This window comes from Advenella sp. FME57 (assembly GCF_014897675.1).
Lineage (GTDB): Bacteria > Pseudomonadota > Gammaproteobacteria > Burkholderiales > Burkholderiaceae_B > Advenella.
In genome coordinates this window covers 1-57671 of sequence record NZ_JABUXU010000004.1, presented here as the reverse complement: position 1 = coordinate 57671, position 57671 = coordinate 1, and the positions used below count along the sequence as shown (strand labels likewise).

Genomic DNA, 57671 nt, shown 5'->3' with positions numbered 1-57671 from the left:
GTTTTTGAACACCAGGTCGCGGCTTTTTTCAAGATGTTCGCGCTCCCATTCGTGCTCGAACTGTTTGAAGCGATCCAGCATCGTGTACAGGCCGAAGTTCATGGAGCCCATATTCAGGGAGGCCAGCTCGGGCTTGAAGGTGGTGGCCGGGCGCATGCGCTCCTCCACCGTCATGTGGGGGCTGCCGCCGGTGGTGATATTGATGACTGCGTCGGTTTCTGCCTTGATGCGAGCCAGAAACGGCTTGAAAAATTCCGGATCCTGGGTGGGGCGCCCGTCTTTCGGGTCGCGTGCGTGCAAGTGCAGGATGGCGGCGCCGGCCCTGGCCGCGGCAATGGCGTCATCGGCAATCTGGTCGGCAGTGACCGGCAGATGCGCAGACATGCTGGGCGTATGGATTGCGCCGGTAACAGCGCAGGTAATAATGACTTTGTGTGGTTTTTTGCTTGTGCTCATAACGTGTTATCCAGGTTCAGAAAATGGTTGCGGTACTGGCGATGCACTGCCGGGTCGGCTGGACAGGGCCGTTCATGATCGGTACCGGATCAGTGGGTGTCCTGCGTATCGGTGTCGTTGGCATGTTGCCGCTTGTGGGCGGCCAGCGCCATCAGACGCTGATCGCGCCAGGCTCGGCGTGCAGCCAATTCGGTTTCCGGCAGATTGGCCCGGCGCGCCGTTGTGACACTGTCTATCAGCGCGCCCGACCAGGGCCGGGTATCCACCTGTGTTTTGGCCAGCTCCTGATACAGCGGCCCATAGCGCTCGGCATAGTCACGGATGCCCTGGGGGGCGTTCAGATCGATGGTCTCGAACGGCCCCATAAATGACCAGCGTAGCCCCAGGCCATTACTGACCGTAGTGTCCAGATCCTCCACCGAGACATAACCCTGTTCGACCAGCCGGAAGGCTTCGCGCAGCAGCGCGCCCTGCAACCGGTTCAGGATGAAACCGTCGATTTCCTGTAACACCGTGACCGGCTTTTGTTTCACGGCATCCATGATGGCGCGGGCGCGCACGAGCGTTTGCTCGCTGGTCCACGGCGCGCCGCACAGTTCCACCACGGGAATCAGGGAGGGCGGATTGACCGGGTGGGCAACCAGGCAGCGGGCGCGACCGGCCAGCCCCTCGGTAAACGCCGATGCTGGAATACCTGAAGTGGAACTGGCCAGGATGGCCTCTGGCGGGGCGGCGACATCCAGCCGGGCAAAAATATCCAGTTTGATGTCCAGCACTTCGGGCAGGTTCTCCTGCACATAGCTGGTATTGGCAACAGCCGCTTCCAGGCTGTCTGCGATGCGGATGCGCGCCATGGCGCCGGGCACATCGTCGACCAGGCCGTACTGCGCCAGCGTCTGCATTTGCTGCTCGATCAGCGTCACTGCCTGCCGGGCAGCCTGGGCATCGCCATCCCATAGCGTTGTTACGCAACCGGCGCGGGCAAAGACAACGGCCCAGGCCTGGCCGATCAGGCCGGTGCCGATAATACTGACTGAAGCAAGGGTAGGGGCGTTCACAATGAAAAGGTTTCCGCAAGAAGTGGGGGCGAGGTATGGGTCATGTCGGTGACGGACCATGGCAATACCGGGTTGCCCCCGTGATGGTATGAAAGGCAGCGTTTATAACTTGCACGAGGATGATTCGGATTCGGGGCCATAGGCCTCTTCACCCGGGATGGTGGCGGACACTTTGAAGTAATCCCACTCGCCTTTGGATTCCGATGGTTTCTTTACCTCGTACAGGAACATGTCGTGCACCAGCAGGCCGTTAGGCCGCACTTTGCCGTTCTTGATATAAAAATCGGCGATCGGGTTCGATTTGAACCAGTCCATGATGGTCTTGCCATCGTCGGTGCTGCTGGCAGCGACCGCTTTCAGATAGGTTTTGACTGCCGAGTAGTCGCCGCCCTGGTTAAAGGTAGGCATGGCCCCGTGTTTTTTCATGAAGGCCTGCGACCAGGTGCGGGAGGCTTCGTCCTGATCCCAGTACCAGGGGGCCGTGCGGTACATGCCCTGTGTTGGCTCCAGCCCCAGTGCATGAATGTCGCTGATGTATACCTGCAGGCCGGCCAGCCGCATGCTGGAGGTCACGCCAAAGTCGTTGGCTGCCTTGACCGCCGCGATGAAGTCATTTCCCGAATTGGCCAGGCCCAGGATTTTGGCGCCCGACGATTGGGCCTGCAGCATGTAGGATGAGAAGTCGGCCGTGCTCAGTGGCACTTTGACGCTGCCCATGACTTTGCCGCCCGACTGGCTGACGACTTCCGATGCCGTTTTCTGCAGTGCGTGGCCGAACGCATAATCTGCGGTAATGAAGAACCAGTCTTTGCCGCCCTGCTTAAGGACGGCGGATGCCACGCCATAGGCCGTCGCCCGGGTATTGTAGGCATAGTGCACGGTATAAGGGGTGCAGTATTCGTTGGTGATGGCGGTGGCGCCGGCGCCCACGGAAATCAGCGGGATATGCTTTTCGGCAGCCACGGTGGCGATGGCCAGTGTGGTGGCTGAATTGGTGCCGCCAATGATGACGTCGATTTTATTCTGGTCGATCCATGCGCGCGCCTTGGAGGCCGCCAGATCGGCGCGGTTCTGGTGATCGGCCGTCACAAGCGTGATTTTGTTGCCATCAATGGCGCCGCCGGCCTCGTCAATCGCCATCTGGATGGCCACGGTACCACCCGGCCCGTCGGTATCGGCGTACACGCCGGACATATCGGTAATAAAACCGATCCGGATTTCCTTGTCTGATATTGCGGCGGCGGCATGCGCCAGCGGGGCAGCAGCCAGCGTGCAGCATCCGGCAAGCACTAATGTTGTTGATTTCATCCTGTCTCCTATACACTGCGGTTGCAGAAGGTCGTTGTTGTTGATATAAGTAAACTATAACAACTGTGATCACAGAATAAACCTTGGTAATTACCCTTATATGAAAAACGAAAGAGAAGGCACTGCCAGTCGGCAAACCCTGAGTGCATCCGTTTTGGAACAGATCAAACAGATGCTGTGGAGCGGCAGGGTCATGCCCGGGGAGCAACTGTCGATCCGTAAAACTGCCGAGGCGCTGGGTGTGAGCATGATGCCGGTGCGCGATGCCTTTTCCCGGTTGGTGGCCGATCATGCACTGGAAGTGACGCCGAACCGCTCGGTGCGGGTCCCTGTCCTGAGCGTGGGAACCTTTACCGAGATTACCCGTATCCGTTTTGAAATCGAGGGGATGGCTGTTGCCGAAGCAGCGGGCAAGGCCAGTGCATCGCTGCTATCGGACATTGCCCTGATCAATGACACGCTGTCCCGGGAAATGGCCAAGCCGCAGGCTGATACGCAGGAACTGGTCAGCCTGAATCAGCAGTTTCACTTTGCCATTTACGAGGCGGCCGCCATGCCGGTGCTGTTTCATATGATAGAGAGCATGTGGCTGCGCATCGGCCCCATTCTGAACTTCGACCTGCGCCAGGGCTCGCCGCGTACCCGGGAGCAGGTGGCCGTGGCGCATCATCGGGCCATGATCGGTGCGTTGCAGCGTGGCGATGCCCAGGCTGCCCGCAGGGCGGTGGTTGCCGACATCCGCGAAGCATTTGAATATATGACAACGCGCACGCCCAGCCTGTTCCTGCCGCCGGATGGCAGCGGCCCCGGCCGCTGAGGAGTGATCCGGGGGCTAACAGGGACGTCGGGGGCTCGCAGTGGCAATGATGCCCTGCGAGTCCCTTATGGTTCTTATCGTCCAATGGCGCTAGGGTCCTTACAGGCTTTTTTGTCACCCACTTGTTGCAGCTTCTTCAATAGCCCTTATGTTCGCGCCATGACTTGCTTAAGGCACCCTTATGCAAGGTATCGTTAAGCAAGCCCCCTGCTGGGGATCAAAACAGTTTTTCGGTATGGCCATCCACAGCCAGCGCCTGTCCTGATATATTCAGCGCCAGATCGCTGCATACGAAGAGCGCCTGATTGGCAATATCGTCTGCAGTGACCATGGTATGCATGGCCGACTGGGCTTTGTACGTATCTTCCACCTCGGCGTGGGGCTTGCCCAGCATTTTGGCTTTGGCGCTGATGACCTGCTGAATGCGCGGGCCATCTACTGCACCAGGGCAAATCGCATTGACGCGGATGCCGTCGGGACCCAGTTCATTGGCTAACGAGCGAGTAAAACCGATGACTGCCCATTTGGAAGCCGAATAGGGCGTGCGGCCGGCAAAGCCCAGGCGGCCCGCTGCCGATGACAGATTGACAATCGCCGGATGGGTTCCCTTGCGCAAATGCGGCAGCGCATTCTGCACATAAAGAAACTGACCCGTGATGTTGATGCGCAGGGTATTCTCCCATTCTGCCAGCGTGATATCCTCTACCGGCCCGGTCGGACCGGCAATGCCGGCGTTGTTGATCAGAATATCCAGTCCGCCCAGCGCCTGGACAGCCTGCTCCACGCTGCGCACGACATCGCGCTCGTTGCCTGCGTCCGCCGTGACGGCATGAACTTGCGGCAACTGCGACTTCAATGTCCTGAGCGCAGATTCATTGATATCGGTGACAAACACCGACGCGCCTGCCTTGGTGAAAACATGCGCCATGGCCAGCCCGATGCCGCCGCCGCCGGCTGTGATCAATACCCGTCGTCCCTGCAAATCCATATCTGTCTCCTGGTTATGGTGATAATTGTCACTTTATGCCGAGTATCATAACTGGCGCGGCGAAAATATTAAAGTGTGATCACAGTAACCGCTGGTAAAAAGTCAGGGCTGTTGTGCAGATCAGTCGGCTCCGACATGCGGCGGCAGGGCTGCAGCAAGCCTACTTTGCGGTATTGCCAGTCGCGGATCTGGCGGTTTTTGCGGTTACAATGGACTGTCGTCAAAAACGCCCAATCAGAGATTGCAGCAGCCGGTCATATCTGGCGCGGCGCCAGTTGCAATCGTCAGGAGAAACAGTCAAGTGCAGGACATACGCAAGCAAGTGAGTCTGGTCGGCGTGCCGACCGATGTCGGCGCGGGCCATCGTGGCGCCAGCATGGGCCCGGAAGCCATTCGGGTTGCGGGTATCACGCAAACGCTGGAGCACCTGGGTATCGCAGTGCGCGATTGCGGTAATCTGAATGGTCCACCCAATCCCTGGTTGCCACCGCAGGCAGGCTATCGGCATCTGGAACAGGTCATCGCCTGGAACCAGCTGGCTCATGATGCGCTTTATGCAGAGCTTTGCCAGGGGCGGTTCCCCATCATGCTGGGCGGCGACCACTGCCTTGGGGTGGGGTCGATCGCTGCCGTATCGCGCTATTGTCGGGAACAGGGCCGCAAACTACGGGTGCTGTGGCTGGACGCGCACACAGACTTCAACACTGCCGATCTGACACCCAGCGGCAATATCCATGGCATGCCGGTAGCGTGCCTGTTTGGCCACGGGCCGCGCGAACTGGTGCAAATGGCTGGCCAGGTGCCGGCATTGCAGGCCGATATGCTGCGCCAAATCGGGATTCGCAGTGTGGACGAGGGTGAGAAAACATTCATTCATCAGCAGGGCATAGAAGTATTCGACATGCGTTTCATTGACGAGCATGGTATGCGTCATACCATGGAACAGGCTTTGCATGGCCTGGATGAAAACACTCATTTGCATGTGAGCTTCGATGTGGATTTCCTGGATCCGGATATTGCTCCCGGCGTAGGCACCACCGTGCGCGGTGGACCCAATTATCGGGAAGCCCAGCTGTGCATGGAGATGATTGCCGATACCGAATGCATGGCTTCGCTTGATATAGTTGAACTCAATCCGGCGCTGGATGTACGCAACCAGACCGCCGAAGTGGCGCTGGATCTGGTGCGCAGCCTGTTCGGACAAAGCACGCTGGTGCGCCCCAAATATAAAAACGGTTCTGGCAGGAAATAATGCAACAAACGACAACGAGTCAGGAAAAGAACAAGACGGTTCTTGAGCGGTTTCTGCACGCCCTTATTTTTGAAGTGCTGGCCATTGGGCTATCGGCCCCGCTGGCCGCCGTGCTGTCGGGCCATTCCATGACCGACATGGGCGTGGTGACAGTTGTGATCGCCATTATGGCGCTGATCTGGAATATGGTTTACAACGCCATGTTCGATCGCTTTCTGGCGTCAAGCGGAAAAAGCAAGACGCTGGTCATGCGCATCTGGCACAGCATCGGCTTTGAGCTTGGCTTGTTGGTCATGGCTATTCCATTTGTGATGTGGTGGCTGAACATCGGCTTGTGGGAAGCGCTGGTGCTGGATATCGGGCTGATTCTGTTCTATCTGCCCTATGCGTATATCTACAATCTGGTTTACGACACGCTGCGCAGCCGCTACTGGGGGCGTCGCGTGCAGCAATGCTGAACTGATATTTGATTGCTGGTATTGCGGCCCGTTCGTGCCAGCAGCGCCTGGCGACGTACACGACCGATACGATCAGTACACGCTGTGCGACTTCTGTGGCCCTTACAGCCCATCCAGCTCATCCAGCCTATGTAGCCCGATGGCCCGCCGCTGCGCCGGCGGTACAGCGAGGCGTTGTTACTTGTCGTCTCCCGCTGCGCCACCATGCGTTGTCATTTTTTTACCGGTTGTTGCTGCCAGACGGCGCCCGCTTTCAGGGCGCGCTGGTATGCTGGACAGTCTTCATCGTGCGCGCCTGGCAGATAGCCAATACTCATCAGAAAAGAGCCCACGATTTCCCCGCCCGTAAACTTGAATGTCTTGCGAAACAATCGCACCCATTGTTCCTTGCTCATGGGGTGATGCAGGTGCAGCCAGGCCTTGAATGAGCCATGCTCCTGCTGCAGCGATTGCACAACCTGGGCGTTGTGGATGGCCGCGTTTACTTTCAGGCGGTTGCGAATGATGCCCGCATCGGCCAGCAGCCGCTGGCGATCGGCATCATTGTAGGCGGCAACGGTATCAATATCAAAGTTGTCATAGGCCTGCAAAAAGCCGGCTTCTTTGTTCAAAATGGTTGACCATGACAGGCCCGCCTGATTGATTTCCAGAACCAGCCGGCCAAACAGCTCGTTGTCATCTTCCACCGGAAAGCCATAGCGCTCGTCGTGATACTGTTTATGGGTAGAAGCCGTTTCTGGCGGCAATTGGGCAACGAATACGCAGTAGCTCATGATGTTTCCTGATCAGGCAAAAAAGGGCAGTGGCAAACCACAAGGGTCTGCTACCATTCTGCATTATTCTACCTCCTGGACTGACCCGCAGTAACCGGCCATGTTGTCCGGCTTGCGACCCACCGCCATCATGAGCCAATCTGCATCCACTTCGTCCCTTGCGCTTAATCGCTACGAAATTGCCCTCGTGATAATTACGGTCTTCTGGGGTGCTACCTTTCTGATCGTACAGAAAGCGCTGGTGCACAGTGACCCATTTGTGTTTGTGGGCATGCGCTTTGGCTGTGCCGCGCTGGCCATGATGTTGTGTTCCATGCGCATCCTGCGGGGATTAACGAGCCTGGAAGTGCGTGCGGGCATGCTGATCGGCCTGTGTATTTTCCTGGGTTATAGCCTGCAGACCGTAGGCTTGCAGACCATCGCCAGCAGCAAGTCGGCGTTTATCACGGCCTTGTATGTACCGCTGGTCCCGCTGATGCAATGGCTGTTCCTGAAACGACCGCCAACCCTGATGAACTGGATCGGGGCGGCCCTGGCCTTCATCGGGCTGGTGTTGCTGGCTGATCCGCAAAGCATGGAAGGCGGGGCCGGTACGGGTGAGTGGCTGACGGTTTTGAGCGCCATTGCAATCGCGGTAGAAGTGATTTTGATCAGCCGTTTTGCCGGCCAGGTGGATCTGCGACGGGTAACCATCGTGCAACTGGCGACCGCGTCCATATTGGCAGGCCTGACGGGCGTTGCCCGAGGCGAGGGCATGCCCGATCTGGCCTCGCCCGTGCTGGTGATCAGTATTCTGGTGCTGGGCCTGGCCAGCGCGGTGATCCAGATTACGATGAACTGGGCCCAGAACCATATTTCCGCCACGCGCGCAACGGTCATTTATGCGGGCGAACCGGTATGGGCGGGCATCATCGGACGGGTATTTGCCGATGAACGACATTCGGCGCTGGCGCTGTTCGGCGCCGTGTTGATTATCGTCAGTGTGGTGGTGAGCGAGTTGAAGCTGCGGGTGCGGCGCCGGCCGCCGGCAGCGCTGCCCTGATCCTGTCTGGCCGATCCCGCCTGCCGCAACCCCAGGGTCGCTACCTGGGCGAACGGCCCTGGGGTTGCGGCTAATGTTTAAGGACCCTGTTTTTTGAGTCCGTATTTTTTGTTCATGGCCCGTATTTTTTATACGATCCCTGTTTAGTGTTGATTTACTTCTGCGATTCGGCCATGGCCTGTTCCATGATTTTGATGCTGCGCTGATAGGCGGGCCGTTGCGTGATGCGGTCCACGTAGGCCTTGAAGGCAGGGCGCGGTTCAAGTGCACCGAATTGCATATAAAACCGGATGGCCGAACCCACGTACACATCGGCCGCCGTGAACTGTTCGCCGCAGATCCAGGTCGTACTGGACACAGCCTGCTCCAATACGTCGACCGCGCGCTCCAGCGTCCCAAAGCCCAGCATCGCGCTTTTGTCCACCGGAATTGGCATACCCAGGGATTTCATGGTGATCGCTTCCTCCAGCGGTCCGGCCACAAAGAACAGCCAGCGGTAATAGGTGCCACGCAAGGGACTGTCGATCGCGGGGGCCAGGTTTTTCTGCGGGTACTGATCAGCCAGGAATGCGCAGATGGCGGCGCCTTCGGTAACCACATGACCATCATGCACAATGGCGGGCACCTTGCCCATCGGGTTGATGGCCAGGTACTCGGGCGTTTTCATGGCCCCCTGATAGTTCAGATAGACGGTCTCATAGGGTTCGTCCAGCTCTTCAAGCATCCAGTGGATAACGGCGGCGCGGGACTGTGGGTTGGAGTAAAAGGTAATACGGCTGGCTGACATGATCGAATCCTTACAGGAAAAAGGGGTGATAGGGAAAAAGGTTGCGCTTCGCACTTATCATAGTGCGCAGGCGCTTGGCTGTGCAAATCGAATCACTAGCCGGCACTTTGCCGTCCGGTGCGGCCAGGTGGTGCTTATAATGGTATGACAGGGTATGGCAGTCGCCAGTGCGCAGCACAGGTTTTTCATATTTTGAACTGATGAGGTTAAGCAATGAAAACACGGATCGAGAAAGACAGTATGGGGCAGTTGGAGGTTCCGGCCCAGGCGCTTTATGGTGCACAGACTCAGCGCGCCATCAATAACTTCCCGATCAGCGGGCAGCGCCTGCCTGCCACCTTTATCCGTTCCCTGTTGCTGGCCAAGGCGGCTGCGGCCAAAGCCAATGTCAGGCTGAAACAGATTCCACCTGACATGGGGCAGGCAATCGTGACCTCCGTGGATACGCTGCTCGAAGGCGATTTCATGGTGCATTTTCCCATTGATATCTACCAGACCGGATCGGGCACCAGCACCAACATGAATGCCAACGAGGTGCTGGCCACGCTGGCGACCAAACTGTATGGCGAGCCGGTCAGCCCCAATGATCATGTCAACTACGGGCAAAGCAGCAACGATATGATTCCTGGCACCATTCATATCAGCGCAGCAGTGCAACTGCACAAAGAACTGCTGCCGGCGCTGACGCATCTGGCCAAAGTGATTCGCAAGAAAGCGCGCGCGGTCGATCGCTATGTGAAGACAGGCAGGACCCATTTGATGGACGCCATGCCCGTACGGATGAGCCAATCGCTCGAAGGCTGGGCAGTGCAGGTCGAACAGAACATCCAGATGCTCAAGGCGCAGCAGCCGCTGCTGCAAACCCTGGCGCAGGGCGGCACCGCAGTGGGCACGGGGATCAACGCTCATCCAAAATTTGCCGCTGAATTTGCCCGCCAGATCAGTACGCTGACAGGGGTGCGCTTTACCCCTGCCGAAAACTTTTTTGCCCACATCAGCTCCCAGGATATTGCCGTGGCGCTGTCAGGACAGCTCAAGACCACGGCGGTGACGTTCATGAAAATTGCCAATGATCTGCGCTGGATGAATTCCGGCCCGTTGGCCGGTCTGGGTGAAATCGAATTGGAAGCGCTGCAGCCGGGCTCGTCGATCATGCCGGGCAAGGTCAACCCGGTTATCCCCGAGGCCACTGCCATGGTCGCGGCACAGGTTATCGGCAACGATGCGGCCATTACGGTGGGCGGGCAGGCAGGCAATTTTGAATTGAACGTTATGCTGCCCATGATTGCCCACAACCTGCTGGGCAGCATTCAATTGCTGGCCAATGTGTCCCGCCTGCTGGCGGACAAATCCATTGCCACCTTCAAGGTCAATGAAGCCAGGCTGCAGGAGGCACTGGACAAGAATCCGATTCTGGTCACTGCGCTCAATCCGGTAGTCGGGTACCTGAAGGCGGCAGACATTGCCAAACAGGCATACAAGGAAAAGCGGCCGGTGATCGACGTGGCTGACGAAAACACCGATCTGGGCCAGGCGCAATTGCGCAAGCTGCTGGACCCGAAAAAACTGACCGAGGGCGGACTGTAACCACCGTGATGAACATGCCAGGTGAATATGCAGTCTGAAATATCAATGGAACAGCTCGAATTTTTCGACATTCCCAGCCCCTGCCGGGGGATATGCGAAGTCAACAGCCGCGGCCTGTGCCGTGGCTGTCTGCGCAACCGGGAAGAGCGGTTTCAATGGCAGACCTTTTCCGATACCCGCAAGCGTGAAGTATTGCGCCTGTGTACCCAGCGCAGGCACAAGCTGATCCTGGAAACACTGACTGCACGAGCGCAAGCGGCCGCCGGTCATGCTGCAGACAGCCAGACCGATATTGAAGAGGATGAACCGCGCCTGCCAGGCACCTGAGGCACGTCCCAAGCCAGCCTTGCTACAGGTAGGGGGCTGCGACGAGGCTACAAGGGTGTGGCGCAACGCCTTTATTTTTCCTGCCAGCCCCGTTGCGCCACACCCTTGCTGTCGTTATGCGGTCGTATTGTCGGTCTTTGCTGCGGCATCATTGCCCGGGAACTGCGCCATATCCATCCACATGATTTCCCAGATGTGCCCATCCAGGTCGTTGACGCTGCGGCCGTACATGAAGCCGTAATCCTGGGGCTCGCGCACTTCGGTCGCGCCCAGCGCCAGGGCACGGTTGGTCAGTTCGTCCACCTGCTCTCTGGAATCGCGACTGATGCATAGCAGCACTTCGCTGCTTTTGTGGGCGTCGGCAATCGGTTTGGGGGTGAAGTCGGAAAATCGCTTCTGTTGAAGAAACATCACACTTGCCATTGGACTGATTGGCATGCACACCGCATTTTCATCGCTGAACATGGGGTTGAACGTAAAGCCCAGGCCCGAGAAAAATGTTTTGGTCGCTTCAATCGAGGTGACCGGCAAATTGACGAAAAGCAGGGTTGGGTTGTCGGTATTCATTATGAACTCCAGTAGGATTATTGGGGTGATTTGCTGCCAAAGTAATTCAGATACCAGATCTTGCCGAACCTGTCGGTGAGCGCCGCGAACAAGTCTGCCCATGGCGTCGGCCCGGGCGCCACGGCAATGGTGCCGCCGCCGGCGAGAATCTCTACGCAACGGCGCAGGCTGTCTTCACTGTCAAGGCTGACGCCAAAGCCGTAATCGTTACCCGGACGATAGCCTTCGGGACCGCTCATGTCGGTCCCCTGAATCATAAAGTCCTGGTTGACCAGATGTCCATGCATGATTGCCTGGGGGTGAGGCAACGCGGCCGCGCAATCGGACCCGGAAGGCATGGGCGGGCTGTCGGCCACGGTCTGGAACTTGAGTTCACCACCGAAGCAGGCGTGGTACAGCGTCAGCGCCTGACGACATTGACCATCGAAATTCAGATACGGTGATAGCGTGACGCGCATGGGTGCCTCCGGTAGGCTGTCATTGACATAGTTGACACTATAGTGGCGCGGCATGCATGCTGAAAAGTGCAGATAACGGCAATTGCACGGGTTGATTGCGACATCATTCTGCCGTATAGTGAGCGCGTATCCGGTCGTGTTCGCTACCGGAAATCCGCAAGCGGAGTGTGCCATGAAGCAGATTGTTTTTCTTGTCCCCCAAGGCGTCAATCTTGCCGGTCTGGAACAGGCCCGGCTGGGGCTTGCCGAAGCCTGCAGCTATCGTAAGCAGCAAAACCTGCCCATGCCCTTCGAGGTATCGCTCGCAGGCGCGCAAAGCGATATACGGGCCGGTAACGGGCATTACACGATCCATCCGGACCATTTGTTGCCGGATATCCCGCAAGCGGATCTGTACATTGTGCCGCCAACTACACCATCTCCAGCAGCGCTAAGCGAAAACGCCGCCCTGATCGGCTGGATCGCCGCCAAATTTGCGCAAGGTGCGCCGGTGGCCAGCCTGTGTATGGGCAGCTCCCTGTTGGCGGCGGCTGGTATTCTGGATGGGCTGCGGGCGGTTACGCACTGGCAGGCGCTGGAAGCCATGCAACAAGTATTTCCCAGGGTGCGCTGGAATGCCGAGAAAACCATGGATTTTGATGGGGGCATCTTTACCAGCGGCGGCGCCATTTCGGCCAGCCGCCTGATCCTGCACCTGATCGAAATGCATTCGGATCGGGCCACCGCCATCTATTGCGCCAAGGTGTTCCAGCTCGATTATGAACGCCATTCGCAGTTGCCCTTTTCCATTTTCAATGGCTGGAAAGCGCATGGCGACTCAAGCATCACCCCGGTGCAGTCCTTTCTGGAACGGCATTATTCCGAAAAAATTACAGTCGAACAGTTGTGCGATTCTTTCGCCATGGGGCGACGCACCCTGGAGCGGCGTTTTCGCAAGGCCACCGGGCAATCGGTATTGGAATATCAGCAGCGCATTCGGGTGGAAGCGGCCAAGCGGCAGCTTGAAATGACCAGCAGTACGATTTCAGATGTGATGTACGGGGTGGGCTACAACGACGCCAAGGCCTTTCGCGATACCTTTCGCAAATATAGCGGCTTATCGCCGCTGGCCTACCGCGAACGGTATCAGTAGCACGCGGGCCAGACCTGATAGCTGCCACTCGGACAGCCTGCAGCGCAGTCCCCGCGCCGCTAGCGTCCATCCAGATCGCCTTCTTTGGTATTGACTTGGTATCGCCAGCTTTGACGTCGCCCGCTCCGACGGTCTCATGCCCAACCTGGCGACCGTTACCTGTCGCCCCCGACAGCGCGGGGCAAATGCCCTGACAAGCTTAATAAATGGCGCCAACGCGTGGCAGCTTGCCGATTGCTTCGATGGCATGCATGCCCGATTGCACCTGGTTCTCCGATAGTGACTTGCCGTATTGAGCCAGCCCACGAACCTTTTCGCGAATTTCCTCGCGTGACAGGGTATTGCCCGGATCGCCCTTGGGCTCATCGACCCGGCCCTGCAGCGTACGACCGTCCTGGGTCACGACCGACACCTTGCCAATCCAGCGCTGCGGATAGGCCGTATCGACTTCTTCGTCCAGCTCCATGGTGACCCGGTCACGGAAATCCGCGACGGCCTGGTCATTGAGTGCAGCGTCAAACTCGGGCATGCCGGCACGCTGACGCAGGGCGATCAGCGCCAGCACCGTGCCCATGGAAAACTTGGACTGGTGCACGGTTTCGGGACGGGTTACCGCACCCAGGACGTCGATGGCGCCCTGATGCACATGCGTAATCACACGGCTGATATCGGCGGCGGCCAGTCCATGGTCCTGCATGACCCGCGCCAGGGCATCGGCGGCAGGATGCGTATGACGGCATGATGCGTGGTACTTGAACGAGGTTTCGGTCAGGGCCCAGCGCGAGCCCAGTCGGTCGGTCAGGCGGGCCGGATCAGCGTCGCTGGACATGCCTGCGCCCATGCCCTGAGCGCCTTCGAGAATCTGTTTGGCGCCGGTAAATCCATCGCGTGCCAGCCAGGCTGCCGTCAGGCCGTTGGCTGCCGCTTTGGCCGTATGCAACTGCTTGGAATCGGCCGCGGTACGCAAAAACTCCCACAAGCCGGCGGCCTGGGTTCCGGCCGAGCCGATGGCATCGAGCATTTGCGCAGGCGACAATCCCATCAATCGGCCGGCGGCCACGGCGGCCGCAATGGTGCCTGCCGTGCCCGTAGTATGAAAGATGCGGTAGTGCGAGCGGCCCAGAAACTCGCCCACACGGATACCGACCTCGTAGCCGGCCACGCAGGCGGTCAGCAGATCCCGGCCGGAAGCGCCCGTTTCCTGGGCCACGGCCAGCGCCGCAGGAAACACCACGGCGGCCGGATGAAATACCGAGCCGTTATGCACATCATCCTGTTCCACCATATGCGCCGCTGCGCCGTTGATCAGCGCTGCAAACAGCGGCGAGGTAGTCTGCGTGGAGCCGATGATTTGCGCACTGCCCTGGGCCGGGCCCATGGCCCGCGCAAAATCGCGGATCGACTTGACCGGTCGAGCCGGATAGCCTGCAAGCATGGAACCAAAGGTATCGAGTAGAAAATCTTCACAGCGGGCAATGACCGCTGCAGGGATCATCTCAAAGTTGAGCGTGGCGGAAAATTCGGCGAGGGTGGCGCTGGGCGTTTGCGTCATAACAGGCTTCCTGGACAAAAAAACGGGTAATAATGGGCCGGATCAGAACGAACGGGGCAGGCCCAGAACGTGCTCGGCAACGTAGGAATAAATCAGATTGGTTGAAATAGGCGCAACCTGGTACAGCCGGGTTTCACGGAATTTGCGCTCTACATCGTATTCATTGGCAAAGCCGAAGCCGCCATGGAACTGTAAACATGCATTGGCCGCTTCCCACGAGGCTTCCGAAGCCAGCAGCTTGGCCATGTTGGCCTGTGTGCCGCAAGCCTGCTTGGCATCAAAACGGCGCGCCGCTTCATAGCGCATCAGGCTGGCGGCCTCGATATTGATGAAGGCCTTGGCGATAGGAAACTGTACACCCTGGTTCTGCCCGATCGGGCGGCCAAACACCTTGCGTTCCTTGACGTAGGCACTCACCTTGTCGATGAACCAGTAACCGTCGCCGATACATTCGGCCGCAATCAGCGTACGCTCGGCGTTCAGGCCGTCCAATATATATTTGAACCCCTTGCCTTCTTCGCCGATCAGGTTTTCTTCGGGCAACTCGAGATTGTCGAAAAACAGCTCGTTGGTTTCATGGTTCACCATATTGGGAATGGGCTGCAGGGTCATGCCGCCCTTGAGCGCGGCATGGATGTCGACCAGGAAAATGGACATGCCCTCGGACTTGCGGGTGACCTGGTCCAGCGGGGTGGTGCGCGCCAGCAGAATCATGAGATCGGAATGCTGGACACGGGAAATCCATACTTTCTGGCCATTGATCACGTAACGACCGTCTTTTTTGACGGCAGTGGTTTTGATTTTGGTGGTGTCGGTGCCGGTCGTCGGTTCGGTCACGGCCATGGACTGTAAACGCAGCTGGCCGGTGGCGATCTTGGGCAGGTAACGTGTTTTCTGCTCGTCCGACCCATGGCGCAATAGCGTGCCCATGTTATACATCTGGCCATGGCAGGCTCCGGAATTACCCCCACAGCGGTTGATCTCCTCCATGATAACGCTCGCTTCAGTTAGACTGAGGCCCGAACCACCATATTCCTGGGGAATCAGGGCGGCCAGCCAGCCCGCCTCGGTCAGGGCATTGACAAAGGTCTCGGGGTAGGCGCGTTTCTCGTCAATATCACGAAAATACTCAGCAGGAAATTGGGAGCACAAATCACGAATGGCATCGCGAATGTCCTGGTAGGCGTCAGCTTGATGTTGCATGATGGAAGTCTCGGAAATATTAACAGGAACAGCCTGTACTTTGCCAGATTGCACCGGTTCTGAATATTGATGTTTGCTTAACAAAGACTTTAGCGTTTATTAAGGAGCACCGCAGATGGCGATGCATTTTGACCTCACGGACATGCAACTGATGGTGCATATTAGCGAAGTGAACAGCCTGACCAAGGGCGCCGAGCGCTCGCACCTGTCGCTGCCGGCGGCCAGCAACCGGGTGAAAAACCTGGAAAACAACCTGGGCACGGCGTTGCTGTACCGTAACAGCCAGGGCGTCACGCTCACCCCATCGGGAGAGGCCTTTGTGCGCCATGCCCATATTGTGCTGCGCCAGCTGGAGCATTTGCGCGGTGATATTCGCGAATTTGCCGAAGGGATCAAGGGCAAGGTGCGGGTGTATGCCAATACCACCGCCATGAATGAATTTATGCCCGACATCCTGAGCCGCTATCTTGCCCTGCACCCGGATGTCAGCGTCGAACTGCGCGAACGTTTGAGTTATCGCATCGTCAAGCTGGTCAGCGAAGGATTGGCCGATATCGGTGTGGTGGCCGGCATTGACGAAGACCAGGTCGCCTCTGACGATGGCGTGCGTTTCATTCCCTACCGTTCCGACAACCTGGTGCTGGTCACCTCGCAGAACCATCGGCTGGCGGCATATGATGAACTGGCATTTGCAGAAACGCTGTCCTACGAATTTGTCGGCCTGTCCGAGTGGAGCGCGATTCATGCGTTTCTGAAGCAGGCCGCCGAGACGTTGGGCAGCCCCTTGCGCTTTCGCGTCGAAGTGGGCGGCTTCGAAGCGGCCTGCCGGATGATCGCGGCCAACGCCGGCATTGGCGTGATCCCCGAAACAGCGGCTTTGCGCTACGTGGCCAACATGCCGCTGAAGATTATCCATTTGAGCGACAGCTGGGCATTGCGCCGTCTCTATGTTTGCGTGCGCCGACTGGAAGATTTGCCGTCTTTTGCGCAGGAGCTGGTCGCGCTGATGCAGGCCGATGCGGGCATGTCGGGCGAGGGCGGTTGCGCCGAAGACGAACGGCGTTTGCGCAATCTCAAGCGCGGCAAGCGCTGACTCGGGTCCCAAGCGGCCACGGATGGGTACGAGCGGTCATGACGGGCGGCGCGCCTCTCTCTTGTCCGACCTGCCCGGGCACATCCCGTCAAACGCCCGGGGAATGCCCAAGCACTGCCGGATATCGGCCGCCATAGGATCAGGTAAAGTCCCCCTTTCAGGATTAATAATTCCCTGCTGTGGTCCTAGGGGTTATGCTCATGGCTGTCAGGTTTTGGCAGGCAGCGCGTTTCAGCGCCGACAGGCACGCCGGTTTTTCATGAACGACCAGCTCAGGTGCAGGTCAGACTCCGCAGCCAGTTCATTGGCGGGGCGCACAGGTGATATTGCAATTATGTTTGCATGAGGGGTGTTTGCGCGAGCGTGTTTGCATGAAGGGTACAGCAGGCTCACCCGATCCGCGGCAACCGCCGCGTTACCAGGGTGCTGGCCAAGCTGCGCCGCTTTCAGGTGCGCCCACGACACGCCCGGCCCGTTGCCGAAGCGTTTATTATTTTATTATTGTCAGGAAACAGTGGAATGACTCAGGATGCTCAGCAGTCCAACCTCTCCGACTGGATTGGTCGCCAGGAAGTGGCGCAGGATTTTATCAATCCTTCTCATGTAAGAAAAATAGCGGCCTCGCTGGAGACGAGCGCACCGGCTGCCGGGCAAGCGCTGCCACCCTTGTGGCAATGGGCGCTGTTCATTGAGCCGGCGCCGCAGGACCAGCTTGGCCAGGATGGTCACCCCAGGCGCGGGGGCTTTCTGCCGCCTGCCGATGATCGCAACCGCATGTGGGCCGGCGGTCGCCTGCAGTTTCACCAGCCTTTGCTGGTCGGGCGCGACGGCGAACGCATCTCGACCATCTCTGCCATCCGCGAAAAGCAGGGCAGTACCGGCAAACTGCTTTTTGTGACCGTGACGCATGAATATAAACAGGATGGGCAACTGTGCATCCACGAGGAACAGGACATCGTTTATCGCGAACCTGCTGCGCCCAAACTGGGTGGCACCGAAGCGGCCCAGGCCGGCGCGTGGTCCGAGCCCATCACGCCGACCAGCACGCTGCTGTTTCGTTATTCTGCGGTGACCTTCAATGGCCATCGCATTCATTATGATCATCCCTATGTAACGCAGACCGAAGGCTATCCTGGCCTGGTGGTGCATGGCCCGATGATTGCAACCCGTCTGTTGCAGGCGTTTTGTCAGGCCAATCCCGATAAAACCGTGACCGGCTTTTCCTTTCGTGGTCATCGTCCACTGATCGCCCCGGCTGAATTTCGTGCACAGGGCGTGATCACCGAAGCAGGCCGCGCACGCGTATGGGCCGAGCAGGAGGGCACCGTGGCCCAGACAGCAGAGGTAACTTTCAAATGAAAACAGAACAATCAACCGGCATTCGCCCGCTTGACGGCATCACTGTCCTGAGCCTGGAACATGCCATTGCCGCGCCCTTTTGCACCCGGCAACTGGCCGATCTGGGGGCCCGCGTCATCAAGGTGGAGCGACCCGGCGTGGGCGATTTTGCCCGCAATTATGATGAACGCGTCAACGGCATGGCATCTCATTTCGTATGGACCAATCGCTCCAAGCAAAGCCTTACCCTGGATCTGAAAAGCCAGCAGGCCAAAGAAGTGCTGGCCCGCCTGCTGCCCCAGGTGGATGTGCTGGTGCAGAATCTGGCACCCGGCGCGGCGGCGCGTCTTGGGCTCTCGTTCGATGCCCTGCACGAACAGTATCCGGGCCTGGTGGTGTGTGACATTTCGGGCTATGGCGCCGGCGGCCCTTATGAGCATAAAAAAGCCTATGACTTGTTGATCCAGAGCGAGAGTGGCTTTGTGTCCGTAACCGGCAGCGCCAATGAACCGGCCAAGGCCGGCTGCTCCATTGCCGATATTGCAGCCGGCATGTATGCGTATACCCATATTCTGTCGGCGCTGCTGCAGCGCGGCAAGACCGGCAAAGGCAGCCATATTGACCTGACCATGCTCGAAAGTATGGTCGAGTGGATGGGTTTTCCGCTGTATTACACCTATGACGGCGCCCCGCCACCGGTCCGGGCAGGCGCTGCCCACGCCGCCATTTATCCCTACGGGCCGTTTCTGGCCGGCAACGGCAAAACCATCATGCTGGGATTGCAGAATGAGCGCGAATGGAAAATGTTCTGTGAACAGGTGCTGGAAAAACCCGAGCTGGCCACAGACTCTCGTTTCGCATCCAACACGATGCGCACGACCAATCGCGATGCCTTGCGTGATCTGATTATCCAGTCCTTTGCTGCCTATGACGACGAGCAAATTATCGAGCGTCTGGAAAAAGCAGGCATCGCCAACGCCCGTGTCAACGACATGAAGGCGGTATGGGAACATCCGCAACTGAAGGCGCGCAATCGCTGGACGCAAATGGACAGCCCGGTGGGAACACTGCCTACCTTTTTGCCGCCGGGCGTGAACAACAGCTATGACTTTCGCATTGATGCGGTCCCCGCGCTTGGCGAGCATTCGGCCGCGATCCTGGATGAACTGGGCTATGATGAGGACACGGTCGGTCAGTGGCAATCTGCCGGTATTATCTGACGGCCAGTAAATATACACAGGCGGGGCCAGACGAGCGCTGCCACCCGTAATAAACAAGGAGTTTGCCAGTCATGAAAATGCGATCCGCGCTGTTTGTCCCTGCCACCCGGGTTGACAGAATTCCCAAGGCGCTGGCCAGCGGCGCCGATATTGTCATCGTCGATCTGGAAGATGCGGTGGAACAGGATGCCAAGCAAAGCGCACGCGATGCGCTGCGCGAATTTGCCACCGCCAATCCCGAACAGCAGTTTCTGTTACGTGTCAATGATGCGCGCAGCCGCTGGTTCAACGATGATATTGCCCTTTGCGCGAAGCTGGCGAATATCACAGGCGTGATGCTGCCGAAGGCTGAAAGCGAGTCACAGATCAAGGCCGCAGGGATGGCCAAAAAGCCGGTCTACCCGATCATTGAAAGCGCTATGGGCATCATGCGGATGCCCGAACTGTGCCAGGCGCCGGGTGTGGCGCGACTGTCTTTTGGCGCACTGGATCTGGCGCTGGACCTGAACATGGATCGCGACTCGCAAGGGGCGCAGCAACTGCTGGCGGCGGTGCGTCCACAACTGGTGATCCAAAGCCGGGCAGCGGGCATTGATGCGCCACTGGATGGCGTTTTTCCGGATATTTCAGATACCGACGGGCTCAGGCAATCGGTTGCGCTGGCCAAAGGCATGGGGTTTGCGGGGGCGCTCTGCATTCATCCTGCCCAGTTGGCGGTGATCCATGACGTCTTTGAACCCACGGCGCAGGAAAAGGACTGGGCCCAGCGCGTGCTGGATGAGCATCAGCAAAGCGGGCGGGCTGCCTTTAAGCTGGATGGCCAGATGGTGGATATGCCGGTTATAGAGAAGGCCCGGCGGATTCTTCAACCTCATCTTTAGGCAGGCGGATAATAAAAGTAGACCCATGGCCTGGTGCCGACTGTACGCGAATATCCCCATGATGGCGCGTGACTACGGTTTTGACAAAAACCAGGCCAAGGCCCAGGCCCCCGGGGTCTTGTTCACGGGCCGCGCCTACACGGGTAAATAGCGTGAACAGGTGTTGCTGATCCTGCTCACTGATGCCGCAGCCCTCATCGCGGATGCTGACTTCCCAGAAGTCGCCTGCCGAGGTCAGGCTGCATGTGACCGTTGTGTTGTCCGCACTGTATTTGAAGGCGTTGTCCAGCAAATTGCCCAGGCAGCGCATCAGCAATGACTGGTCCCCCTTGATAAAGGCGCACAGCGGCGTGATGTTGCTCACAATGGGAATATTTCGGGTCCGGCTATCGACCCAGAGTTCATTGATTGCGTCCTGCAGCAGATCACTCAGATTAAGCGGTACAAATTCGATGTCGGCTTTTTCAGCCCGCGTAAATTGTACAAAGTCTTCCACCAGGCCGATGGTTCTTTCCGAAAGATGACTGACGCGTTGCAATAGCTCGTTGGTGGGCAGGGCGCGCGCCGCATCTGCCTGCAAGTCGATCAGTGCAAGAATGGAGTTCTGTGGCGCCCGCATATCATGGGAGATGAATCGCAAGGTGTCATCACGCTTGCGTTCGGCCTGACGCAGCGCACTGATATCAATCAGGTTCAGGATGTATCCCGAGCGGCGACGGCCGGCGGTATAGGTGGGCATGGATTTGAGCAGCAGGTCATTGCCGGCGCGATCACGCACTTCGAATCCTTCCTCGGCATGGATCCATGCTGCAGCACTATTGCCTGTTTCCGGTGTCTGTCCCGACAGGGTGCGCTCAGGGTGCTCGATCGCTGCCGCCAGTTCACGGCATGTCGGTGCATCGGGAATAATGGCATTGAGCAAAGTCTGCACCGGCAGCCCTTCGGTCAGCGCCAGATCGCCCAGGCTGGCCATGTACCGTTTGGCACTGCTGGTCCACAGGGTAAGCTGATGGTTGGCGTCAAAGACAAGGGCCGGGTCCGGAATGGCATTGAAGCTGTCACTGATGAACTGGCGTAGCGAACGCACCCGGTTCAGCGCAAAGCGCAACTCCATGATCCGTTCATTTAACGACAAGTGAAATTTCTGAGGCGTATCGGCCAGTGCCATCTCTGCCCGCAGCAAGGGGTACTCGCGATTGAGTTCGCTCATTTCCCAACTCATCTGGTTCAGGGCCATTTCCTGCGTGCGCCAGCTCCATACGGGGTAGGTCAGCGCAATCCCGCTCATGGCCGCGACAGGAGTTATCCAGTAGTTGCCCAGCGCCAGCATCAGCAGGGAACCGGCCAGCACCAGCAACAGCGCCACCAGCGTGGCAAGCAGGACACGACGCGGCGACAGTTGCCTGATCGCAATCAGCAGCAATAGCACCGGCACCAGGGAAATCAGGGTGTGCGCCATTTTCCCGGGCTCGGTAATCCAGTTACCTTCACGCGTCGATTGCAACACGTTGGCCAGGATCTCGACCCCCGACATATTGTCTATGGCACCTGTGGAGTCCGGCGTCGGAAAACGGTCGCCCATCCCCGTTCCCCATGCGCCGATCAAAACATATTTGTTGTCGAAATAGCTGGCCGGAATTCGACCAAACAGCACGTCGCTGTACGACATCATGGGGAAGGTGAGCGGCGCGCCTACATAGGGGATCAGATAGGGTTGCTCCTTGCTGCGCGCGGTGAGCGAGGCGGAGGTTGCTGTATCGCCCCCAACGGCCAGCATCGATAGGGCAAAGTGCTGTTGCGTGCTGTCCTGGGGCGCGGTCAGACGGATACGGCGCACCATGCCATCGGAATCAGGCACAATATTGATAAAGCCCAGCGCGCGGGCTGCCTGAGCAAGTTTGGCAATGGGGTTGACCGGCAACTGCTGTCCGGGACCGGTCAGAAAATTGGCCAGCACCACCTTGCCGTTGCGTTCGATGGCCTGCGCCAGCTTTTGATCGACCAGAGGGTCATGCGGATCGGCGTCGGTAAAAAGAATATCGAATCCGACGGCGCGCGCATTGCGCAGCGATGTCAGCAGGTTGGCGTGAACACTCCGCTCCCACGGCCAGAAACCGATTTGCGCCAGGCTCTTGTCGTCGATCACGACAATGGCAATATCCGGGTCCGGCTGCCGCTCTTGCGTGTAGCTAACGGCCACATCGTACAGGGCAAAACTGAAACGCGACAGCATCGAAAACTGGCTGCATAGCGCGGTCACGGTCAGGATCAGCGCCGTAACCAGAATCCATTCACGATGAAAGCGTCGGCCAAGCGAACCCCGCATTGCGCCTGCTGCCGGTTAAAACGTGGAATGCAGCAGGTAGCTGCCGTTGCCGATGCCGACGGGCGATCCTTGTCCGTCATTGATCGTATTCATGGTTTGCTCGATTTGCAGTACTGCGTGGCCGCCGGCTAGCATCTGCTGGTCAATGGAGCGCACCAGCACGTAAACAGTACCGTTGCGTACCGCCGGCAGTGTGGCCGTGGTCCCGGTAATGCGCTGGCTCCAGAGCACGTCATAGCCCTCGCTGTCTTCGGCCAGGACGAGCTCATAGGCAACGGCGCCCGGAACCGGATCGAAACGAAGCTGACGGTTGTGTGATTGCGCGTCCATCGGATGCAACACCGGGGGCGCCAGCAATGCGTGCGTTCCCGACGGCTTTCCGGCACCATCCGTTACCGCGCCCTGGTTGCTGCCAAGCCTGGTGAGCGAGACCCCATCGGCCGGCGAGAAATCTGCCTGTCCCTTGATGATGGCGCTGTAAGCGCCCTGGCCCTGGCGGGTTCCTGCACGCAGGATGGTGCCGCGAACTCCGGTAACACTCACTGGGGTGCGGATTTCAAAGCGCCCCACGCCTTCGCCGCCGGGGTTGACATGACTCTGGACTTCCCCGCGGTCGATGGTGAAGATGGCGTCGATATACCCGGTGCCCGAAAAGCGCTGCAGCCGTTTGGCGGTGACTGTGCTGTTGACGGGAACCAGTACCTTGCTGTTATCCGGCAGGGTCAGGGTAACGTTGCTGTTAGGGCCCGTGGTAACGACCGCGCCCTCGCTGATCTGACCGCCGGTTTGCGCAATCGGCGAGCCGTTAAGAAACGCCTGTCCGCGCAAGTGCGAAATGGTCGCGCTGGCAGGGACTTCGTCAATCAGGGAAAATGGAATTTTCAGTTCGAAGCCGACAGGAATCTTGTATTGATCAGCTATGCCGTTGATTTCGCGGATGGTTTTCCAGTTTTCCCGATTCTGGGTAAAACGCTGCGACAGCGTCAGCAAAATATCGCCGGGAACAAACCGGTAGGTGAAAAAGTCGCCGCGCGCACCGGCCGCCTGACCGAAAGCGGCGCCGCTGACCAGCGACCCGCCAACAAGGAAGGCCAGCAGGTAGATCAGGATTGCTCTGGATACTCTCATGTCAGGTCGGAGATGCGGGTCTGTTTGGGCTGGGCCGGGGTGTCCGAGGCTGCGGGTTCAGTTACCGCTTCCAGGCGGTAGCCCAGTGCGTACGATGAGACGATGCGCAGGCCGTTCTCCGGGCGAATCTGCAGCTTTTGCCTGACGTTGGACAAATGGGTGTCCAGGGTGCGGGAGGTTGCCGGAATTTCGCGATTCCAGATGGATGCGCTGAGCGCATCACGGGAGAACAGCCGCCCCATATTGCGGAAAAACAGAACCGCCAGGTCAAATTCCTTGGGCGCCAGTGCAATTGCTTCGTTGTGCAGGCGCACCGAGCGCATTTGCGTGTCGATGTGGTAGGGGCCCACTTCGATCACCGTATTGTCGACATCGGCCGGATTGGCGCGCCGCAGCAGCGACAGTATGCGCACGCGCAAGGCCTGGGTTGTATAGGGTTTGGCGATGTAATCGTCGGCGCCGGCCTCGATGGCTTCGACCAGGTCTTCTTCACTGGTCCGGCTGGTCAGGAACAGCACCGGCAGGGAATAGCCGATGTTGCTGCGCACCCAGGCCAGCACATCCTTACCGGTAATTTCGGGCAATTCCCAATCGAGAATGAGCAGATTGAACATTTCGGGATCCCGCAGGGCAGACATGAGTTCCTTGCCTGAGCTGTAATGCGTGCAGCCATACCCCATTTTTTCTACTGCCTGCACCATTTGCGCCGCCTGGGCGAGATCATCTTCTAGTATGGCAATCTTCATGTGATTTTTTTTCCTAGTATGGCGAGGCGCAGGATCGCTGACCCCCAGCACATGGCCCCGCACAGCGGGAATTTAGTGGGCAATTATAGCAAAACCGTTGTTTTTTATGGACTATTTCGCCAAAGAGCGTAAATGCCGAACCATTTTTCGACCTTTTGCCTGTTGCTAGCTGCGCAATTCTCCTGGGTTGCAACGTACTGTTTTCTTGACGTTTTATGGGGATTGTGTTAATGTGACGGGCTACCTAGTGGTAATAGCGCTGGGTAATAGCAGTAAGACTTGTTGCTCTTTGGTTGTTTTAAGGTCTCTGTTATATGGTCGTTTCGCCGACAGGCGCTTTGTGAAAGGCGCCTTTTGACGCTTTCAGTTGCATGTCCGTCAGTTGCAATATTCGTGTGCACGCGGCTTGTGAACTTATAGCTTTGCAGGCGAAATGATGCTGGTTCCAAGTTGGTGTAGCAGCCTGGCGCAAACATGCGCTGAGCGCAAGGCGCATCAATCAGGAAGCGGAACATGTAACGTGACTGGCCCCGGTAGTTTGTGGCAAAGCAATATTCTATTGAACGTTTCACGCAAACTTCTCTGGAGCTTTCCCTTCACAATCGGGCGCGAAGACATCTTCGGGAGCACAATTTTAAGAGCAGTATCCTGGTTAGAATGTCGTGCCAAAGCAACATGCAGGCGGGCAACACAGCAACGTGCATAAAAGCAACAGTCGTGTTGGTCATCTGCAATGCACAAAGCCTGTACAGGTTTTTTCAGCAAGAGAGAAACCTGGCCGAACAGTCCCGACACGCTCCGGTCATATGCCGGCGCTACCATCGCGACTTTGCTGTCCATTCTTTCCCGGGCGTACATTAACGTCAGTACGTAAAACAGACGCAAATATAAATCGGTACAGGTTTCCTGTACATGAAATAGGATAGAAGGTCATGCCAACCATTAGCCAGCTCGTGCGTAAACCGCGCGTAAGCAGCCATGAGAGCAGCAAAAGTCCTGCACTTGAAAACTGCCCTCAGCGTCGTGGCGTATGCACTCGCGTGTATACCACCACACCTAAAAAACCTAACTCTGCGATGCGTAAAGTTGCCAAAGTGCGCTTGACCAACGGTTTCGAAGTTATTTCGTATATCGGTGGTGAAGGTCACAACCTGCAGGAACACTCCGTGGTTCTTGTTCGTGGCGGTCGTGTAAAAGATCTCCCAGGTGTGCGCTATCACATCGTGCGCGGTTCACTTGACCTGCAAGGCGTCAAGGACCGTAAACAGTCGCGTTCCAAATACGGTGCGAAACGTCCGAAGAAAGCGTAATTCGCTTTTCAACGGTTTCACCCGGTTTGGTGCTCACGCACAAAAAATGCTTCCTTCCCACCGGTTGGTAAGCGTGCAGCCGCAGCTGCGAGAAAAAATATCTGCGGTACGTAAGGGGCTGACCTCTCATATAGGCAGCCACGGCCACGCAAGTGGTTCAACTGAAACAGACACTCTAAGGAAGTACAATGCCACGTCGTCGCGAAGTCCCAAAACGCGAGATCCTGCCTGATCCAAAATTCGGCAGTGTTGATCTTGCAAAATTCATGAACGTTGTCATGCTGGCAGGCAAAAAAGCCGTCGCAGAACGTATCATCTATGGCGCGCTTGATCATGTTCAGGCCAAAACAGGTAAAGAACCTATTGAAGTGTTCAACCTGGCAATCAACAACATCAAACCCATCGTCGAGGTTAAAAGCCGTCGCGTGGGTGGTGCCAACTATCAGGTACCCGTCGAAGTCCGTCCCGTTCGTCGCCTCGCACTGGCAATGCGCTGGTTGCGTGAAGCCGCGAAAAAACGCGGTGAAAAATCAATGGACCTTCGTCTTGCCGGGGAGCTGATGGATGCGGCCGAAGGCCGCGGCTCTGCAATGAAAAAGCGTGAAGACACACACAAAATGGCAGAGGCCAACAAAGCCTTCTCCCATTTCCGCTGGTAATTTAAGGACACAACCATGGCCCGCAAAACCCCGCTCGAACGATACCGCAACATCGGTATTTCTGCCCACATTGACGCTGGTAAAACGACAACTACAGAGCGTATTCTGTTTTATACCGGTGTGAGCCATAAAATCGGTGAAGTGCACGATGGTGCAGCAACGATGGACTGGATGGAGCAGGAACAGGAACGCGGTATTACCATTACTTCAGCCGCGACCACCGCTTTCTGGCGGGGCATGGCGGGTAACTATCCGGAACACCGCATCAATATTATCGATACACCGGGACACGTTGACTTCACGATTGAAGTTGAACGTTCCATGCGTGTGCTCGATGGCGCCTGCATGGTCTACTGTGCAGTAGGCGGCGTTCAGCCCCAATCCGAAACAGTATGGCGTCAGGCCAACAAGTACAAAGTGCCGCGTCTGGCCTTCGTGAACAAAATGGACCGCACCGGTGCAAATTTCTTCAAGGTTTTTGACCAGTTGAAAACGCGCCTGCGCGCCCATCCTGTACCTATCGTCATTCCTATCGGTGCTGAAGACAGCTTCAAAGGCGTGGTCGATCTGATCAAGATGAAAGCCATCATCTGGGACGAGGCCAGCCAGGGTACCAAGTTTGAATACCTGGATATTCCTGCCGAACTGGTGGACTCTGCCAATGAATGGCGTGAAAAACTGGTTGAAACTGCTGCCGAAGCTTCCGAAGAACTCATGGAAAAATACCTTGAGAGCGGCGAGCTGAGCGAAGAGGAAATCACCCAGGCGATTCGTATCCGCACCATTGCATGTGAAATTCAACCCATGCTTTGCGGCACCGCGTTCAAAAACAAGGGCGTGCAGCGCATGCTGGATGCAGTGATCGACTTTCTGCCGTCACCGGCCGATATTCCTCCTGTTACCGGCGAAGACGATGAGGGTAACCCCATTAGCCGCAAGGCCGATGACAAGGAAAAATTCTCTGCGCTGGCATTCAAGCTGATGACCGATCCTTTCGTTGGTCAGCTGACTTTCGTGCGTGTTTATTCGGGCGTTCTGGCCTCTGGCGATACAGTCTACAACCCGATCAAGGGTAAAAAAGAGCGTATCGGCCGGATTCTGCAGATGCATGCAAACAACCGCGCAGAAATCAAGGAAGTGCTGGCAGGCGACATCGCCGCTGTGGTCGGCCTCAAAGACGTGACAACAGGTGAAACCCTGTGTGACGTGGATTCGCATATCATGCTCGAGCGCATGGTATTTCCTGAGCCGGTGATTTCACAGGCAGTCGAGCCAAAAACCAAGGCTGACCAGGAAAGAATGGGTATGGCCCTGTCTCGTCTGGCCGCAGAGGATCCGTCCTTCCGCGTGCGCAGTGACGAAGAATCAGGCCAGACCATCATTTCCGGTATGGGCGAGCTGCACCTGGAAATTCTGGTAGACCGCATGAAGCGCGAGTTCAACGTGGAAGCCAACGTGGGTAAACCACAAGTGGCCTACCGTGAAACCATCCGCAAGGTATGTGAAGAAGTTGAAGGCAAATTCGTTAAACAGTCCGGTGGTCGTGGTCAGTATGGTCACGTTGTACTGAAACTGGAACCGCTGCCTCCTGGTGGCGCCGGATACGAATTCGTCGACGCGATCAAGGGCGGTGTGGTTCCTCGTGAATACATTCCTGCTGTTGACAAAGGTATTCAGGAAACTCTGTCTGCCGGTGTCGTTGCCGGATATCCGGTTGTTGATGTCAAGGTAACCCTGTTCTTCGGTTCTTACCATGACGTTGACTCGAACGAAAATGCCTTCCGCATGGCCGCATCCATGGCCTTCAAGGAAGGGATGCGCAAGGCCCAGGCGATTCTGCTGGAGCCGATGATGGCTGTAGAAGTGGAAACACCTGAAGATTACGCCGGTACAGTGATGGGCGACCTGTCCTCACGCCGTGGTATGGTTCAGGGTATGGACGATATGGTTGGTGGCGGTAAAGTGATTAAAGCCGAAGTGCCACTGGCGGAAATGTTTGGTTATGCAACCAATCTGCGTTCTCTGACACAGGGTCGTGCAACGTACACGATGGAATTCAAGCAATACGCTGAAGCTCCGAAGAACGTTGCCGAAGAAGTCATCAGCGCCCGCAGCAAATAAACACAACAGGTGTTGCGCCTGCTCTCTCCCAAAATTCAGACAGGCGCAACGTTTTCATATTCAGATAGATTAAGTATTGGATAGATATTATGGCAAAAGGTAAGTTTGAACGTACCAAACCACACGTAAACGTAGGTACGATTGGTCACGTTGACCATGGCAAAACAACGCTGACAGCGGCGATTACAACGGTATTGTCTCTGCACTTTGGCGGCGAAGCCAAAGGTTACGACCAGATTGACGCGGCGCCTGAAGAAAAAGCGCGTGGTATCACGATCAACACGTCTCACGTTGAGTACGAAACCGAAGCCCGTCACTACGCACACGTAGACTGCCCAGGCCACGCCGACTATGTTAAAAACATGATTACGGGTGCAGCGCAGATGGACGGCGCGATCCTGGTGTGTTCGGCCGCTGACGGCCCGATGCCTCAGACGCGTGAGCACATTCTGCTGTCACGTCAGGTTGGCGTGCCTTACATCGTTGTGTTCCTGAACAAAGCGGACATGGTTGACGATGAAGAGTTGCTGGAACTGGTCGAAATGGAAGTGCGCGAGCTGCTGTCCAAATACGACTTCCCAGGCGACGACACACCGGTCATCAAGGGTTCAGCCAAACTGGCGCTGGAAGGCGACGAAGGTCCGCTGGGCAAGCAAGCTATTATGGCGCTGGCCAATGCACTGGATACGTATATTCCTACACCAGAGCGTGCGATTGACGGCACATTCCTGATGCCAGTAGAAGACGTATTCTCAATCTCCGGTCGTGGTACTGTGGTTACAGGCCGTATCGAGCGCGGTATCGTCAAAGTAGGCGAAGAGATTGAAATCGTGGGTATCAAAGACACGGTCAAAACTACTTGCACGGGCGTGGAAATGTTCCGCAAGCTGCTGGACGAAGGTCGTGCGGGCGATAACGTAGGTATTTTGCTGCGTGGCACCAAGCGTGAAGACGTCGAGCGCGGTCAGGTTCTGGCCAAGCCCGGTTCAATCAAACCGCACACCGGCTTTGCAGCCGAGGTGTATATTCTGTCTAAAGACGAAGGTGGTCGTCACACACCATTCTTCCAGGGCTATCGTCCTCAGTTTTACTTCCGTACAACGGACGTAACCGGTACGATCAAGCTGCCAGAAGACAAAGAAATGGTTCTGCCTGGCGATAACGTCTCAATGGACGTAGAGCTGATTGCACCGATCGCCATGGAAGAAGGTCTGCGCTTCGCGATTCGCGAAGGTGGCCGTACCGTCGGCGCCGGCGTGGTTGCCAAAATTACGAAGTAATATTTACAGATGCATCCGGCAGTCTTCGGGCTGTCGGGCGTCTTTGTCGCTACCCTGATCAGGTAGTTCGTTCTTTATAATTGTTCTTTAGGAATTCCCATGAAAAACCAGAAAATCCGTATTCGCCTTAAAGCATTTGACTACAAGCTTATCGACCAGTCAGCTGCTGAAATCGTGGATACAGCAAAGCGCACCGGTGCTGTTGTCCGTGGCCCAGTTCCACTGCCAACGCGCATCAAACGCTACGACGTACTGCGTTCACCTCACGTGAATAAAACATCACGTGACCAGTTCGAAATCCGTACGCACCAACGTCTGATGGACATTGTTGATCCAACAGATAAAACCGTTGACGCGCTGATGCGCCTGGATTTGCCTGCTGGTGTTGATGTAGAAATCGCACTGCAATAAGACATATGGTTGTTCATTGGCCGGTCTGATCTGCCGCTCTGGCGATGGCTCGCTGGCCATAAAAAATACCGTGCCCAGGCACGGTATTTTCTTTTCAGGGCAACGATGAACGGCTCACAAACCGTGCAGCACGGCCAGCAAAGGGCACAAAGGTGTACCGGGTTCCGTTGCGCGCAACTGGCGGCTCGCCGCAGATGGGCGACAACGAACGACCCTGAGACAATCCTGCGGCCAGCGCGATTGTGGCAGAATAGCGCAATAGGCAATCTGTCTCTGCAAACGGCACTTTGCAATAAGCAGTCCACGAGAGGTAAACCGCAATCGGCATTACACAAGCCGTATTAAGCAAGCCGCATGATGAACTCGGCATTACGCTTACGCGGCCAGAGTCGGGCAGTTCCGGCGCAGCAGTGTCGGTGTGGCTTCAGGCAAACCGCCTGGCGACAGGCCGAGCGTACCGATGAGCCACCTGCGTGAAGGATCCGGATGTCGTGCCTTACTGCCTTGTTGATGCCCTGCTTTTTCATCAATTCTATATTTCCAAAAGCAATATTTAAATAAAAACAAATTTATCCAGGTAATATAAAATTCGTTTAAACCACACCGCTTTTCAGAGTATGTACGTTGATTGAGCTCAAGAATATTCATAAATCCTACGCTTCCCGCGACAAAGTGGTCGAGGCGCTGGCTGGCGTCAGTCTGGACATCGCCCAAGGCGAGATTTTCGGTATTATTGGTCGTTCCGGTGCGGGCAAAAGCACCCTCATACGCATGCTCAATCTGTTGGAACGTCCCACTAGCGGCGGTGTTCTGCTGCATGGGCAGGACATCACCAAAATCAGTGAAGCGTCGCTGCGGACCTTGCGCCACAAGATCGGCATGGTGTTCCAGCACTTCAATTTGCTTACCAGCCGCACCGTACTGCAAAATGTGGCGTTTCCCCTGCGCCTGGCAGGGATGGACAGAAAGGCGAGGACCGAGCGGGCGCTGGCTTTGCTGGAGCTAGTCGGACTGCAAGACCATGCCTACAAGTATCCCAGACAGCTGTCGGGCGGGCAGCAACAGCGGGTCGGCATTGCGCGCGCGCTAGCCAATGAGCCGGAACTGCTGCTGTGTGACGAAGCCACCAGTGCGCTGGATCCGGAAACGACACAGTCGATCCTGAACCTGGTGCTCGATATCAACCGGCGCTTTGGCATTACCGTGGTGCTGATCACCCACAGCATGGATGTGATCCGCAGTGTCTGTGATCGCGTGGCGATTATCGACAATGGCCGTATTGCCGAATCGGGCGAGGTGGTCGAGGTCTTTTTGCATCCACAACACGCAACAACGCTGTCGCTGCTCTCGGAGAGCGGGGTGGATGCCGAGGGCTGGAAAGAGTTGATCGAAGGCGTGCCGGGCCGCATTGTGCGCCTGACATACCGCGGGCACAGTACGGCGCGTCCGCTGCTGAGCCAGGCCAGCCGCGATCTGGACGTGAATCTGAGCATTCTGCAGGGGGCCGTCGGAAAAATCAAGGATACGCCCTATGGGCAACTGGTGCTTGCCGTTGATGCCGATCCTTCGCGCTATGAGCCGCTGGAGGCTTTTTTTCGGCATAATCAGGTCAATTACGAGGTATTGAGAGCATGAATTGGAGTACGCTGGACTGGCCCCTGATTGGAGAGGCCACGATCGATACCCTGCTGATGACCGGCTGGTCGTTGTTGTGGACCATGGTGATCGGCCTGCCGCTAGGCGTTTATCTGTTTCTCACCAGTGACCGCCAGTTACTGGCCAACAAGCCTGTTTACCAGTCGGTGTCGCTGGTGGTCAATATTTTGCGTTCGGTACCGTTTCTGATTCTGTTGATTGTGCTGATTCCGTTTACCCGCCTGATCATGGGCAGTGCGCTTGGCGTAGGCGGGGCGATACCGCCACTGGTTGTTGGCGCCGCGCCGTTCTTTGCGCGCCTGGTCGAGAACGTTCTGCGTGAACTGGACCCGGGAATATCCGAAGCGTGCCGGGCCATGGGCGCCAATTCGCGCCAGACCGTGCTGTGGGCGCTGCTGCCCGAAGCCACAACCGGCATCATCAGTGCCGTGGTAGTTACCACGATCATGCTGATCAGCTATTCGGCCATGTCCGGGGTGATCGGCGGTGGCGGCCTGGGCGATCTGGCTATCCGCTTCGGGTATCAGCGCTATCAGACCGAAGTCATGATCATTACTGTGGTTATTCTGATCCTCATGGTGCAGCTGGTGCAGACCCTGGGAGATTATCTGGTTCAACATTTCAACCGAAAATAGCAATAAGGAGTATTGCAAATGAACTTAAAACACATTCTGGGTGGCCTGCTTGTGGCCGGTTCCCTGATCAGCCTGTCAGCCGCTGCCAATGAGACACTGAGTGTGGCCGCCACGCCGGTGCCGCACGCCGAGCTGCTTGAGCACATCAAGCCTGCGCTGGCCAAGCAAGGGGTTGACCTGACCGTCAAGGTCTTTACCGACTACGTGCAGCCCAACCAGCAAGTGGCCGACAAGCAGCTGGATGCCAATTTTTTCCAGCACAAGCCTTATCTGGACACCTTCAACAAGGAAAAGGGCACCAAACTGGTTTCAGTTGGCCTGGTCCATGTTGAACCGTTCGGCGCTTACTCCAAGAAAATCAAAAATGTTTCCGAGATCAAGGACGGCGCCATCGTCGCTATTCCTAACGATCCATCCAATGGCGCGCGCTCTTTGCTGCTGCTGCAAAAACAGGGCTTGATCAAACTGAAAGACCCCGCCAATCTGCTGGCTACCGCAAGGGATGTGACAGAAAACCCCAAGAACCTGGAGTTCAAGGAACTGGAAGCCGCCACATTGCCGCGCGTGCTCGATGACGTGGATCTGGCGCTGATCAACACCAACTATGCGCTGGAAGCGGGCCTGAATCCGACCAAAGACGCCCTGTTCATTGAAGGGGCCGACTCGCCTTACGCCAATCTGGTGGCCACTACGGAAGACAAAGCCAAGTCTCCTGCTATCGAAAAGCTGATCAAGGCGCTGCAGACGGATGACGTGAAAAAATTCATCGAAGACAAATACAAGGGCGCGATCGTACCTGCGTTCTGATAACGGCGCTTTGCGCGCCTGAGGACCACGGCTGCAGCGGCGGCAGGTCCGGCGCTTGTGGCCTCAATGCCTGCTGCCGGTGTTTGCCTCGGATGTCTGCAGCTTCGGGTCTCTTTAGCTTCGGTCTCCTTAGCCTCGACGGATACCCGCCTCGCCGGGTATCCGTCTATAGGCGGCTCTGGCGCGTCTGTCAATGTATGCAAGTTTACGCGCCGTCAGAGCGCTGTAGTAATCCGCTATTACCCCCGCCTGGTTACTCTCCTGCATAATCAAAGGACTGCGACAATTGCGGCATCAACGCCGGGCTTGCGCATCCGTATAAGGTTACAGGGGGACCACGATTTGGCAAAAATCATACACGTCATGTTGCGCTGTCTTGATCTGACAGCATCCAAGGCATTCTACAAAACCGCTTTCGGCCTGGAGCCGGCGCATGAGCTGGATTTCCCGGACTTTACCCTGTCGTACCTGCGAAACGCAGAAAACGATATGGAGATCGAACTGACCTGGAACAAAGGTCGCCAGCAGCCGTACTCGCATGGCGATGGGTATGGCCATGTGGCCGTCTGTGTAGACGACCTGGAGGCCGAGCATGCACGTCTTGTGCAGGCAGGCCTGTCGCCCCTGGAGATCAAGCGTTTCCATGATGGCGACACCTTGCTGGCCCGGTTCTTTTTTATATTGGACCCGGACGGCTATAAAATTGAAGTCCTGCAAAGGCACGGGCACTATCAGTAGCGCATTGGCTGGGGCAGTGTCGATGCTCGGGCAGGTAGTCGCGTTTTGCCCTGCTCACGATTCTACTAAAGTGGTAATATCCAATTGCACGGGTGACCGTGGTCAGGTCCATAACAATTGCAGCGCCGATGCGCTCCGCGCGGATGTCATTTTCTGCCCGGTAACGCAGACGAGACCGGGTTCTGTACTGGTCTTGCCTATCGGCAGTCTGCAGCAGGAGACAATATGTGCAGCATTTATTCTCACACTGATCCCATCATGTACGAGTGCCGCAGTCGCTCGGTACGTATCGCCAAAGTGGTAACCAGCATCAAGCTGGAAAATATGTTCTGGGAAGTGCTGGCAGAACTGGCGCGCCGCGATGGCACGACCACCAATCAACTCATTGCCACGCTTTACGACGAAGTCTATGCCTATCGCGGCGAAGCCACGAACTTTACCTCTTTTCTGCGCGTTACCTGTATGCGCTACCAGGCTGTGCGCTACGCTACGACAGGCTCAGAGCAGGCAGCAGTACAGACCTGTACTCCGCTGAAGATGGCCCACGCCGAGAAAATTGCTCTGGTTAGTTGATCGCTTTTTCCAAACTGCGACGCTGATCGCGCCCGTGGGCCACTGCCGCTAAACAATCTAGCCCGGCACCAGTATCGCTTTGCAACCCGTTATGCTCCGATTAGGTCCTTCTGGTATCTACCCGCGTCCTGTGGGCTTGCCATGGCCTTGTCCTGGCCTGACAGAGGCGCTGGGCTGCCTGATTGCCCATCTGTATTCTGAAAATTATAAGGGGCATTGGGGTTTTCCTCTAGCCATGTAGTAAATGGGTATTACCCGGGCCTATCGGTAAAGCACATAATGTTTGCATAACTAAACGAAGCAGGCCCTGGCATCAGCCTTCGGTTGTGCTTCGGATCAATGCGAATGCTACCCGGAGGAATAATGGATACACCGATCCTGTTAAGAAAAACAAGTCCCAATGGCGCCCTGACCCGGCGCGAATTTCTGCGCGGCGCTGCGGTGCTAACGGGGGTGCTGGCCGCCGGCTCCACGCTGGCCGTCTTTGCACCGTCGCGCGCCTGGGCGCTGGAAACCAAGCACCTGGACCAGGTACAGGCCGAGACGCTGCTGGCAATGGGCAAGGCGCTGTATCCGCACAAGGATCTGCCCGATGCGGTTTACGCCTTGCTGGTCAAGGACATGGACGCACAAATGGGCGATGGCGCGCAGGCCACACTGGTGGCCGAGGGCGTGGCAAAACTCAACAAGCAGGCGGCAGGCGCCTTCTCAAGTCTAGCGCTGGATAAACAAACGGCGCTGCTGCAGCATATGGAAGCCGATCCGTTCTTTCAAACCGTACGTGGCCAATGCATCACATCCATTTACGACAATGATATGGCTTACCGCCACTTTGGCTACGAGGGCGAAGTCTGGAGCAAAGGCGGCTATCTTGCGCGTGGCTTTGACGATCTGAAGTGGTTGCCCGACCCGCCCCCGAGCGCCAGTCCTTCCATGAAATCATAAATCGCACCGGCGCGTACAAACAGAGACAGGCAGGATTAAGGAGATAAGCATTATGGCAAGTTTTGATCACAAGGACGACAGCGTTGTTGTCATTATCGGCTCGGGCGCAGGCGGCGGCACGCTGGCCAACGAATTATGTCAAAAGGGAATCAGCGTCGTGTTGCTGGAAGCCGGCGCTCGGCAAAGCACCGCATCGTTTGTTCAGGATGAATGGAAGTCATTCAGCCAGCTGGCCTGGCTGGACAAGCGGACCACATCCGGCAGCTGGCGCATTGCCAAGGATTTTCCCAATCTGCCGGCCTGGATCTGCAAGACGGTGGGCGGCACCACCACGCACTGGGCGGGCGCCTCCCTGCGGTTCCAGGAGCATGAGTTCAAGGCGCGGACCCATTATGGGCAACTCAAGGATGCCAACTTGCTCGATTGGCCCATCACGCTCAAGGATATGGAGCCCTATTATGCGCGTGCCGAAGACAAGATGGGCGTCACGCGCACTAACGGCATTCCCGGCCTGCCCGGCAACAATAACTTCAAGATCATGTACAACGGCGCGACGCGTCTTGGCTATAAAAAGATCAGTACCGGGCACATGGCCATCAACAGCCGGGCCCGTGACGGTCGCGGCGCCTGTGTCCAGCAGGGGTTCTGTTTCCAGGGCTGCAAGATGGGCGCCAAGTGGTCAACGTTGTATACCGAAATCCCCAAGGCAGAAAAAACCGGCAAACTGGAACTGCGCAGCCAGTGTCATGTGGCGCGCATTGAGCACGATGCACAAGGCAAGGTCACTGGCGTGGTGTATTTTGACAAGGACGGCAACGAGCAACGGCAGTCTGCCCGCATCGTCTGTGTAGCCGGCAATTCCATTGAAACGCCACGCCTGTTGCTGCTGTCGGCATCGTCAAAATTTCCGGACGGGCTGGCCAACAGTTCCGGCCAGGTCGGGCGCAATTACCTGCGCCACACGACCGGGTCGGTCTATGCGGTATTTGACGAGCCGGTTCACTTTTACCGCGGTACCACCATGGCCGGCATCGTACAGGATGAGGCCGGCCATAATGACAAGCGTGGTTTTGTCGGCGGGTATGAACTGGAAACCATCGCGCTTGGCCTGCCGTTTTATGCCGCGTTTCTTAACCCCGGCGGCTGGGGCAGCGACTTTGCGTCGTACATGGATGCCTATACGCGAACGGCGGGGTTGTGGATCGTGGGCGAAGACATGCCGCGTGAAACCAATCGCATTACCCTGAATCATGACCAGAAAGACCAGCACGGTCTACCGGTGCCGAATGTGCATTTTGATGATCACCCCAACGATCACGCGATGCGCGAGCATGCGTTCGGCCAGGCGATTGCCATGTATGAAGCGGCAGGCGCGCGCAAGGCGTTTCGCACGCCGCCATACCCCTCGACGCACAACCTGGGCACCTGTCGGATGAGTGCCCGGCCAGAAGATGGCGTTTGCAATAAACACGGACAAACGCACGACATTGCCAATCTGTTTATTTCCGACGGCAGCCAGTTTACCTCCGGCGCAACAGAGAACCCTACATTGACGATTGTCTCGCTGGCCATTCGCCAGGCTGAATACATCGCCGATCAGATGCAGCGCCGGCAACTGTAGCAAGGGAAGCAGAAGCAAGGACCAACAGTAGTAGGGGCAGCACGGGCAGGGGGGCGTGCAGACCCCGGGTCAGGCGTTGCGACAGGGCAGAGGGAGGGTCTGCGTATGTCAGCAAGCGCGTCAGCCCCGTTGGCGGACAGAAATTGCAGCCGGTCCTGTCTGGTCTTGCAAGGGAACGCGCCAGCAGATTCAACGGGCGCCCGGCGAGCCCGGCGTTGCACCTGCGTTGCGGGCATCCGGGCTTATAGCATAGGCCTTCGGCCGAGTGCGACTGTTGTGCGTTTGCGCTAGAATGCATGACATGCCCTGATTGCCGGGCAGCTTTTCGGGGTTCTGTCGTTATGTGTTTGTCCGTTCTGTCTGTGGTTCATGATTCACACGTGAACAGGCGCCGAGCGCCTGCTGTCGCCGCCAGGCGTTATTGCCCGTGGTCGCAGCCGGAGTGCGCGCATGAATGAAGTGGTCGCCGCCCTGCAGGCCTTGCCCCTGCTGTGGATGCTGGTGGCAGCTGGCGCCGTGGCGGGCGTGCTCTTGTGCGCTCTGTTCATGAACTATCGGCTTGCCACTGCCCGGGCGCGGGCCGCGGGCCTGGAGGATTTGCTGGCCGAGCGGGACAGGCTGCACGGGCAGGAGCAGCAGCGCTATGAACAATTGCAGATGCAATATCGAGAGCTGGATACGCAAAAGGATGAGCTCGCCGCCCAACTGGCGGCCGCGCACAGCGACGTGACCCATGCCCGCCAGCAGAACGAGCGGTACAGCGAGCGGTTGGCGCAGTTCGAAGCGCAAATGCGTGAGCTGGAGATGGCGCGCAATACCCTTGAAAAGCAGCATATTTCCCTGCAGGCCGACCATGCCTACAAGGCGCAGAGTCTGCAGGCCATGCGGGAACAGTTTGACGCATCCCGCGAGCAATTGGGCACCGAGTTCCGCAATCTGGCGAGCCGCATCTTCGAGGAAAAGGAACAAACCTTCTCGCGCAACAGCCGCCAGTCTATTGAAGGGCTGCTACAGCCTCTGCGCGAACAGATCGACCGTTTTCAGACGCGGGTCAACGAGGTGCATGATCAATCGCTGCAGGGGCACAGCATGCTGCGCTCGCAGATTGGCCAGCTGATGGACATGGGCATGAAAATGACCCATGACGCGCAGGCGCTGGCGCGTGCGCTCAAGGGCGATAAAAAGGCCCTGGGTAACTGGGGAGAAATGCAGCTGGAAAGTGCGCTGGAAGCGGCCGGGCTGCACAAGGGCGCCCATTTTGATACGCAGGTGCTGTTTCGCAGCGAGGACGGCCGCGCCAATTACCCGGATTTCATCGTCTTTTTGCCTGATGGCAAGAAAATCGTGCTCGATAGCAAGGTGTCTCTGGTGTCCTACGAACAGGCCGTGAATGCCACCGAAGAAGCGGCGCGACAGGCGTTCCTGGACGCGCATCTGCGGGCGGTGCGCGCGCACATTGACCAGCTTGCGGCCAAGGACTATACCGCGCTGGCCGGCATGAAAAGCCCGGGCTTTGTCCTGATGTTCATGCCGATAGAAAGCGCCTATATCGAGGCCCTGCGGCATGCCCAGAATATTTTTCAGTATGGATATGAGCGCGGCGTCATTCTGGTATCGCATACGACGTTGATGCCGATTTTGCGCACCGTGTCGTATTTGTGGATGATGGCCGACAGCAATGAGCAGGCGCTGGCTATCGGCGAGCGGGCCAGCGATGTGTACAATCAGGTGGCGCGGGTCGCCGAGCACCTGGGCAAACTGGGCGGCACCATCGGCACGCTGAGCACGCATTACAATGCCGTCGTGCGCAGTTTCGCCGGCAATCAAGGGCTGACCGGCAAGGTAGATCGTTTCCAGAGCCTGTCTGCCAAGGCAAGCAAAAGCATCCCGGCATTGCAGCCGATCACCACCGAGGTCGATGTACATCGACTGTCCGGGATGCCGCCGGCAACGCCGGCAGGCGATCACGACGCTAACCTGGATCGGCATCCGGCACCGTTGCAGGACGCCCTCGCTGCAGGTAGCGATGCCGGGCCGAGCCCGGACGGTAATGACAGCAAAGACAAGATTGCGACACCGGCGCGCTCAGACCTGGCCGATCCGGCTACGGGCGATCAGGCTGATCAGGCAGCCTCAAGGTCTTGAATGCGGGCCTGCAAAGCCACGGCCAGACCCAGCCGCCGCCTCCCCTGCTAACCAGCTGTTTCGCCCTGCGCAAGTCGCTGCGCGGCGCGAAACAGGCGTTCGCACCCCTGAACAATTTGCTCCGGCGTACTCATGGTAAAACTAAGCCTGAAGGCCTGTGGATCGGGCTGTGCTGCATAAAAAGCGCTGCCGGGAACAAACATCACGTTCTCCTGTATGGCCAGCGGCAGCAGCGAGGCGGCATCCAGGCCGTCTTGCAGGCGCGCCCAAAGGAACATGCCGCCTTCGGGCTCAAGCAGGGTCAGACTTTCGCCAAAGTGCTGCCGCAGCGACGCAATCATGAGGCGGGCGCGTTCGCCGTAGGAGGCGGCAATTTTCGGCAGATGAGTCTCATAACAGCCCGAATCCAGATAATGGGCCGCCACTGCCTGTAAATAGGGCGCCGAGCACAAGTCATCAACTTGCTTGGCCAGGACACACCTGCGCAGAATATCAGCATGTGCCCGCATCCAGCCCAGACGCAGGCCCGGGGCGATGGTTTTTGACAGGCTGGACAAATAGACGACCTGGTCGGCCACGGCCGTATCGTGAGCTAGCTGGGCAAGCGTTGGTACCGGTGTTCCTCCAAAACGCAACTGGCCATAGGGATCGTCTTCAATCAAGACACAGGACGTGCCGGCAAGCAGACCCAGCAAGCGGCGCCTGCTCTGCAGGTCAATAGTGGCGCCTGTCGGATTCGCAAAGGTGGGCACCAGGTAAAGCAGTTTGGGCTGGTGCTGCTTCAAAACGGCGGCCAGCTCCTGCAGATTGGGCCCCTGGGTGCCGCTGCCAACCGTGACTATGTGCGCGCCGGCCAGCCGCAATCCCTGCAGGGCCGCAGGATAAGTAGGGCGTTCCACGAGCACCGTATCGCCGGGCTGGATGAAGGCGCGCAACAGCAGATCGAAACCTTGTTGGGAGCCGCTGGTGACAATCAGTTGCTCGGCCTCGGTAGGTATTGCGCGTGAAGTAGTCAGGCGTGCAAAGGATTCGCGCAGTGCGGGCCAGCCTTCGGTGGCGCCATAGGACAGCGTTGTACCCGGATTGTGGGCCAGCGCAAGCAGCGAGGTCTGCAGACCCGCCACGTCGAACAGCTCGGGTGCCGGGTAGCCGCCCGCAAAGGAAATCATGCCCGGCTGCGACAGGTAGCGGAATAGTTCACGAATGGGCGAGCCCTTGACCTGTGCAAAGGGTTCGGCAAAGCGAAAGGTAAATGCCATAAAATTGCTCGCGGAAAACGTAACGGTCAGACAGGTTCAGCAGCCAGTTGCAACGACAACAGCAAAAAGAGCGCTAGCAAGACAACAACACAACAGCGGCAAGGCCGTCCAGGAAGGATATCCATTGCATATGTCATAAAAAAACTGCACCGCCGGACATTGGATTTCAAGCCCGAATTCCAGAGGTGCAGTTCACATTTGCAATATTATGCGCTGGGGCTCAGTCTTCGCCGAAGCGGATACCCTGCGCCAGCGGCAGTTCGCGTGAATAGTTCACGGTATTGGTAGCGCGACGCATATAGGCTTTCCAGGCGTCAGAGCCCGATTCGCGGCCGCCGCCGGTTTCTTTTTCACCGCCGAAGGCGCCGCCGATTTCTGCACCCGAGGTTCCGATATTCACGTTTGCAATACCGCAATCGGAACCCGAGGCAGACATGAACTGCTCTGCCTCGCGCAGGTCTGTGGTGAAGACGGCAGAAGACAGGCCCTGTGGCACGTCATTCTGCATCTCGATGGCCTCTTCGAACGTGTCATAGCTCATGATGTACAGAATCGGCGCGAACGTTTCGTGACGCACTACGTCTGTCTGACCGGACATTTCCACAAGCGCCGGCCGGACATAGAATGCATTGGGGAAGCGCTCTTGCAGTGCGCGTTCGCCTCCTGTCACGGTGCCGCCCTGTTCGGCGGCCTGGCCCAGCGCGTTTTGCATGGCCTCGAAGGCGGCTTTATCAATCAGCGGTCCGACCAGCGTGCCGGCTTCCAGCGGGCTGCCGATCGTGGCCGATGCATAGGCTTTTTTCAGGCGGGTGGTCAGCTCCTGCACCACATCGCGATGCGCAATGATGCGGCGGGTGGACGTGCAACGCTGGCCGCAGGTGCCGATAGCCCCAAAAAGAATGCCGCGCACCGCCAGATCCAGGTCGGCCGACTGGCTGACAATAATGGCATTGTTGCCGCCCAGCTCCAGCAGGCTGCGGCCGAAACGGGCTGCCACACGCGGCCCGACTTCGCGACCCATGCGGGTCGAGCCGGTGGCCGATACCAGGGCAACCTTGGGACTGTCTACCAGCACCTGGCCCACATCGCGCTGACCTATGACCACCTGGGCCAGATGAGCCGGCGCATCGCCAAAGCGCTTGAGGGCGCGCTCAAACAGCGCCTGGGTTGCCAGTGCCGTGAGGGGGGTTTTCTCCGAGGGCTTCCAGATGACCGCGTTGCCGCATACAAGCGCCAGAGCGGTATTCCATGACCACACGGCCACCGGGAAATTGAAGGCGGTGATCACGCCGACCACGCCCACCGGGTGCCAGGTTTCCATCATGCGGTGACCGGGGCGCTCCGAGGCGATGGTCAAGCCATACAACTGGCGCGAGAGCCCGACCGCGAAATCGCAAATGTCGATCATTTCCTGCACTTCGCCTTCGCCTTCGGCGGTGATCTTGCCGGCTTCGACGGACACCAGGCGCCCCAGGGCTGCCTTATGTTCACGTAGCTCTTCACCCAGCAGCCGGATCAGCTCTCCACGGTGCGGCGCGGGAACATTGCGCCATGCCTTCTGGGCGGCGGCGGCCTGGTCAATCGCCTGGTTCGTTTGCTGTGCTGTGTGTTCCCTGACATCGGCGATGCGCGCGCCATCAACCGGTGAGTGGACCGGCAGCGAACCGCCGGTGACCGATTCCTGGGCGATGCCCAGCACGCTGAATAATTCCTTGACTGAATCCATTTTCGGTTTCCTTGTTTACCGGCAGAACCGGAATATATGACGGTAACAACAGGCACACAGGCGACATAACCTGAATTGTCAATAATTGCCAACCAACCCTAAGCAGTGCAGCTTGACGATGATTCTGTCTTATATGCTATTGTTAACACAAAAAATAACTGCGAATGAAATTTGCAACCAATACTGTTTAACCAAACGTTGGCCAGAGCTTCAAAAATGCTTCAATCCGAGCTTTAATCAGCGCTTTAACCAGTGCTTTAACTCATGCATTGACCACAGCTTTGAACGGGAGGAGCTATCACACTTCAATTGCTGGCAGTGGTGCTGGCGTGATGCTGGCCTAACCGGGTGCATGCAGCACAGGCAATGCTCATTCAATTGTGTAGCGTACTTCCATCCTTTCTTAAAGTCAAAAAATTTCTTAAAGGAAATTTACCACTAACGGAGGTGTCGTCCCATTCGTACTTTCCCTGTTCGTCGTGACCGAATACTGCCCTGGCGCAGCCGCTTGCTGCAGCCCGAAAGTGGCATCAGTCTTGCTTGGCAACCCTGCGCAATCAGTTAACAAAGGAAACGGTTTATGGCTCCCAAGTTTTATAATGAGATATGGCTGGAAGAGGCGAAAAAGAAGCCGGTTCCCCGAAAGCACTACGAAGAATACCTCAAGTGGCTGGACCGACAGGAAACGGATTTGTTGCTGAACAAGCGAGAAGAAGCTGAGGCGCTGTTTCAGCAGGTGGGAATCACCTTCTCCGTATCGGGCGATGGTGATGGCACGGAGCGGACCATTCCGTTTGACATCATTCCCCGCGTCTTCCCGCTAAGGGAGTGGAATGCCCTGCAGCGCGGCGTCGAGCAGCGCACCAGGGCCTTGAATATGTTCCTGCATGATGTCTATCACGACAAGGACATGATTCGCGCCGGGCTCATCCCTGCCGACCTGATCATCAATAACACACAATACCGGCCGGAAATGGTCGGACTGGACGTGCCGCATCGCACGTATGCGCATATTGCGGGTATTGATATCGTACGCGCAGGCAAGGGGGAGCTGTATGTGCTCGAGGACAATCTGCGGGTGCCGTCCGGCGTGAGCTACATGCTGGAGAATCGCAAGATGATGATGCGGCTGTTTCCTGATCTTTTCAGCAAAATCAAGGTCACACCGATAGCGCATTACCCTGATCTGTTGCTTGAAACCCTGATCGAGTCGGCGCCCGAGCGCATCGACAAGCCCACCATTGCGGTGCTCACGCCCGGTATGTATAACTCGGCGTACTTCGAACATACGTTTCTGGCGCAGCAAATGGGCGTGGAGTTGGTCGAGGGCAAGGACCTGTTTGTCAAGGACGATTATGTTTACATGAGAACCACGCAGGGGCCGCAGCGTGTCGATGTGATGTATCGCCGCCTGGACGATGATTTTCTTGATCCCGAGGTGTTTCGCAAGGATTCGGCACTGGGCGTGCCAGGGCTCATGCGGGCCTACAAAGCGGGCAACCTGACGCTGTGCAATGCCATCGGCACCGGCATCGCCGATGACAAATCGGTCTACCCGTATGTCACGGAAATGATCCGCTTCTATCTGGGTGAAAAACCGCTGCTGAACAACGTGCCCACCTATGCGTGCCGTAATGAAGAGGACAAGGCCTATGTACTTGCCCATCTGAAGGAACTGGTGGTTAAGGAGACGCATGGCGCCGGCGGTTACGGCATGATGGTTGGGCCGGCAGCCACGCGAGATGAGCTGGCCATGTTCGAGCAACTGATCAAAAAGGATCCGGCCAAGTATATTGCCCAGCCCACGCTGGCGTTGTCCACCTGCCAGACGTTCGTAGAGGCCGGTATTGCCCCGCGTCACGTGGATCTGCGGCCGTTCGTGCTGTCTGGAAAGACGATCCGCATGGCCGCAGGCGGATTGACCCGCGTGGCACTGAAGGAAGGGTCGCTGGTGGTCAATTCGTCGCAGGGGGGCGGCACAAAAGATACCTGGGTCATCAACCGGCGCGGCTAGGGTCGCCAGCCGGACGCGCGTAGCGGGGCAATGTCGTCTGTATGAGTGCGCTATTGCACCGGCAGCAGACCGCAGTATCGTCGTATGAAAATAAGGAAGTATCATGTTAAGTCGTACCGCCGATCATATTTACTGGATGTCCCGTTACCTGGAGCGGGCAGAAAATACCGTGCGTCTGCTGGAGGTCTGTTACCAGACGACCCTCATGACCAATGACGAGGATCATTCGGACTATAGCTGGCGCAGTGTGCTGGCGACGCTGGAAACGCTGGAGCAGTATGAGGCCGAATGCGGCGCCATCAGTGCTGATCGGGTGATTGAATTTGTGGTCAACAGCAAGAATTACACCTCGTCCATCGCCTCATGCATCCGGCTGGCGCGAGAAAATGTGCGCGCGATACGCGGCACCGTGACGTCCGAAGTATGGGAAACCATCAACTTTACCTGGCTGGAAATGAACCGCCTGCTCAAGACGCCGATGCTGGCCAGCAACCCGACGCGGTTCTTCGAATGGATCAAGACCCGTTCCCTGCAGACGTTGGGCGCGCAGGAAGGCACCATGCTGCGCAACGAAACGTACAATTTCATGCGCCTGGGCACCTATCTGGAGCGCGCCGACAACACCGCACGCATGCTGGAAATCCGCTACTATCTGGAAAATGCGGCCGACGACAAGCGCAAGTTGGTCACCCAGCTGTATCACTGGACCGCTGTGCTGCGCTCGCTCTCTGGCCTGGAAATCTATCGCCATGTGTTTCGCGAAACCGTAGACTCCAAACGGGTGATCGAACTGATTGTTTTGCACCCGGATATGCCGCATTCACTGGCTCATTCCTCGTGCGAGCTGCTGGCCCATTTGCAAAAAGTGCGCAATGCCAAATCCGATGAAACGCTGCGCCTGGCAGGGCGGCTGGATGCGGACCTGCGTTATACCACGATCGATGAAATTTTCAAGGAAGGCCTGCATGACTGGCTGACCCGGTACCTGGAGAAGATGGATGCGATCGGCCAGGGCATCAACGATGATTTTCTGTGGCAGCCGGTTCAATAGCATTATCGACCAACAGCAGCCTGACGCGAACCAGCAGGTGCAGCAGCGCATCAAGGCGTAACTGGTTGTAGCTGTGTCCGCCTGCGCTGCAGCCGCTAAGGGGTGTGGCGCATGTGCATCGTTGTCGCCGATTAGTCGAAACAATGGGTAGGCGTCTGGTCGAAATTGCGTACAATGACTCATTGTAAAGTCATCATCAATGGTTGCATGGACTTTTCCCTTGATCAATTACTGAGTCCTTCCCCGGATGGAGCGTTTTCCGAGCTGCGTGACCAGGCCGGAGGCCTGGCGCCGGAGTGGGATTATGTGCTGTCGGCGCTCAGAAACCTTGCTCCCGATGATCTCAAGGGCTTTCTGGCGTATATCTCCGAAAATATCCAGAACCGCGGCAGCATCTACAATGCCTACAGCGAAGACGGCAGCATTGAACCCTGGGAATCGCTCAGCGTTATTCCATATGTGATTTCTGCCCAGGAATGGGACTTCATTGAGCTTGCGGTGGCCCAGCGCGCAGCGGTGATCAACGACACGCTGCGCGATATTTATGGCCCGCAACATCTGATTCGGCGGGGCCTGGTTCCGCCCTCGCTCATCTTCGGCCAGCGGGGTTTTCTATGGCCTTGCATCAATACCCTGGATACGCACGAAAATCACCTTCATATGTACGCAGTCGATATTGCCCGCGACGAGAAAGGGCAGTGGCGGGTGTTAAAGGATCGGACCCAGGGGCCGCTGGGCGCGGGCTATGCCCTGCAGAACCGCCAGATCATGAGTACGGCACTGCCGGCGCTGTTCAACCAGTTGCGGGTTCATCCGCAAATCGATTATTTCCGCGCTTTGCGCCAGACCCTGCTGTCGAGCATGTCGGTCGAAGACGGCAACGTGGTCACGGTGCTGCTCTCGCCCGGTCCCAAACATCCCGCGTATTTCGAGCATGTTTTCCTGGCCCGGCAAATGGGCGTGCCGATTACCGAAAGCCTGGACCTGACCGTACGCAATGATCTGCTATACCTCAAGACGCTGCGAGGCCTGCAGCGGGTACACGTGGTGTTGCGTCGCCTGGAAGACAACGAATGCGATCCGATGGAGCTGTATGGCAGCGACTATCCGGGTATTCCGGGTTTGTTGCAGGCCATCCGCAAAGGCAATGTGACGGTGTGCAACGCATTGGGGTCGGGCGTGCTCGAATCTGCGGGCATGCTGGAATTTTTGCCCGGCATTTGCCAGCATCTGCGCGGCGAACCCTTGCTGATGGATTCGATCCGCAGCTGGTGGTGCGGTAACGAGGCCAATCTGGATTATGCCCGTACACGATTTGATTCGCTGATGTTCAAATCCAGTTTTTCATCGATGCGCGCCAGTCCGCAATACGTGCCTGATTTGAATCAGGCGCAGCGCGAAGCGCTGTTGCAGCGGCTGGAAACGAGCCCGCGTTCGCTGGTGGCGCACGAGGTGATGCCGCTGGCCCGCATTCCGGAAATTGATTTTGAATCGCGGCAGTTGCAGATGCGCCGCTTTACCATGCGGGTTTTTGCTACCCTGGCTCATGATGGTTCCTATCAGGTCATGCCTGGCGGTGTGGTACGAGTCGAAGACAAAAGCAATACGCCGGTACTGTCCTCGCGCAATCGGCAGATCAACAAGGATCTATGGGTCTGTCGAATGGCCCGCCCTGCTGTGCCGACAGTGGTTACCATACCGCCGGCCCGCGCCCGGGTGCGCAGTGTGTCGGACGCCTTTGAAGCAAAGCCGCTGACGCTCGAACAATTGCTGGCGGCACATACGACCACGCCGGCGCGCATCGGCGAGAACCTGTTCTGGATGGGGCGCTATGGCATCCGCGCCGAGCTTTCGGTACTGCTGCTGCGCACCATTACCCGCAACCTGACCGAACGCGTGACCGAGAAGGAAACGCTCATCACGCTGCTGTATAAACTGGGCACGCATCTGCATGTGTTGCCTGTGCCGTCGGCAGAAGCCATCGGTGCCGATGACACCTATGATATTAATTTTATTCGTCATCAGCTGGGCGCGTCTCTGGCGCCTTCATCGCTAAGCGGTGCGCTGACCAACAATGTGAACTATCTGCATCAGTGTGCGTTCAACATACGGGAAAGGCTGTCGCTGGATGTATGGTGGGTGGTCAACTACATGCCCACCTATCTGGGCACCGCCAAGCTGGACCTGACCGTGGTGCAGCAGCGCATGCAGGAACTGTTCGCCAGTTGCTCAATCCTCTCGGGTTTTACGCATGAACAGATGACGCGTGACGAGGGCTGGAGTTTTCTGCTGCTTGGCCGCCTGATCGAAAAGCTTGGCCGCATGAGCGACACGCTGGGATTTTTTCTCAAGCAGAGCGAGCATGACAAAACCATTATGCTCGAGTCGCTGCTGGAAATTGCCTACAGTATCGTGACCTATCGCGCCCGCTACCATCGCGAAGAAGAGATGCTGGCAGTGTTGTATCTGCTGGTGTTCGACCGCAGCAACCCTTATTCACTGCGCTATCTGTGCCAGAGCCTGCTGGATAACAGCGCCGCATTCAATGTTCAGGAAGCGCAAAGCAGGCAAATCCTGCAAAAGGCGTTGGGCTATCTGGACGCGGTTGATCTGGCGCGGTTTGCCGTAGGAACACCCGCAGCCGGGCAGATTTACGAGCAACTTGCCAGAGTGTGCGCTGATATTTCTTACGGGCTGTCCATTTACGCCAACAGCATTAACCATCAGTATTTTCTTGTGACCGAAACCATCTCGAGCGATATCGGCCTTGAGACGGTCAACAAGGAGTTCCTGTAATGGTGACGTATCACATTCAACATGACACGGAATATAATTACCACTCGCCAGTGACCCAGTCACGGCAGATACTGCGTCTTTCTCCGCGCATTTTGTCCTGGCAGGGACCCGAGTCCCACACCATCCATATCGATCCGTGTCCGGACAAGATCGATTTTCTGCTGGACTGCTTTGGCAATCCGCTGCAGTATTTCACCCTGATGGGCGATCACAACAGGCTGGCGGTGCGCGCGCATTCCGTGGTCAGCCTGACCCACCGCCGGCTGCCAGACAGCGAGACCACGCCGCCCTGGGAAGAGGTCGTCAATCATTTGCGCTATATGTCGGGCAAGACGTATCTGCCCTATGATTTTGAAGCCACCCAGTTTCGCTTTGAATCGAATCACATTCGGCTGCTGCCCACCATTGCCCAGTGGGCGCGACAGGCCATCCGTCCCGGCATGCCGGTGCTGGCCGCGGTGGAGGCGCTGCAAGCGCGTATCTTCAACGAATTTGTCTTTGACCCGCAGGCCACCACCATCTCCACCCCCGTGCTCGAGGTATTCCAGAAGCGCCGTGGCGTATGCCAGGACTTTGCGCACTTCATGATTTCCTGCCTGCGCGCCATCGGTCTGGCGGCGCGCTATGTCAGCGGCTATCTGCTGACCCATCCGCCGGCAGGCCAGCCCAGGTTAGTCGGCGCCGATGCTTCGCATGCCTGGGTGTCCGTTTATATTCCTGGCCATGGCTGGGTCGATTCGGATCCGACCAATAATGTGTTTCCTGACCAGGAGCATATCACCCTGTGTTGGGGCCGCGATTTTTCCGATGTCTCACCAATTCGGGGCATGATGTACGGAAGCAGTGCGCATAGTCTGAAAACTTCTGTCACGGTCATGCCGGAAAGCGAATTGCCGCGTTAAATTGCTTCTATTTCAGTTGTGATAATGCCAAATTTCCTGTTGGAATTATTTTTTAGTAAGGGTTTTCCATAGGAGCGAGTCGATTTTTAAACTGCGTAAGTGATTGATTTATAACAGTAAAAAATGCATGTTAAAAATTTACGTTTAAACTTTAAAAAAATTATTGACGAATTTTTTTTCTTATGAGAATTTAGATATATGTCTTAACTCCTTCTCGGAAAATTCGGTGTGAATAGTCAATATGATGTCGTGATCGTTGGTGGTGCAGCCACGGGCAGTTCGCTGGCCTATTTCCTGAGCGCATCGGCCTCCTTCGACGGTTCAATCCTGGTGATCGAAAAAGATGCCAGTTATCAAAAATGCGCAACAGCCTTGTCTGCCGCTTCGATCCGGCACCAGTTTTCAACGCCGGAAAATATTCAGCTCTCACAATTTGGTACCGAGTTCCTGCGTCATTTTGGCGACATACTTGCCGTCGATGGCGAGCGTCCGGACGTGGGCTTCCAGGAAAAAGGCTACCTGTTTCTCTCAACCCCGGGGGGCGAGACGGTCATGCGTGAAAACAATGCGCTGCAGCGCAGCCTGGGGGCCGATATCGTTTTGAAAACGCCTGCGGAACTGCAGGCGACGTGGCCGTGGCTGAACGTGGACGACCTGGCGCTTGGCTCCTATGGCGTGACGGGCGAAGGCTGGCTGGACGCCTATGGCATGATGCGCGCCTTCCGTCGCAAGGCGATCGCCCAGGGTGTAACCTACCTTGAAGATGAGGTTGTTGCGATCAATAAAACCGGCAGGACCGTGACGGGCGTGACCCTCAAAAGTGGCAGGCATATTGCCTGCAACACGCTGGTCAATGCGGCAGGGACAGGGGCGGCGGCACTGTCGGCACAGGTCGGCGTGGTGCTACCACAAGAGTCGCGCAAGCGCAGCGTTTTCTATTTTACCTGCCCTGAAAAAATTGCTGACTGCCCCATGGTGATTGATCCCAGCGGCGCCTATTTTCATCCCGAGGGCCAAGGCTTTATTGGGGGCATACAACCACCCCAGGAGCAGGATCCCGAGTGCTTTGACTATGACGTTCAGCATGAACTGTTCGACGAGCTGCTGTGGCCAATTCTGGCCGCGCGTGTTCCGGCCTTCGAGGCCCTGCGCTGCGAACATGCATGGGCGGGCCATTACGACTACAACACGTTCGACCAGAATGTGATTCTGGGGTACCACCCCGCTGTAGAAAATATGGTTTACGCTAATGGTTTCAGCGGACATGGTATGCAACAATCACCCGCTGTTGGTCGCGGGTTGGCCGAACTTATCGAATTTGGAAAGTATCGCAGTCTTGACCTCTCACGCATGAGCTGGGAACGTGTTTTGAACAATCAGCCCATCGTGGAGCAGAATGTGTGGTAGTGGTGGTAAGTCGTGTGGCCGGCGCGTGCCTGTCGCATATCCATAATTGGTTTTGCCTTGTGCAGGACCCATGCTCGTCGATCAGGAGAAAAGCATGAATAAAATGTTGAAGAGAGTTTTTCTGGCATCAGCGCTTACCGCTGCCTTCGGGACGCCGGCGCTGGCCGCAGATGAAATCAAAATCGGCCTGGGCGCGCCCATGACAGGGGGCAGTGCGGCTTTTGGCAAGCAGTTGCAGACAGGTGCACAGGCAGCCATTGAGGCCATTAACGCCAATGGCGGGGTTAACGGCAAGCAGCTCAAGCTGGTTACTGTTGATGATGCATGTGATCCCAAGCAGGCGGTAGCCGCCGCCAACCGCCTGGTCGATCAGGAAAAAGTCACGGCCGTGATCGGACATTTCTGCTCTTCCAGCACCATCCCCGCATCCGAAATTTATGACGAAGCCAATATTCTGAACATTACCCCGGCCTCCACCAATCCCAAGGTGACAGAGCGTGACCTGTCAACGATTCTGCGCACTTGCGGACGCGACGATCAGCAGGGTGAAGTTGATGCGCAATTCATGAAGAATGTGCTCAAGGTCGAGCGCGTTGCGATCATCAATGACAAAGACACCTACGGTGTCGGTCTGGCCAATGCTACGCGCGATGCTGCCAAGAAGCTGGGTATCGAAGTGGTGCTTGAAGACGGCGTGACTCGCGGTGAGCGTGACTACAATGCGCTGGTCACCAAAATCAAGGGCGCAAACGTGGATGCCGTGTTCTTCGGCGGTCTGTATGCCGAGGCTGGTGTGCTGGTCAAGCAGATGCGTCAACAGGGTCTGAAAATACCATTCATTTCCGATGATGGCATTGCCGATCCCGCCTTCGTGACCGCTGCAGGCGGTATACAGAATGCAGAAGGCGTGTATATGAGCTTTCTGAAAGACCCACGTAATGACCCGGCTTCCAAAGGCGTCGTTGACGCACTGAAAAAATCGGGCAGCGATGCCGAGGGCTTTACGCTGTATTCCTATGCTGCAGTACAGGCTGTCGCAGCGGCGCTGACAGCCAACAAGGACGAGACGGACGGCACCAAACTGGCCGACTGGCTCAAGGCCAACCCGGTTCCTACGGTAACAGGGAACAAGGGCTGGGATGACAAGGGTGACCTCAAATCCAATGACTTCGTTCTGTACGTCTGGAACAAAGACGGCAAGTACGTAGAGTACAAACAGTAAGGTCTGAACGGGACGGCGCATGACATCACCATGCGCCGTCTGCATTTGCACCATCAATACTTCCAAGAAGCGACGGCTGTTTTTTTCGCAAAACACCAGACCTTTGTCTTCACCCTGAAAAGGTACAATCATGGATTGGTATATTCTGGGCCAGCAATTGGTAAATGGCGTCACGCTGGGCGCTATTTACGGCTTGATTGCAATTGGCTACACCATGGTTTATGGCATTATCGGCATGATCAACTTCGCCCACGGCGAAATCTACATGATCAGCGCCTATATCACTGCAATTGCATTTGCCGTATTCACATTTCTTGGCATAGATTCGCTGGCGCTTTCCTTGCTGCTTACCCTGATGGTCACCATGTTTATTACCGGGCTGTATGGCTGGTATATTGAACGCACCGTGTACCGACCGCTACGCACCACCAACCGCCTGGCGCCGCTGATTACGGCGATTGGTGTTTCCCTGTTGTTGCAAAACTATGTGCAGGTCAGCCAGGGGCCCTACGTACAGGGCGTGCCCTCGGTTATTCAGGGCGGCTTTACCATCGGATCTGATGACGGCTTCTTCCAGATTCGCTATATTGATCTGTTGATTGTGGTTGTCAGCTTCATTGCCATGATGGTCCTTACCTGGGTGATCCAGAAAACCAGCTTGGGCAGGCAATGCCGGGCAGTTGAGCAGGATCGCAAGATGGCGACCATCCTGGGCATCAACACTACCAGGATTATTTCAACTGTATTTGTAATTGGTTCCGTGATGGCGGCGGTGGCCGGCGAACTGGTCACGTTCAACTATGGCTCCTTCGATTTTCATATCGGCTTTATTCTGGGCATCAAGGCGTTCAGCGCGGCCGTGCTGGGCGGGATTGGCTCGTTGCCCGGCGCCATGCTGGGCGGCCTGATCCTGGGTGTGCTCGAATCGCTGTTCGCCGGCTTTGTGAGTAGCGACTACAAGGATGTGTTTTCCTTCAGTGTGCTGGTGCTGGTGCTGATCTTCAAACCGAGTGGCCTGCTGGGCCGGCCTGCCGTGGAGAAAGTGTAATGAGTACCACGCAAACCTCAACCATCGATTTTGGCCATTCATTGCGCGACGCTGTGGTTGCCGGCATCTTGACCATGCTGGTATTCAGTCCGATTACCAATTTCGTTCTCAAGCAGTACTCATTCACGCTGGACTGGTTCCGCAGCCCGTTCTTTCTGAATGGATTGGCTATCGGCCTGATTGTTGCGTTCGTGCGCTTTTTCGTATCGGTGGGCGCGCAGACGCAGACCGGGCAGAATTTCATCCAGAACTTCATCAGGACCGAACACGGCGTCGAGGTGGAAGACGAATATGCCGACGGCGGCAAGCGCTTAAGACGCGTACTGCTCTGGGGGGGCAGCCTGATGGCGGTGTTTCTGGCGCTGGGCCTGTCTGGCGTCATCTACCGGGGGGCCGGGATTGCCCTGGTGCTGGTCGTGCTGTTTGTCATGATTGCCATGGGTGTGCGTATCCCCAAGCGTCGCGGCAAGACGCATCCCTGGAAGGGCGCGTTGCCGGTGTTGTTCCTGGTGGGATTGCTGCTGCCGTTGTTGTTCTTCTACTTCGGTTGGTTCGGCAAAAGCTGGATCAACAACCTGACCCTGGCCATGGTGTACGTATTGCTGGGGCTGGGTTTGAATATCGTGGTGGGGCTGGCCGGCCTGCTTGACCTGGGCTTTGTGGCGTTCTATGCGGTCGGAGCCTATTTTCTGGCGTTGGGCGCCGAGTATCTGGGTATCGGTTTCTGGTCTGCACTGTTTCTCGCGCCATTGCTGGCGGCGCTATGCGGTGGGTTGCTGGGGTTCCCGGTGCTCAAGATGCATGGGGATTATCTGGCCATTGTGACGCTGGGCTTTGGCGAAATTATCCGCCTGGTCCTGGTCAACTGGATCAGTTTTACCGGCGGCCCCAATGGCGCATCGGTTCCAGATCCGACCATTTTCAATCTGGAATTCGTGCGTCGGGCTCGCGGTGACGCGGTGTCGTTTCACGACTTTTTCGGCTTGCCATACAGCAGTGATTACCGTTATCTCTTTGTCTATCTGCTGTTGTTTGTGATCAGCATGATTGCGCTACGCTTTTTTACCCAGTTGCGCGTGATGCCCATCGGGCGATCCTGGGAAGCCTTGCGGGAAGACGAAATTGCCTGCCGTTCGCTGGGCATCAACCACGTGACGGTCAAGCTATCTGCTTTCATGCTGGGTGCAATGATCGGCGGCCTGGCCGGCGTATTTTTTGCCACTGCGCAGGGTTTTATCAGCCCGCAATCGTTCAACTTTTTCGAATCGGTGCTGATTCTGTCCATCGTGGTCCTGGGCGGCATGGGGTCGTCCATCGGTGTGATCATTGCCGCCTTTACGCTCACGCTGTTGCCTGAGTTCCTGCGCGAATTTGCCGGTTATCGCGTGCTGCTTTTCGGTCTGCTCATGATTCTGATGATGATCTGGCGGCCTAACGGCTTGCTGCGACCGAAACGTTCCGTATTCAGAAAAAGCGAGGTGGCATAATGGCTCAGGACGTCAAAGAGGACGCCATACTGTCGGTTCAGCACCTGACGCGTCGATTCGGCGGCATCATTGCCAACAATGATGTTAGTTTCGACGTGCTCAGGGGGTCGATTACGGCGCTGATCGGTCCCAACGGCGCGGGCAAAACCACGGTCTTTAACTGCATTACCGGCTTTTATACTGTCTCGGCTGGACATGTCTACCTGACCCAGCCCGAGGGGCAAGTGGAAATCGGCGAACTGCTGCGCCGCAAAATCACCGGTGGTTCATATCTGGTTGCCCGGGCCGGTATCGCCCGCACGTTCCAGAATATCCGTCTATTCAAGGATATGACGGTGCTGGAAAACCTGTTGGTGGCGCAGCATCGCAAGCAGAACCGGAATCTGTTTTCCGGGCTGCTGGTCACCTCCGATTTTTCCGACAGGGAAGAAGCCACGCTGGCCCGCGCCTTTGAATGGCTCGAGATCGTCAATCTGTCCGAAGACGCCAACCGGCTGGCCGGCGAACTGTCCTATGGCCGGCAGCGCCGCCTGGAAATCGCGCGCGCCATGTGTACCGATCCCGCAATCATCTGTCTGGATGAACCGGCCGCCGGCCTGAATCCGCGTGAAACCCGGGAGCTGTCGGCGCTCATTCGCAAACTGCGCAACGAGCATGGCGTGACCGTTCTGCTGATCGAGCACGACATGGGCCTGGTCATGGAGATTTCCGAGCACATCATTGTGATGGATCAGGGCAAGGTGATCGACGCCGGCACCCCGGAACACATTCGCAATTCCGACGTGGTGATCGCTGCCTATCTGGGCACCGAAGTGGAGGACTAAGCATGGCAGACACCCCAATTCTTGAGATCAAGGATGTGAGCTCCTACTACGGGCAGATTCAGGCACTCAAAAACGTGTCCCTGCATATCAATCCGGGTGAAATCGTAACGCTGATCGGCGCCAATGGCGCCGGAAAAAGCACCCTGCTCATGACCATTTTCGGCACGCCCCGGGCGCGCACCGGCCAAATCCTGTACAAAGGCAATAACCTGTTGCGCCTGCCGCCGCATAAGATTGCCACCCAGGGCATTGCCCAGGTGCCCGAAGGCCGGCGCATCTTCCCGAAAATGACCGTGGAAGAGAACATCATGATCGGGACCCTGCCTATTGGCGACGCGCATCTGGACGAAGACCGGCAGCATATGTTTGATTTGTTTCCGCGCCTGAAAGAGCGGCGCAATCAGCGTGCCGGGACCTTGTCGGGCGGCGAGCAGCAGATGCTGGCCATCGCCCGTGCGCTCATGAGCCGGCCTGACATGATTTTGCTGGACGAGCCCAGCCTGGGGCTGGCGCCGCTGATCGTGCGCCAGATTTTTTCGGTGCTCCGGGAACTGGGCAAAAGCGGGAAAACCATTTTCCTGGTTGAGCAAAATGCCAATCACGCGCTCAAGCTGGCCGATCGCGCTTATGTTATGGTGACCGGCGAGATCAGGATGACGGGTACCGGCGCAGAACTGCTGGCCAATCCGGAAGTGCGCGACGCTTATCTGGGAAGCCATTAGGATGGCTGCCCGCGAGGAAACCCCGCTGATGCAGCGCCTGCGTGCCGTACGCCAGGCCAATGATCTGACCCTGGAGCAGGCGGGCCGGGCCTGTGGCATTGCGGCCTCGACGCTCTCGAAAATAGAGAACGGGCTGATGTCACCGACTTACGATGTATTGCAGAAGCTGGCCATCGGTCTGTCGCTGGATGTCTCCGAGCTGTTTACGCCAGCACGCGAGCCGATGGGGGCGGGTCGTTGCGTGGTAGACCGCTGTGGACAGGGCAAGGTGCACAAGACGCGGTATTATGAACACTTACTGCTGTGCTCGCAGCTCTCGCACAAGCGGATGATGCCATTTCTGACACGTATTACGGCCAGGGACCTGAGCGCATTCAGTGACTGGAATCGCCATGAAGGCGAAGAATTCGTTTATGTGATCAGTGGACAGATCCAATTGCATACGGAATTTTATTCCGAGGCAACGCTGGGGCCGGGCGACAGTTTTTATATTGACAGCCGCATGGGGCACCGCTGCATCAGCGTCAGCCAGGAAGATGCACAAGTGCTCTGGATGGCAACCCAGCGCCCCGAGGCAGAATCAGGAGAAGCAAATGAGTAGTCCGGCGCCACGCGTGTTCAGTGCCGAAGAAACGCGCCAGTTGATCGCTTTCGGGCCATTGCGCCAGCATATTCTGGATGCGGCCTTGCAATATGCCGCGGGCCAGATCCACAGTCCCGACCGCCAGGTGCTGACGGTGCCAGGCAGCAAAGAGGGCGTGCTGTTGTCCATGCCTTGCACCGCCCAGGACATTTGTGCGCATAAACTGATTTCCCTGCTGCCCGACAATCCCTCGCAAAATCGTCCGACCATACAGGGCATGGTATCGGTGCTCGATAGCGCGACCGGCGTCCCGCTGTTCGTTCTGGACGGTCCCACCGTAACAGCAAGGCGTACTGCTGCACTCTCCATGGCCGGCCTGCAGCTTTTTCTGGAACACGAACCGCGCACCATTGTGATCATTGGTGCAGGCAGCCAGGCCGATGGGCACGTGCAGGCCATTGCCGAGCTGTATCCTGAAGCCGCGGTGCATATTGCCGCACGCGCGCAATCCTGGGCCAAAGCGCAGGCCTTTTGCGAACGCCACGCCGGTCTGGGCATCCGGCTGCAAGTGACGGATCTGAACCAGTTGCCGGAACAGTTTGACGCGGTCATTACGCTGACCACCGCCGTTGAGCCGGTTTATCATGCGCCACCGCTGGCCGGGCGCCTGATTATCGGTGTGGGCGCCTTTCGCTCGCACATGGTAGAAGTGGCGTCGGAAACGGTGATGAACAGCGTGTGCTATGTCGACGACCTGGTCGGGGCCCAGCATGAGGCCGGCGACTACATTCAGGCGAAAAAGGACTGGAACGAGGTGTCCACCCTGGCGCAAGCCATTGAAAGCGGGGTCGACTATTCCCACCCCATCATGTTCAAGACCGTAGGCTGCGCCGCCTGGGATCTGGCGGCAGCGCGTTGCGCAAGGGCCGCAGCAGGGCTTTAGGCGTATTCCCTGGCTGGGCGATCGGCCGAACTTGGCAGCGTTGGCCACAGCAATATCAGTCGCCTTTTAGCTTATACATCAAGCGGTATCCGACGATGAAATCGGCCATGCACGGTCTGGCCCGATTGCCGGACCATGCCCCGCCCCGCCAGCTAGGATGACTACCTCCTTGAAACAGACGGGGCCGTCGCTTACCGCGGCGCGCCCAGTGTCAGGTTCATATGCCGATTCACATCCTTGTACAGCAGGTAGCGGAACTTGTCGGGCCCGCCAGCGTAGCAGGCCTGGG

At 57.1% G+C, this 57671-nt stretch carries 52 protein-coding genes and 1 pseudogene (1 of these 53 running past the window's edge); 36 read left to right on the top strand and 17 right to left on the bottom strand.

Annotation, left to right across the window (positions count from 1 at the left end; translation table 11 throughout):
- From INT32_RS06250 to INT32_RS06240, 3 genes are all read right to left on the bottom strand, one after another.
- A protein-coding gene (locus INT32_RS06250) for a 3-keto-5-aminohexanoate cleavage protein (RefSeq protein WP_193087879.1) crosses the window boundary here: on the bottom strand, window positions 1–456 show its start. Its footprint begins 486 nt before the window's first position; the window shows 456 of its 942 coding nt (coding positions 1–456); it begins with the start codon at window positions 454–456; its stop codon lies beyond the left edge, outside the window.
- An 89-nt stretch (window positions 457–545) separates the two neighbouring features.
- Window positions 546–1514 carry a 3-hydroxyacyl-CoA dehydrogenase gene (locus INT32_RS06245; RefSeq protein WP_370540183.1) on the bottom strand — a complete coding sequence of 323 codons (969 nt, stop codon included), beginning with the start codon at window positions 1512–1514 and terminating at the stop codon, window positions 546–548.
- A gap of 102 nt (window positions 1515–1616) precedes the next feature.
- A complete protein-coding gene (locus INT32_RS06240) occupies window positions 1617–2822 on the bottom strand; it encodes an ABC transporter substrate-binding protein (RefSeq protein ID WP_193087877.1) in 1206 nt (401 codons plus the stop codon).
- 100 nt (window positions 2823–2922) lie between these two features.
- Here INT32_RS06240 and INT32_RS06235 point away from each other — a divergent pair, with 100 nt between their 5' ends.
- Window positions 2923–3639, top strand: coding sequence for a GntR family transcriptional regulator (locus tag INT32_RS06235; protein WP_193087876.1), 717 nt, complete (start codon window positions 2923–2925; stop codon window positions 3637–3639).
- A gap of 217 nt (window positions 3640–3856) precedes the next feature.
- Here the strand turns inward: INT32_RS06235 and INT32_RS06230 are convergent, their stop codons facing one another.
- Window positions 3857–4627: an SDR family oxidoreductase gene (locus tag INT32_RS06230; protein ID WP_193087875.1), complete on the bottom strand. Its 771-nt coding sequence runs from the start codon at window positions 4625–4627 to the stop codon at window positions 3857–3859.
- 301 nt (window positions 4628–4928) lie between these two features.
- Here INT32_RS06230 and rocF point away from each other — a divergent pair, with 301 nt between their 5' ends.
- Both rocF and INT32_RS06220 read left to right on the top strand, forming a co-directional pair.
- Window positions 4929–5879, top strand: coding sequence for an arginase (rocF, locus tag INT32_RS06225; RefSeq protein ID WP_193087874.1), 951 nt, complete (start codon window positions 4929–4931; stop codon window positions 5877–5879).
- Window positions 5879–6337 (top strand): PACE efflux transporter, encoded by a 459-nt coding sequence (locus INT32_RS06220; protein WP_193087873.1) that lies wholly within the window; start codon window positions 5879–5881, stop codon window positions 6335–6337. Before rocF ends, INT32_RS06220 begins: the two co-directional genes overlap by 1 nt.
- A gap of 212 nt (window positions 6338–6549) precedes the next feature.
- Here INT32_RS06220 and INT32_RS06215 read toward each other — a convergent pair whose 3' ends face one another.
- A complete protein-coding gene (locus INT32_RS06215; RefSeq protein WP_193087872.1) occupies window positions 6550–7110 on the bottom strand; it encodes a DNA-3-methyladenine glycosylase I in 561 nt (186 codons plus the stop codon).
- Between the two features lie 100 nt (window positions 7111–7210).
- Here INT32_RS06215 and INT32_RS06210 point away from each other — a divergent pair, with 100 nt between their 5' ends.
- On the top strand, window positions 7211–8152 hold the full coding sequence (locus INT32_RS06210; protein WP_226816609.1) for a DMT family transporter: 942 nt from the start codon (window positions 7211–7213) through the stop codon (window positions 8150–8152).
- A 154-nt stretch (window positions 8153–8306) separates the two neighbouring features.
- Here INT32_RS06210 and INT32_RS06205 read toward each other — a convergent pair whose 3' ends face one another.
- Window positions 8307–8939 (bottom strand): glutathione S-transferase family protein, encoded by a 633-nt coding sequence (locus INT32_RS06205; RefSeq protein ID WP_193087871.1) that lies wholly within the window; start codon window positions 8937–8939, stop codon window positions 8307–8309.
- A gap of 213 nt (window positions 8940–9152) precedes the next feature.
- Here INT32_RS06205 and INT32_RS06200 point away from each other — a divergent pair, with 213 nt between their 5' ends.
- Together INT32_RS06200 and INT32_RS06195 are read left to right on the top strand one after the other, a co-directional pair.
- On the top strand, window positions 9153–10526 hold the full coding sequence (locus INT32_RS06200) for a lyase family protein (protein ID WP_193087870.1): 1374 nt from the start codon (window positions 9153–9155) through the stop codon (window positions 10524–10526).
- Between the two features lie 45 nt (window positions 10527–10571).
- Window positions 10572–10853, top strand: coding sequence for a DUF1289 domain-containing protein (locus INT32_RS06195; protein WP_193087869.1), 282 nt, complete (start codon window positions 10572–10574; stop codon window positions 10851–10853).
- Window positions 10854–10967: 114 nt separating this feature from the next.
- Here the strand turns inward: INT32_RS06195 and INT32_RS06190 are convergent, their stop codons facing one another.
- Complete coding sequence (locus tag INT32_RS06190; RefSeq protein WP_193087868.1) at window positions 10968–11420, bottom strand: VOC family protein; 453 nt, start codon at window positions 11418–11420, stop codon at window positions 10968–10970.
- Window positions 11421–11437: 17 nt separating this feature from the next.
- Window positions 11438–11878 carry a VOC family protein gene (locus INT32_RS06185; RefSeq protein ID WP_193087867.1) on the bottom strand — a complete coding sequence of 147 codons (441 nt, stop codon included), beginning with the start codon at window positions 11876–11878 and terminating at the stop codon, window positions 11438–11440.
- A 172-nt stretch (window positions 11879–12050) separates the two neighbouring features.
- Here INT32_RS06185 and INT32_RS06180 point away from each other — a divergent pair, with 172 nt between their 5' ends.
- A complete protein-coding gene (locus INT32_RS06180) occupies window positions 12051–13010 on the top strand; it encodes a GlxA family transcriptional regulator (protein WP_128393284.1) in 960 nt (319 codons plus the stop codon).
- A 199-nt stretch (window positions 13011–13209) separates the two neighbouring features.
- On the opposite strand, the gene INT32_RS06175 is transcribed toward INT32_RS06180, so the two are convergent.
- Complete coding sequence (locus tag INT32_RS06175) at window positions 13210–14562, bottom strand: MmgE/PrpD family protein (RefSeq protein ID WP_193087866.1); 1353 nt, start codon at window positions 14560–14562, stop codon at window positions 13210–13212.
- 42 nt (window positions 14563–14604) lie between these two features.
- Complete coding sequence (locus INT32_RS06170; protein ID WP_193087865.1) at window positions 14605–15765, bottom strand: acyl-CoA dehydrogenase family protein; 1161 nt, start codon at window positions 15763–15765, stop codon at window positions 14605–14607.
- Window positions 15766–15880: 115 nt separating this feature from the next.
- Between INT32_RS06170 and INT32_RS06165 the strand changes: the two genes are divergently transcribed.
- The 4 genes from INT32_RS06165 to INT32_RS06150 all read left to right on the top strand — a co-directional run bounded on the left by INT32_RS06165 (window position 15881) and on the right by INT32_RS06150 (window position 20297).
- The gene (locus INT32_RS06165) at window positions 15881–16858 is read left to right on the top strand and encodes a LysR substrate-binding domain-containing protein (RefSeq protein ID WP_193087864.1); all 978 of its coding nucleotides are present in this window, start codon (window positions 15881–15883) and stop codon (window positions 16856–16858) included.
- 519 nt (window positions 16859–17377) lie between these two features.
- Window positions 17378–18217 carry a MaoC family dehydratase N-terminal domain-containing protein gene (locus INT32_RS06160; RefSeq protein WP_193087863.1) on the top strand — a complete coding sequence of 280 codons (840 nt, stop codon included), beginning with the start codon at window positions 17378–17380 and terminating at the stop codon, window positions 18215–18217.
- The gene (locus INT32_RS06155) at window positions 18214–19416 is read left to right on the top strand and encodes a CaiB/BaiF CoA-transferase family protein (protein WP_193087862.1); all 1203 of its coding nucleotides are present in this window, start codon (window positions 18214–18216) and stop codon (window positions 19414–19416) included. Before INT32_RS06160 ends, INT32_RS06155 begins: the two co-directional genes overlap by 4 nt.
- Before the next feature lie 71 nt (window positions 19417–19487).
- Window positions 19488–20297: a CoA ester lyase gene (locus tag INT32_RS06150; RefSeq protein WP_193087861.1), complete on the top strand. Its 810-nt coding sequence runs from the start codon at window positions 19488–19490 to the stop codon at window positions 20295–20297.
- On the opposite strand, the gene INT32_RS06145 is transcribed toward INT32_RS06150, so the two are convergent.
- From INT32_RS06145 to INT32_RS06135, 3 genes are read right to left on the bottom strand one after another with little or no spacing between them, the layout of a single operon-like run.
- Complete coding sequence (locus tag INT32_RS06145; RefSeq protein WP_193087860.1) at window positions 20257–22623, bottom strand: CHASE2 domain-containing protein; 2367 nt, start codon at window positions 22621–22623, stop codon at window positions 20257–20259. The genes INT32_RS06150 and INT32_RS06145 overlap by 41 nt on opposite strands.
- A 15-nt stretch (window positions 22624–22638) precedes the next feature.
- Window positions 22639–23751, bottom strand: coding sequence for a FecR domain-containing protein (locus tag INT32_RS06140; protein WP_193087859.1), 1113 nt, complete (start codon window positions 23749–23751; stop codon window positions 22639–22641).
- A complete protein-coding gene (locus INT32_RS06135; RefSeq protein ID WP_193087858.1) occupies window positions 23748–24497 on the bottom strand; it encodes a response regulator transcription factor in 750 nt (249 codons plus the stop codon). The genes INT32_RS06140 and INT32_RS06135 overlap by 4 nt, the downstream gene beginning before the upstream one ends.
- A gap of 932 nt (window positions 24498–25429) precedes the next feature.
- On the opposite strand from INT32_RS06135, the gene rpsL reads away from it, so the two are divergent.
- From rpsL to rpsJ, 5 genes are all read left to right on the top strand, one after another.
- Window positions 25430–25807 carry a 30S ribosomal protein S12 gene (gene rpsL, locus INT32_RS06130; protein ID WP_014752599.1) on the top strand — a complete coding sequence of 126 codons (378 nt, stop codon included), beginning with the start codon at window positions 25430–25432 and terminating at the stop codon, window positions 25805–25807.
- Between the two features lie 188 nt (window positions 25808–25995).
- Window positions 25996–26466 (top strand): 30S ribosomal protein S7, encoded by a 471-nt coding sequence (gene rpsG, locus INT32_RS06125; RefSeq protein WP_193087857.1) that lies wholly within the window; start codon window positions 25996–25998, stop codon window positions 26464–26466.
- 15 nt (window positions 26467–26481) lie between these two features.
- Complete coding sequence (gene fusA / locus INT32_RS06120; RefSeq protein ID WP_193087856.1) at window positions 26482–28587, top strand: elongation factor G; 2106 nt, start codon at window positions 26482–26484, stop codon at window positions 28585–28587.
- 89 nt (window positions 28588–28676) lie between these two features.
- Window positions 28677–29867 carry an elongation factor Tu gene (gene tuf / locus INT32_RS06115; protein ID WP_193087855.1) on the top strand — a complete coding sequence of 397 codons (1191 nt, stop codon included), beginning with the start codon at window positions 28677–28679 and terminating at the stop codon, window positions 29865–29867.
- Window positions 29868–29966: 99 nt separating this feature from the next.
- Complete coding sequence (rpsJ, locus tag INT32_RS06110; protein WP_014752595.1) at window positions 29967–30278, top strand: 30S ribosomal protein S10; 312 nt, start codon at window positions 29967–29969, stop codon at window positions 30276–30278.
- A 375-nt stretch (window positions 30279–30653) separates the two neighbouring features.
- Here rpsJ and INT32_RS06105 read toward each other — a convergent pair whose 3' ends face one another.
- Window positions 30654–30926, bottom strand: a complete 273-nt coding sequence (locus INT32_RS06105; protein WP_193087854.1) for a hypothetical protein — start codon at window positions 30924–30926, stop codon at window positions 30654–30656.
- Between INT32_RS06105 and INT32_RS06100 the strand changes: the two genes are divergently transcribed.
- The 8 genes from INT32_RS06100 to rmuC all read left to right on the top strand — a co-directional run bounded on the left by INT32_RS06100 (window position 30903) and on the right by rmuC (window position 39398).
- The gene (locus INT32_RS06100; protein WP_193087853.1) at window positions 30903–31913 is read left to right on the top strand and encodes a methionine ABC transporter ATP-binding protein; all 1011 of its coding nucleotides are present in this window, start codon (window positions 30903–30905) and stop codon (window positions 31911–31913) included. The genes INT32_RS06105 and INT32_RS06100 overlap by 24 nt on opposite strands.
- Window positions 31910–32569, top strand: coding sequence for a methionine ABC transporter permease (locus INT32_RS06095; protein ID WP_193087852.1), 660 nt, complete (start codon window positions 31910–31912; stop codon window positions 32567–32569). Before INT32_RS06100 ends, INT32_RS06095 begins: the two co-directional genes overlap by 4 nt.
- An 18-nt stretch (window positions 32570–32587) precedes the next feature.
- Complete coding sequence (locus INT32_RS06090) at window positions 32588–33376, top strand: MetQ/NlpA family ABC transporter substrate-binding protein (RefSeq protein ID WP_193087851.1); 789 nt, start codon at window positions 32588–32590, stop codon at window positions 33374–33376.
- A gap of 342 nt (window positions 33377–33718) precedes the next feature.
- The gene (locus INT32_RS06085) at window positions 33719–34114 is read left to right on the top strand and encodes a VOC family protein (protein WP_193087850.1); all 396 of its coding nucleotides are present in this window, start codon (window positions 33719–33721) and stop codon (window positions 34112–34114) included.
- A 225-nt stretch (window positions 34115–34339) separates the two neighbouring features.
- Complete coding sequence (locus INT32_RS06080; RefSeq protein ID WP_193087849.1) at window positions 34340–34687, top strand: ribbon-helix-helix domain-containing protein; 348 nt, start codon at window positions 34340–34342, stop codon at window positions 34685–34687.
- A gap of 363 nt (window positions 34688–35050) precedes the next feature.
- Window positions 35051–35632, top strand: coding sequence for a twin-arginine translocation signal domain-containing protein (locus INT32_RS06075; protein WP_193087848.1), 582 nt, complete (start codon window positions 35051–35053; stop codon window positions 35630–35632).
- Window positions 35633–35684: 52 nt separating this feature from the next.
- The gene (locus INT32_RS06070) at window positions 35685–37253 is read left to right on the top strand and encodes a GMC family oxidoreductase (protein ID WP_193087847.1); all 1569 of its coding nucleotides are present in this window, start codon (window positions 35685–35687) and stop codon (window positions 37251–37253) included.
- A 450-nt stretch (window positions 37254–37703) separates the two neighbouring features.
- Window positions 37704–39398, top strand: coding sequence for a DNA recombination protein RmuC (gene rmuC, locus INT32_RS06065; RefSeq protein WP_193087846.1), 1695 nt, complete (start codon window positions 37704–37706; stop codon window positions 39396–39398).
- 47 nt (window positions 39399–39445) lie between these two features.
- Here rmuC and INT32_RS06060 read toward each other — a convergent pair whose 3' ends face one another.
- Both INT32_RS06060 and INT32_RS06055 read right to left on the bottom strand, forming a co-directional pair.
- Entirely contained in the window at window positions 39446–40657 is a 1212-nt protein-coding gene (locus tag INT32_RS06060) for a PLP-dependent aminotransferase family protein (RefSeq protein WP_193087845.1), read from the bottom strand.
- Window positions 40658–40877: 220 nt separating this feature from the next.
- The gene (locus INT32_RS06055; protein WP_193087844.1) at window positions 40878–42383 is read right to left on the bottom strand and encodes an aldehyde dehydrogenase family protein; all 1506 of its coding nucleotides are present in this window, start codon (window positions 42381–42383) and stop codon (window positions 40878–40880) included.
- A gap of 580 nt (window positions 42384–42963) precedes the next feature.
- On the opposite strand from INT32_RS06055, the gene INT32_RS06050 reads away from it, so the two are divergent.
- From INT32_RS06050 to INT32_RS05995, 12 genes are all read left to right on the top strand, one after another.
- A complete protein-coding gene (locus tag INT32_RS06050) occupies window positions 42964–44397 on the top strand; it encodes a circularly permuted type 2 ATP-grasp protein (protein WP_193087843.1) in 1434 nt (477 codons plus the stop codon).
- 103 nt (window positions 44398–44500) lie between these two features.
- On the top strand, window positions 44501–45448 hold the full coding sequence (locus tag INT32_RS06045; protein ID WP_193087842.1) for an alpha-E domain-containing protein: 948 nt from the start codon (window positions 44501–44503) through the stop codon (window positions 45446–45448).
- 207 nt (window positions 45449–45655) lie between these two features.
- Window positions 45656–48244, top strand: a complete 2589-nt coding sequence (locus INT32_RS06040; protein WP_193087841.1) for a circularly permuted type 2 ATP-grasp protein — start codon at window positions 45656–45658, stop codon at window positions 48242–48244.
- Window positions 48244–49146 carry a transglutaminase family protein gene (locus tag INT32_RS06035; protein ID WP_193087840.1) on the top strand — a complete coding sequence of 301 codons (903 nt, stop codon included), beginning with the start codon at window positions 48244–48246 and terminating at the stop codon, window positions 49144–49146. The genes INT32_RS06040 and INT32_RS06035 overlap by 1 nt, the downstream gene beginning before the upstream one ends.
- Before the next feature lie 228 nt (window positions 49147–49374).
- Window positions 49375–50553 carry an FAD-binding oxidoreductase gene (locus tag INT32_RS06030; RefSeq protein ID WP_193087839.1) on the top strand — a complete coding sequence of 393 codons (1179 nt, stop codon included), beginning with the start codon at window positions 49375–49377 and terminating at the stop codon, window positions 50551–50553.
- A 94-nt stretch (window positions 50554–50647) separates the two neighbouring features.
- Window positions 50648–51775 (top strand): branched-chain amino acid ABC transporter substrate-binding protein, encoded by a 1128-nt coding sequence (locus INT32_RS06025; RefSeq protein ID WP_193087838.1) that lies wholly within the window; start codon window positions 50648–50650, stop codon window positions 51773–51775.
- Window positions 51776–51905: 130 nt separating this feature from the next.
- Window positions 51906–52823 (top strand): branched-chain amino acid ABC transporter permease LivH, encoded by a 918-nt coding sequence (locus INT32_RS06020; RefSeq protein ID WP_193087837.1) that lies wholly within the window; start codon window positions 51906–51908, stop codon window positions 52821–52823.
- The gene (livM, locus tag INT32_RS06015) at window positions 52823–54310 is read left to right on the top strand and encodes a high-affinity branched-chain amino acid ABC transporter permease LivM (RefSeq protein ID WP_226816606.1); all 1488 of its coding nucleotides are present in this window, start codon (window positions 52823–52825) and stop codon (window positions 54308–54310) included. The genes INT32_RS06020 and livM overlap by 1 nt, the downstream gene beginning before the upstream one ends.
- Window positions 54310–55134, top strand: coding sequence for an ABC transporter ATP-binding protein (locus INT32_RS06010; RefSeq protein WP_193087836.1), 825 nt, complete (start codon window positions 54310–54312; stop codon window positions 55132–55134). The genes livM and INT32_RS06010 overlap by 1 nt, the downstream gene beginning before the upstream one ends.
- Before the next feature lie 17 nt (window positions 55135–55151).
- Complete coding sequence (locus tag INT32_RS06005; protein ID WP_370540192.1) at window positions 55152–55856, top strand: ABC transporter ATP-binding protein; 705 nt, start codon at window positions 55152–55154, stop codon at window positions 55854–55856.
- Window position 55857: 1 nt separating this feature from the next.
- Entirely contained in the window at window positions 55858–56457 is a 600-nt protein-coding gene (locus tag INT32_RS06000; protein WP_193087834.1) for a helix-turn-helix domain-containing protein, read from the top strand.
- The gene (locus tag INT32_RS05995; protein ID WP_193087833.1) at window positions 56450–57382 is read left to right on the top strand and encodes a delta(1)-pyrroline-2-carboxylate reductase family protein; all 933 of its coding nucleotides are present in this window, start codon (window positions 56450–56452) and stop codon (window positions 57380–57382) included. Before INT32_RS06000 ends, INT32_RS05995 begins: the two co-directional genes overlap by 8 nt.
- 191 nt (window positions 57383–57573) lie before the next feature.
- On the opposite strand, the pseudogene INT32_RS05990 reads toward INT32_RS05995, so the two are convergent.
- Window positions 57574–57671: pseudogene (locus tag INT32_RS05990) on the bottom strand ((S)-ureidoglycine aminohydrolase); the annotation flags it as partial.

Coding starts and splice junctions, on each gene's coding strand:
- INT32_RS06240 (WP_193087877.1), bottom strand. CDS start 2,822: ATGAAATCAACAACATTAGTGCTTGCCGGATGCTGCACGCTGGCTGCT.
- INT32_RS06235 (WP_193087876.1), top strand. CDS start 2,923: ATGAAAAACGAAAGAGAAGGCACTGCCAGTCGGCAAACCCTGAGTGCA.
- INT32_RS06230 (WP_193087875.1), bottom strand. CDS start 4,627: ATGGATTTGCAGGGACGACGGGTATTGATCACAGCCGGCGGCGGCGGC.
- INT32_RS06220 (WP_193087873.1), top strand. CDS start 5,879: ATGCAACAAACGACAACGAGTCAGGAAAAGAACAAGACGGTTCTTGAG.
- INT32_RS06215 (WP_193087872.1), bottom strand. CDS start 7,110: ATGAGCTACTGCGTATTCGTTGCCCAATTGCCGCCAGAAACGGCTTCT.
- INT32_RS06210 (WP_226816609.1), top strand. CDS start 7,211: ATGTTGTCCGGCTTGCGACCCACCGCCATCATGAGCCAATCTGCATCC.
- INT32_RS06205 (WP_193087871.1), bottom strand. CDS start 8,939: ATGTCAGCCAGCCGTATTACCTTTTACTCCAACCCACAGTCCCGCGCC.
- INT32_RS06200 (WP_193087870.1), top strand. CDS start 9,153: ATGAAAACACGGATCGAGAAAGACAGTATGGGGCAGTTGGAGGTTCCG.
- INT32_RS06195 (WP_193087869.1), top strand. CDS start 10,572: ATGGAACAGCTCGAATTTTTCGACATTCCCAGCCCCTGCCGGGGGATA.
- INT32_RS06190 (WP_193087868.1), bottom strand. CDS start 11,420: ATGAATACCGACAACCCAACCCTGCTTTTCGTCAATTTGCCGGTCACC.
- INT32_RS06185 (WP_193087867.1), bottom strand. CDS start 11,878: ATGCGCGTCACGCTATCACCGTATCTGAATTTCGATGGTCAATGTCGT.
- INT32_RS06180 (WP_128393284.1), top strand. CDS start 12,051: ATGAAGCAGATTGTTTTTCTTGTCCCCCAAGGCGTCAATCTTGCCGGT.
- INT32_RS06175 (WP_193087866.1), bottom strand. CDS start 14,562: ATGACGCAAACGCCCAGCGCCACCCTCGCCGAATTTTCCGCCACGCTC.
- INT32_RS06170 (WP_193087865.1), bottom strand. CDS start 15,765: ATGCAACATCAAGCTGACGCCTACCAGGACATTCGCGATGCCATTCGT.
- INT32_RS06165 (WP_193087864.1), top strand. CDS start 15,881: ATGGCGATGCATTTTGACCTCACGGACATGCAACTGATGGTGCATATT.
- INT32_RS06160 (WP_193087863.1), top strand. CDS start 17,378: ATGACTCAGGATGCTCAGCAGTCCAACCTCTCCGACTGGATTGGTCGC.
- INT32_RS06155 (WP_193087862.1), top strand. CDS start 18,214: ATGAAAACAGAACAATCAACCGGCATTCGCCCGCTTGACGGCATCACT.
- INT32_RS06150 (WP_193087861.1), top strand. CDS start 19,488: ATGAAAATGCGATCCGCGCTGTTTGTCCCTGCCACCCGGGTTGACAGA.
- INT32_RS06145 (WP_193087860.1), bottom strand. CDS start 22,623: ATGCGGGGTTCGCTTGGCCGACGCTTTCATCGTGAATGGATTCTGGTT.
- INT32_RS06140 (WP_193087859.1), bottom strand. CDS start 23,751: ATGAGAGTATCCAGAGCAATCCTGATCTACCTGCTGGCCTTCCTTGTT.
- INT32_RS06135 (WP_193087858.1), bottom strand. CDS start 24,497: ATGAAGATTGCCATACTAGAAGATGATCTCGCCCAGGCGGCGCAAATG.
- rpsL (WP_014752599.1), top strand. CDS start 25,430: ATGCCAACCATTAGCCAGCTCGTGCGTAAACCGCGCGTAAGCAGCCAT.
- rpsG (WP_193087857.1), top strand. CDS start 25,996: ATGCCACGTCGTCGCGAAGTCCCAAAACGCGAGATCCTGCCTGATCCA.
- fusA (WP_193087856.1), top strand. CDS start 26,482: ATGGCCCGCAAAACCCCGCTCGAACGATACCGCAACATCGGTATTTCT.
- tuf (WP_193087855.1), top strand. CDS start 28,677: ATGGCAAAAGGTAAGTTTGAACGTACCAAACCACACGTAAACGTAGGT.
- rpsJ (WP_014752595.1), top strand. CDS start 29,967: ATGAAAAACCAGAAAATCCGTATTCGCCTTAAAGCATTTGACTACAAG.
- INT32_RS06105 (WP_193087854.1), bottom strand. CDS start 30,926: ATGAATATTCTTGAGCTCAATCAACGTACATACTCTGAAAAGCGGTGT.
- INT32_RS06095 (WP_193087852.1), top strand. CDS start 31,910: ATGAATTGGAGTACGCTGGACTGGCCCCTGATTGGAGAGGCCACGATC.
- INT32_RS06090 (WP_193087851.1), top strand. CDS start 32,588: ATGAACTTAAAACACATTCTGGGTGGCCTGCTTGTGGCCGGTTCCCTG.
- INT32_RS06080 (WP_193087849.1), top strand. CDS start 34,340: ATGTGCAGCATTTATTCTCACACTGATCCCATCATGTACGAGTGCCGC.
- INT32_RS06075 (WP_193087848.1), top strand. CDS start 35,051: ATGGATACACCGATCCTGTTAAGAAAAACAAGTCCCAATGGCGCCCTG.
- INT32_RS06070 (WP_193087847.1), top strand. CDS start 35,685: ATGGCAAGTTTTGATCACAAGGACGACAGCGTTGTTGTCATTATCGGC.
- rmuC (WP_193087846.1), top strand. CDS start 37,704: ATGAATGAAGTGGTCGCCGCCCTGCAGGCCTTGCCCCTGCTGTGGATG.
- INT32_RS06060 (WP_193087845.1), bottom strand. CDS start 40,657: ATGGCATTTACCTTTCGCTTTGCCGAACCCTTTGCACAGGTCAAGGGC.
- INT32_RS06055 (WP_193087844.1), bottom strand. CDS start 42,383: ATGGATTCAGTCAAGGAATTATTCAGCGTGCTGGGCATCGCCCAGGAA.
- INT32_RS06050 (WP_193087843.1), top strand. CDS start 42,964: ATGGCTCCCAAGTTTTATAATGAGATATGGCTGGAAGAGGCGAAAAAG.
- INT32_RS06045 (WP_193087842.1), top strand. CDS start 44,501: ATGTTAAGTCGTACCGCCGATCATATTTACTGGATGTCCCGTTACCTG.
- INT32_RS06040 (WP_193087841.1), top strand. CDS start 45,656: ATGGACTTTTCCCTTGATCAATTACTGAGTCCTTCCCCGGATGGAGCG.
- INT32_RS06035 (WP_193087840.1), top strand. CDS start 48,244: ATGGTGACGTATCACATTCAACATGACACGGAATATAATTACCACTCG.
- INT32_RS06025 (WP_193087838.1), top strand. CDS start 50,648: ATGAATAAAATGTTGAAGAGAGTTTTTCTGGCATCAGCGCTTACCGCT.
- INT32_RS06020 (WP_193087837.1), top strand. CDS start 51,906: ATGGATTGGTATATTCTGGGCCAGCAATTGGTAAATGGCGTCACGCTG.
- livM (WP_226816606.1), top strand. CDS start 52,823: ATGAGTACCACGCAAACCTCAACCATCGATTTTGGCCATTCATTGCGC.
- INT32_RS06010 (WP_193087836.1), top strand. CDS start 54,310: ATGGCTCAGGACGTCAAAGAGGACGCCATACTGTCGGTTCAGCACCTG.
- INT32_RS06000 (WP_193087834.1), top strand. CDS start 55,858: ATGGCTGCCCGCGAGGAAACCCCGCTGATGCAGCGCCTGCGTGCCGTA.
- INT32_RS05995 (WP_193087833.1), top strand. CDS start 56,450: ATGAGTAGTCCGGCGCCACGCGTGTTCAGTGCCGAAGAAACGCGCCAG.